Consider the following 56,972-nt stretch of genomic DNA (forward strand, 5'->3'; position numbering starts at 1 on the left):
GGATGTAATTCAGTGGTAGAATGTCAGCTTCCCAAGCTGAACGTCGCCGGTTCGAATCCGGTCATCCGCTTCAACGAATTCCAAGTGAATCTCAAGAACGAGGCTTGATTAATTGAAGGACTTGTGGTCCAGCGCATCCAGCACGACGTTCGTGGCCCAAAGCTTGCAGAATGAAAGAACCCGCTTCATTCATTCGGCCATCTTCAGCGCACTCTCGTGCTTTGACGAACAAAGCTTGAGCCGCTGATTCGTGATTTTGACGTTGTTGAGTCGTCTCGGAATGTTTTGTTTTTGTGAGTGTCAGGGTCAACGTTCGAGTTCCCTTATCAACAAAATATTAGCTCTGATTGATATTCAGACCATTCCATCGTCGATCAGCATCATTGCCGACTAACAGCCACTGGTGCCGTTGGCCTCAGAGTCAAGTACCAGGTTCTTCAGCGTTGCCCCCAAGATCGGCAATCCGATCGCGAAGTTGACGACAGCGGACTTGATCGCCGCGCGCTTCAGCAAGAGCCAGAGCAAATTCCAGCTTCTCGAGCTGATGGCCACCTTCAACGAAGCCTGACCGGGTCCAAATGGTCATGCCGTGCAAGGTGCGAGAAGCGCAAGCATTGGAGGCAGGGATGGTGATGGCCATAGTTGCCTTTCTTTTTATTTTGGCACCGGGTGCCACCCCTATGCGACATCGCGGGTCACATCTGAGCCATCCTCATGACCCCAGGAGTCGTTCTGGAATGCCTCCTCCGGCATGGAGGCTTCCGCCACAGGAGCGGTGCTGTCCAACAGCTCACGCGTTTCACGCAACAGGGCTTCCACACCCTCCAGGGTGGAAATCTCTTCGTCAGGGACAGCATTCAGCTCCTTCTGCTGCTGGCGCAGCTGAAGCTCAAGCGCTTCCTGACGCTGTTCCAATTTCACCAAACGCTGCGACAAGGCAGTGATGGTTTGAGCGAGATCTTCCGCTGTGCGGGTGATCCGAAAGGACACGGAGGACGTCATCTTCGAAACCTGGCGGTTGCGCTGATAACAACACAGGAGCGCCGCTGTCTCAAGATCAAGCAGACATGACGCGATCGAGACCGATGCCACCATTGGCAACGCTGGCGCTGTATTTACTGGCTGGAACCGCCATCGGACTGCTGGCTCTACTCAGCGGCATTCCCGCTGCACCCCTGGCGGGAGCCCTGCTGGGTGCTGGCATCGTCAGCATGAGCGGTCAACTGGAGACAGCGACCTGGCCAACGGGAACGCGCACGGTTCTTGAGATCGGCATCGGCACCGTGATCGGTACTGGCCTGACGCGGGCATCCCTGAGTCAACTGCAACTCCTGTGGAAACCAGCGGTTCTGATCACCCTGGCGCTGGTGCTGACGGGAATCGTGGTGGGACTCTGGACCAGCCGCTTGCTTGGCATTGATCCAATCGTGGCCTTGCTCGGAGCAGCGCCGGGGGGCATCAGTGGCATGAGCCTTGTCGGTGCGGAATTCGGCGTCGGTGCCGCGGTGGCCGCCCTCCACGCTGTTCGGCTAATCACAGTGCTGCTGGTGCTGCCCTTAGTGGTGCGACTGATCGTGCCCTCGACAACAGGAGGCTGATCGATACCTTGAGGCAACTCACAACCGTTGTCATGGCTCCCATCAGGTCATCGCTGGTTCTGTGCACCGCGGCCCTGATCGGTGCGTTTGGCAGCGTCAGCCCCGCCTTGCAAGCAGCAGAAGCCACAGACGAGAAGGGCGCCAAGATTTATTGCTACATGCGTTCCAGCGGCAACGACCACAAGGTCAGCTGGAATGCCGCCTATGCCTTGATCAAGCGCCAGGGCAGCAGCGTGTTCAAGACATCTCCAGAGCACGCCTCGGTCATGATTACGGAAGCCGTCGTCAAGGACCCCGGCAATTTCCCCGACTGTGGCCAGTTCCTTGGTGATCTGTTCGGCGGGAACACACAACCAGCCACCGCCGCCACCCTTGGAAACTCCTCATCAGTCGCCGAAAGCGCCGACGACACCACGCGCTACAGCTACTGATCCCTCAGTGGTTCTGGTTCTGACTCTGCTATCTGGAGTGCTGCTTGGTGGATGCCAAGCAAAACAACCATCGAAGCCTGTTAATGCCCCCACACCACTGGTGACCAGTTGCCTGGGAGACTTCCAGATGGATGACCTGAAACTGATGGTCGAACGCTGCGATGAGGCCATCGTCCAGACGCCAGATCAAGCCGATTTGCATCGGGACCGCGCGCTTGTCTTCACTCTGCTTGGCGATCAAGCCAGAGCTTGCAATGACGTCGACGTGGCGCTGTCGCTGCTCAACCGCTCCAGTCAGCCAGTCGATCCGATGTTGCTGCACGAACTCCAGGTGCGTCAGACCACCTGCAAACAGTCACGCACCATGGCTGGGAGTGATTGACGTTGCAGCGTCAACCGGCGAGGCCCCAACAACACCTCAATCCGTTCCGCCTTGCTGGCCAGCAAACCATCCACCAGCTGATCCGCTGCGCCGAGCTGTAGCCAATGGCAGGTGAGGCCATCCCCCATGCCGAGACGATGACAGCGGTCTTCCGCTTGTTCGAGGTCGCCTGGCGTCCAGGGGCGTTCCAACAACACCACATGTCGGGCACGGTGCAGGGTGAAGCCAAGGGCACCGGTGCCGAAGGTGGCCAGCAAGCAATCGTTTTGACCCTGCTGAAACCGATCCACACTCACCTGGCGTTCGGCAGGCCGTTGGCGACCGGTCAACAACTCCCCCCCGATGGTTTGCTGCAACAGCTGCAACGGGGCCACAAAGCCACTGAACAGCACCACCGCCTCCCCTTGCCGACGCAATGACTCCACCAGGTGCTGGGCCGCCGGCAATTTGAATTCCGCTGCGATCTGGCGCATGGAGGTGAGCAAAGCCAGGGGCTCGGCATCCCGTCGAACCTCCCCGAGACGGGCTCGACGCCGGTAATCATCCAGCACCAGACCGACACGATGATCAAAGCCCGTGCGCTCACCCTCCGACAGATCCACAGGGTGAAGACGTCGCTGCTTGGGAGGCAGGTCCACGACCTGCTGCTTGCGGCGATGCAAGATCAGCGGGCGACTCAGACGCCGCAGCTCCTCCAATTGACTAGCACCGGACGCCTGCCAGCGTTTCCCGGATCGACTCTCCCTCCAGTGACCCTGGCAATAACGCTCCTCGAACCGTCGCTGATCCCGCGCAATCGGATGGTCCATGGCAGCGAGCAAGGGATACAACTGGGAAGGGCGACCGTTCTTCATCGGCGTTCCCGTGAGCATCCAGATCGCCCGCAGACGGGGATGACGCGCTAGACGCAGCAAAGCAGCCGTGCGCTGCGCCTGAAGAGACTGGGCGTAATGGGCTTCATCCACCACCAAGAGCGTTCCCGCCGGCGGCAGGTTGTCGGGAAGCCGGGCCCAACTCACCAACTCAAGACCAACCCCAAGGGCCTCTGATTCCCGGCGCCAGTGGGGATGCAGCCCGACGGGAGCCACCACAAGCAAGCGCACCTCGGCACAGCGCATCAAGGCGCGGGCCGCCAGAAGGGCTGTGAGAGTTTTTCCCAGACCCATTTCATCCGCCAGAACGGCACCGCGACGGGCCAGGAGCCAACGGGCTCCGGAGCGTTGATGGCGCAGGGGGCGACGACCATCCTGAAGGGCTTCGTCGAGATCCGCTGAAGCCACCAACGTCCGGTGCGGTGGCAGGGGTGGCAGGGGGTGCTGACACCAGTCGAGCCACTCCTGCAGTGCGGAGGTAATGGGAAAACGCCGTCCCAAGGCCTGTTGAAGCGCATCGGCAGACGCCAAGGGGAAATCCCAGCCATGGCCTGGACCGTTCCATCGCCCCCGGGGCTTGATCCGACGCAACTGAGACTGGGTCACCGCATCGAACGGACTGATCACGCGGATCAGACCTGCTGGAGAGAGATCCAGATAACACGTCGATGTGGGTTTTGGCGGCACCAACAGGCCCCCACAAACAATCACTTTAGTGAACTCAGATCGGCGTGCAAGCCTTGAAATCAAGATTCACATCACAGGCGAAGAAACCTTCGAAAGTGCAGCGCTCGACACATTGACTGGCTTTTCGTTCACGGCAGAATCACGACAACCGATGCATTCGGATGCATAACAGGGACGCGGTTTTTCTCGACGAACTCTGTCCCAAATTGCGCGTCCGAAGATGGCGACAGTCGCTTCACACTTTTACCGGTAAAAGTTGCATTTATTGCGGCAAACCTTCTGAATCAATTGATCACATTCATCCACGAGCCAAGGGTGGATTGAGTGTCACCGAAAACTGTGTACCTGCCTGCTTGTCCTGCAATGGACGCAAGTCTGACGCAGATGTTTTCGACTGGTACCGGCGACAACGCTTCTATGACCCACGCCGCGCCATGGCGATTCGCGCCTGGATGGATGGCGACCTCAGGCTGGCCCTGCGCCTGCTCCAATGGGCCCAACCGGATCAGCCTGTCAGCGAGCCTGACGATCTCCCCATCGCTGCCCAAGCCGCCTGAGGCTCACCAGACACGGCAGACATCAGAGGAGTGATGCCGCTCGCAGATGGAGGCCTGAACACTCGGGTCTTCAGGGGCCAGAGCCACCGCACTGGCAAGAAGGGCTGCCGTCAGGATGGCCCGGAGGACAATGCCCCTGGAGCGCGAGCGATGCAAGGACGACGACGTCACAACAGTACATTTGATCTAATACAGGTGTACTGATGCTGGCCGATCTTGTCAAGCAATCGCAACCACTGGCAGCTGACGCCAAGCTGCTGGTGCTTGGCGGTGGGTACAGCGGACGTTGTCTGGCCCAGCTCGCCCGCTCCATGGGGACGCAGGTGCTCTGCACCCGCCGCTCGCTCGACTCCGAAGAGGCTGATTTGCTCTTCGACAGCAACGGTCAGGAGCATCTCGACCCCGCTGCCTTGGAGGGCGTCACCCATCTGCTGTGCACCATCCCACCGGATCGCGAAGGAAACGATCCGGTGTTGTCCAAACTGCTTGCAACGCTGAGGAGCCTGCCACTGCGATGGGCGGGGTATCTCTCCACCACAGGGGTCTACGGCGATCGCCAGGGTGGCTGGGTGTCGGAGGAGGACGCTCCAGCTCCAGCGCTGGACCGCAGCATCCGCCGCCTGAATTGCGAAGCCGCCTGGCAGCGCTCCGGTCTACCGATCCAGATTCTGCGGCTGCCGGGCATCTACGGCCCGGGCCGGTCGGTTCTCAACGGATTGCAGCAAGCACGCGCGCGCTTGATCGAAAAGCCCGGACAAGTGTTCTGCCGCATCCATGTGGAAGACATCGCAGGGGCTTGCTGGCATCTGATGCATCGCGCCGAGCAGGGACCTCTGCCAACCCTGGCTGGGACCGTGGTGAATGTGGTGGATGACCTACCCGCCGCCACATCCGATCTCCTAAGGCATGCCGCCTCACTGTTGGACTGTGAGTTGCCACCGCTGGAGCAGTTCGATCAGATCGTGGACAGCATGAGCCCGATGGCGCAGTCATTCTGGAGCGAGAACCGCCGCGTCAGCAATCACAGGCTCTGCCAAAAACTCGGTTATCCGTTGTTGCATCCGAACTACCGCGTTGGGCTGCAGGATTGCCTGAATCAGGACACACTCAATCCGTCTGACCTGCGTTCTCCCCCTCAATCAGCCAACGGTTGAAATCGAAGCCCTCGCCTTCCTCAGGCAGGGAAAGCCCCACATCCTCAAGAAAACGAGAGAGATGCAGTTCGATCCAGCCATTGCTCAGGCCAGAGGCCAATCCCACCAACAGACACCCCAGCAGCAGCAAGCGCAGCACAGCGATGGGCCCCCACGATTCCACGAACCCTAGGCATGAGCTGGTGATCGCTCTCGGCGATCCCGCGGGCATCGGCATGGAAGTAGTGCTCAAGGCCCTCGCGTCACCTGAGGTCCCCCAAGAGCTCCAACCACTATTGGTCGGTTGCAGACGCAGTCTGATCCGAACCCATGCGCGATTGATAGAGCAATCGAGCCGACCCCTCGCCGACCCCACAACGCTCAGGATCGACGACCAACCTTTGGTGGACATCGTCCATCCCGGACAACCCACCACCAGCGGAGCCGATGCGGGGTTTCGCTGGCTGACCCGCGCCGTCGAACTGCTGCAGGAACGGGGGTCCCGCGCCCTGGTCACCGCCCCCATCGCCAAACACCTCTGGCATGCGGCCGGCCATCGCTATCCCGGGCAGACCGAACGGCTGGCTGAGTTGGCTGGACGCCAACGCTCCTCGATGCTGTTCACCGCCGTCTCTCCAACCAGCGGCTGGCGCCTGAACACCCTGCTGGCCACCACCCACATCCCCCTCAGCCAAATTCCTCAGGCGCTGACACCAGACCTTGTTCACCACAAACTGAATGTGCTGCACGGCTTCTGTCGACGCTTCACGACAACACCACATCTGCGCATTGCCGGGCTGAATCCCCATGCCGGCGAAGCAGGTCAGCTGGGCCACGAAGAAGCCGACTGGCTAACGCCACTGCTGGATCAATGGCGAGCCGAGCATCCTCAAGTGGACCTAGAGGGTCCAGTGCCTCCCGACACCTGCTGGATCAGTGCAGCTCACGCCTGGCAAACCCCGAACCAACCTGGACCTGACGGCATCCTGGCTCTGTATCACGACCAGGGACTCATTCCAGTGAAGCTGCTGGCTTTCGATGCAGCGGTGAACACCACCTTGGAATTGCCCTTCCTGCGCACCTCTCCCGACCATGGCACCGCCTTCGACATCGCAGCCGAAGGAGTCGCGAGCCCTGACAGCACCATCGCAGCGATCAGGGCCGCCTGGGATCTGAGCTGAACTCAGACCGGCTTGACCCGCATCAGAACCTGCCCGAATTCAACAGGGGTGCCGTTGTCGACCAGGATCTCGACAACTTCACCGCCGACCTCCGACTCCAGCTCGTTCATCAGCTTCATCGCTTCAAGGATGCAAACGGCCTGACCGACGTTGATGCGAGTTCCCACTTCGACGAAGGGAGGCTCTCCTGGTGCGGGCGCTCGGTAGAAGGTGCCCACCATGGGGGCCGTCACCTCGAGCAGGTCACTCCGAGTTGCGGTGGACGCAGGCGGCGCGGACGCAGGCTCTGCTGAGGCAGCAACGGGCGCCGCTGCCGCGACGGGAGCGGGCATCACCGGTGCCATCACGGTTTGGGCTGGCAGGTTGCGACGAATTTCCAGACGGAAATCATCGCCCTCCAACCGGAATTCCTGGATGTCGCTCTCCCCGAGCGCCTCCAGCAGGCGGTGCAGTTGTTCGTGATCCAGCTGCATGGTCATCCGTTTTCGCGGCCGAGGTAACTGTCGTTGCGGGTGTCCACTTTGATCTTTTCTCCCACAGAAAGAAAGAGCGGAACCATCACTTGAGCACCCGTCTCAAGGATGGCGGGCTTGGTGCCACCTGTGGCTGTATCGCCTTTGACCCCAGGATCAGTTTCTTTGATCTCAAGGACAACGGAGTTGGGGAGTTCAACCTCGAGGGGGGTGTCGTTCCAGGACACCACGTTCACCTCCATGCCCTCCTTGAGATATTTACGGCTTTCCCCGATCTGATTGGCACTGAGGCGGGTCTCCTCATAGGTAGACATGTCCATGAAGACGTAGTCCTCACCTTCCATATAGGTGTGCTGAAGGGACGATTTCTCCAACATCGCCTGGGGAAGCATTTCCCCAGCGCGGAAGGTTTTCTCCACCACGTTGCCGGACTTCACCGCCTTGAGCTTCGTGCGCACAAAGGCAGATCCCTTGCCGGGCTTGACGTGCAAGAACTCGACCACGCGCCAGACGGCCCCATCGATTTCAATCGTGGTGCCGGTGCGGAAGTCGTTACTGGAGATCATTCCCACCGAACGGTTCATCGGACTATACGGCTGTGCCAAAGTCGCGTCAGCACTGGGGTTCCCCCTTGGTCCATCAGCGTTTGAACGCCGTCCTTGCTGCCCTGATCAGCTTCGCGCTGATCAGCATTGCTGCCCCTGCCTGCTGGGCCTCCTTGCCCCAGGGCAATGCCGTGAAAGACCCTGCCGCAATTCTCCGGGACGCGCTTCCGTTCGATCAGGACGACATTCGTGAACTGCAGCATCGACTGGAACTCACCAGTGACGATCTGCGGGCCAAACGCTGGTCGGCCCTCGGCAAGACGGTGTCCCGCAGTGAAGCGCTGCTCAACACCCGTCGCGACACCATCCTGAGCGCGGTCCCGGACGCCAAGCGCGGCAAAGCCGAAACACTTTTTCAGAGTGTGGATCAGGGTCTGGAAGACCTGAAAGAGAAGGTCAAAGCCACCGATAAACCGGGCTTCATCGCCGATCGACGCCAAACGCTGCGCTTCATCGGTGATGTAGAGGCATTGCTCGTGCCCGACGGGTTTGAACGGGACATCCCCGCAGAATTCGATGCCCTGCCGCGGCTGCAAGGGAGGGCCACCCTCAGCGTGAGCACCACCCAAGGCGAGCTGACCACCGTGGTGGATGGCTTCAACGCCCCTCTCACGGCAGGTGCTTTCGTCGATCTCGCCCTCAAGGGCTTCTACGACGGACTGCCCTTCATCCGGGCCGAAGATTTCTACGTGCTCCAGAGTGGTGATCCGGAAGGAACGGAGATCGGCTACGTCGATCCGAAGACAAAGCAGGAACGGCATGTGCCCCTGGAGATCCGGGTGCCCGGCGAAGACGACACGATCTACAACGAAACCTTTGAGGACGTGGGCCTGTTCAAGGCGACGCCGACCCTCCCGTTCGCGACCCTGGGCACCCTTGGCTGGGCCCATTCAGACCAGGCCCTCGACGACGGATCCTCGCAGTTCTTCATGTTTCTCTACGAGGCGGAGCTCACCCCTGCTGGTCTGAACCTCGTGGATGGCCGTAATGCAGCCTTTGGCTATGTGGTGGATGGATTCGATGTTCTCGAGGAATTGGGCACCGATGACACGATCACTTCCGTGAAGGTGATCGAGGGAGCGGAGCAGCTCAAAGCCCACGCATGAGCCCAACCCTGGCGGAGCTGAGTGAGGCGGAGCTGCTCAGGCGGCTGGCACGCTTCGCTCCGCCCGATCAGCTCAGTGACGACACGGCGGCCCTGGCCTCCGACGCCAGGCCCCTGTTGATCAACACGGACGTTCTTGTGGACGGCATCCATTTCAGTGATGCAACCACGAGCGCAATGGACGTTGGTTGGCGCGCCGTTGCCGCCAATCTGTCCGACCTGGCAGCAAGTGGTGCCGTCGAAGTCGAGGGAATCACGGTGGCTCTTGTTGCCCCAGGTCTCACCCGCTGGGACTGGGTGGACGGGGTGTACGAGGGCATCAGTGCCGCATTGGAGCAGTACGGCGGCATCCTGCTGGGCGGTGACTGCTCTAAGGGGGAGCAAAGGCTGCTCTCGATCACAGCCCTCGGCCGTCTCGGACCACTGCGCCTCCATCGCAACGCTGCCCGCCCCGGTGATGTGCTCGTCAGCAGTGGTCCCCATGGTCTGAGCCGGCTGGGCCTCGCCCTGCTGCAAAACGACCCCAGCGTCCGTGACATCGCTCTGACAGCGACCTTGCAGGACACAGCGATCGCTAGACACCGGCGACCGGCACCTCGGCTGGACGACGTCCACCAGCTGCTGGCCTGCAAACCGCAGCATCTGCCCTGGCGGGCCGGGGGCACCGACAGCAGCGATGGACTTCTGTCAGCCGTCGCAGGACTCTGCAGCAGCAGCGGCTGTGGGGCACTCCTCTGGAACGATCGGCTGCCGATGGCCGAAGGCTGGCCTGAGGGGCCTCAATGGACGGATTGGTGCCTCTCCGGAGGGGAGGATTTTGAGCTGGTGCTGAGCCTTCCCGAGGCCTGGGCCAACGTCTGGGAGCAATGCATCCCCAACAGCCGACGCTTCGGCCAGATCAATGAAGAAGCGGGCATCATCCGCTGGGCCCACAACCATGAGCGCGTGGACGCAGGCGGATTTGATCACTTCAGCCAGCCCTGACTGACCTGCCCTAAGCGGAGGCACCTGAACAAAAAAAATCCCCCCCTGGCGGGAGGGATGAAAAAAGCGATCAGCTGACGATCACTTCCAGTTCTTGGCGACCACCTCGGCGAGGTCAACAACACGCTGGCTGTAGCCCCACTCGTTGTCGTACCAGGCCAGGATCTTCACCGCCTTGTCACCCATGGCATAGGTGAGGTCGGCATCGAAGATGGTGGACTCGTTGGTGCCGGCGTAGTCGGTGGAGACCAGGGGCAGGTCGCTGTACTTGATGATCCCCTTCATGCCGTTCTCAGAAGCCTCCTTCATCACGGCTTTCACTTGCTCAACGGAAGCTCCCTTCGATGTTCCAAAGGTGAGGTCAACAGCCGACACGTTCGGGGTGGGAACGCGCATGGCGAAGCCGGTGAGCCTGCCCTTCACTTCGGGATAAACCAGGGCGACAGCCTTGGCAGCACCCGTTGTGGTGGGAACCATATTCAGGGCAGCAGCACGGGCACGGCGTAAGTCGCGGTGGCTGTTGTCGAGAATTCGCTGGTCACCGGTGTAGCTGTGAATGGTGGTCATCAGACCCCACTCCATGCCGAAGTTCTGATCGAGAACTTTGACGATCGGAGCCAGGCAGTTGGTGGTGCAGCTGGCGTTGCTGAGAATGTCCCAGTCTTCGTGGCGGTACTGGTCGTCGTTAACGCCCACCACGAAGGTGCCGACGCCGTCACCCTTGCCAGGAGCGGTGAGGATCACCTTTTTGGCACCAGCCTGGATGTGCATGCTGGCCTTCTCATCGGTGTTGAACACACCGGTGGACTCGATCACCAGGTCAACGCCCCACTCTTTCCAGGGGCAGTTGAGGGGATTGCGGTCAGCGAAGAACTTGATCTCCTTGCCGTTGACGAACATCGAGGTGTCCGTGGTCTTGATGTCCACGGAAGGGTCCAGACGCCCAAGGATGGAGTCGTAGGTCAGCAGGTGAGCGCTGGTGGCAGGGTCGGAGGTGGAGTTCATTCCCACGATTTCCAGGCCGGTATCAGCGCCACGGCTGATCCAACCCCGCAGAACATTGCGACCGATCCGGCCGAATCCATTGATCGCAACGCGCAGGGTCATGGAAGAAGCGGCAAAGCCGCGCAGGGGTTTTGGCCGCAGATCATACAGAAATCGGCAGAAATACCTTGTTTTGCATCGATTGAATCGGCTCGATCCGTCCCTCAGATCGGCAGACAAGCGGCGACAACTGGCCTATCTTTCCCCAGATCGAAACCCTCAGTTGCCGCGCCTGCTCGACCGTCAGACACCAGTCCACTTCATCGGTGTCGGCGGAATTGGCATGTCGGCCTTAGCCCGGATCCTGGTCGACCGCGGTCATCCAGTCAGCGGCTCAGACCCGCGAGATAACGCAACAACACAACAACTGAAAACCCTTGGGGTGAAGGTTTTCAGCCAGCAGGACGAGGCCTGCATTGACGCCGTCACGGGTTCGACGATCGCTTGTTCCCCTGTGGTGGTGATCAGTACAGCCATCCCCGACTGCAATCCTGAGCTCCAACGTGCCCGTCAGATCGGCCTTGAGATCTGGCATCGCTCCGATCTTCTGGCGGCTCTGATCGAGCAGCAACCCTCGATCGCTGTGGCCGGCAGCCACGGCAAGACCACCACCAGCACGTTGATCACCACCTTGCTGCTGGAAGCCGATCAAGACCCGACCGCTGTCATTGGTGGCATCGTTCCCCGTCTGGGCAGCAATGGCCACGCCGGCCAGGGGAAACTGCTTGTGGCTGAGGCGGATGAATCCGACGGATCCTTGGTGAAGTTCAGCCCAAGCCTGGGCGTGATCACCAACTTGGAGCTGGATCACACCGATCACTACACCAGTATCGACGACCTGATTTCAACCCTGCAACGCTTCGCGAACGGTTGCGATCGCGTGCTGGCCAATCACGACTGTCCGATCCTGCAAGAACACTTCCAGCCGACCGCCTGGTGGTCCAATCAAAGCGCTGAATCCGTTGACTTCGCCGCCCTGCCTCTGAGCCTTGAGGGAGATCGCTGCGTGGCGCGTTTCTACGAATCAGGCCGCCCCATCGGCGACTTCACCCTGCCGATGGCCGGGCTGCACAACCTGAGCAATGCAACAGGCGCCCTGGCGGCCTGCCGCATGGAGGGACTCCCCTTCGATCAGTTGGTGAAGGGACTCGCTGGCCTGAAAGCACCCGGCCGCCGATTTGATCTTCGGGGCACCTGGAAGGGGCGTCACATCGTTGACGACTACGCCCACCACCCCAGTGAAGTGAAGGCAACCCTGGAGATGGCTCGCCTGATGGTGAGCAGTGGTCGCAGTCCGCTTCCCACAGCACCTCAGCGCGTGCTGGCGGTGTTCCAGCCCCATCGCTACAGCCGCACCCAGCAGTTCCTCGATGGGTTTGCCCAGGCACTGCAGAACTGTGATCTGCTCCTGCTGGCCCCCGTCTACTCGGCAGGGGAGCAACCCCTGCAAGGCATTTGCAGCAACGCCCTGGCGGATCGGATCCGCAACATGAAGCCTGATCTACAAATCGCCGTCGCGGACAACCTCGATGAACTCACCGACCTGGTCATGCAGCACAGCCGCGAACAGGATCTCGTCCTGGCGATGGGTGCTGGCGATGTGAATGGACTGTGGTCAAGGCTGACGTCATGAGCCAATGCGATGCCCGCCTGCCCCAGGCCGAAGTCAGCCTTGCGGAGTTCACCACCTGGCGGGTGGGAGGAGCCGCCGAATGGCTTGCGGAACCCGTCAGCCTTGACGAAACCCAGGCCTGGATCCAATGGGCCATGCAACAGGGCATGCCCTGCCGCATCATCGGTGCTGGGTCGAATCTGCTGATTGACGATGACGGCCTACCAGGGCTCTCGCTCTGTCTTCGCAAACTTCAGGGGCTGCAACTCGATGAAACCGATGGCACCGTTGAGGTGCTCGCCGGTGAACCGATCCCATCGCTGGCGCGACGGGCTGCTCGCGCTGGACTGCACGGCCTCGAATGGTCGGTTGGCATCCCAGGCACCGCAGGCGGTGCTGCTGTCATGAATGCAGGAGCCCAGGGGGGCTGTACCGCGGAGTGGTTGGAATCGGTGCGGGTCATGCCCCTGGATGGGGGCGACTGCTTTGAGCTTCGGAGCGATCAATTGGACTTCGCCTACCGCCACAGCCGTCTCCAAGACAACGACCTTGTTGTGTTGTCAGCACGGTTCCGCCTTGAACCAGGTCACGATCCGAACGAACTGAAACGCGTGACCAGCGCGAACCTCAGCCATCGCACCACCACGCAGCCCTATCAACAGCCCAGCTGCGGCAGCGTTTTCCGCAATCCCGAACCTCTCAAGGCCGGACGGCTGATCGAAGAGCAGGGGCTGAAGGGAACACGCATCGGCGGCGCAGAAATCTCAACCATGCACGCCAATTTCATCGTCAATACAGGCCACGCCCAGGCGGATGACATCGCCCGGCTGATCCAGCTGGTGCAGGACCGTGTCGAAGCCCAGTATGGAATCCGTCTTCACCCCGAAGTGAAACGCCTGGGATTCGCTTCCGCGACTTAACCTTCCGACTCCCACAGGATCGCCATGGCAGGGTTCGGACTCCCAAATTTCGGTCAACTCACCGAAGCCTTCAAGAAGGCCCAGGAGATTCAGCAGAACGCTCAGGCTCTGCAGGACGAACTGGACGGGATGGAGATCGAAGGCCAGAGCAACGATGGGCGCGCCAGTGTCTGGCTATCGGGCAACCAACAACCACTGCGGGTTCGGCTGGACCCGGCCCTGCTGCAGGAGGGTCAACAGGCGAGCGAAGCGGCGACCCTGGAAGCCCTGCAAGCGGCCTATGAGCAATCCACCGCCACGATGAAGGGCCGGATGGAGGAACTGACCGGTGGCCTAAACCTCAACCTCCCCGGGATGGGCGGCTGAGGCTGTTCTGCTCAATCAACGCAGCCTTGTAGAGGGGATAGCGCTCCCAATCGCTGGAGACGCCGCAGCCGGGCTCGCCGCGATGCAAGCAATCGCGAAACCTGCAGGGCCAGGGATCCAGTTGCTGCCGGAGCTCCGGAAAAAGGATCGCCAGTTCCTGCGGATCATCCGGCAGATCAGGACGGTTGAAGCCGGGGGTATCGGCCACCCTTGCGCTTGGCCCCAGAGGAAACAGCTCCACATGGCGGGTGGTGTGGCGACCGCGCTGCAAGCGTCCAGACACCGCAGCCGTACGAAGTTGAAGATCAGGACGCAGATGGTTGAGCAGGCTGCTTTTGCCCACCCCGGAGGGCCCACAGAGCACCGAGAGCTCTGCGGCAGCCAAGCGTTGCCGTAGGGCATCCATGCCCATTCCGGAGGTACTGCAGAGCGCCAGAGGGTCATACCCCCACCCCTTCAAACGGATCACGAGCCGCTCAAGAGCTGCGGCTGAAATGAGGTCTGTCTTGGTGAGCAGAAGGATCACATCCAGCCCCGTGCGTTCCGCCGTCAACAGGAAGCGACTGGCCTGATCAGGGTCAAAACTTGGCTGCTCCACAGCCAACACCACAGCCACCAACGAGACATTGGCCACCGGTGGCCGTGACAGAAAGCTATGGCGTGGCTCCACGTCGGCCACAACAGCGCGGGCCTGGCCCGGGTCAATCGCTTCGACGCAAACCCGATCACCCACATAGACCGCTTCCCCCCGATGGGTCAATCGGGTGCGGCGCGTGCAGAGCAGTCGCCCTGGGCATCCGGCAGGGGCGACGTCTAGCTCGACTTCCAGATAATTGGCCTGAAGCGCCACCACCATCCCCGAAGCCACGGAGCTGCTGGCGTCAACCACCACAGATCACCTCGATGGTGACTGCATCTGGCGTTTGATCAACGCACTGGACACGATGACCAGCATCCCTTAACCCCGGCAGAACCATGGCCTCCGGCTCGCCCCTGTCGAGACAGACCTCAAGGCAGTCACCGGAGCTCATCTGCTCGAGGGTGAGCTTGCAGCGAATGAAATTCACTGGACAGGGCGTTCCCCGCAAATCCAGGGAACGCCTGCTCATCCCTTCTGACCAAACAAGCGAGCAAATAACCCACTGTTGTGGTGATGGTGCTGCTTGCCGCGGGCGGAATGGTGACCCGCCAGCTGTTCCAGAAGTTCCCGCTCCGTATCGCTGAGCCGCTTCGGCAGATCGACGGTGACCGTCACGCGCTGGTCACCCCGCGCCACCGGATTGCCAAGTTTGGGAATGCCGTGATTCGGCAGGGTGAGCACGGTGCCGGGCTGCGTGCCGGCAGGGATGTTCAGCTCCTTGGTGCCATCCACGGTTTCCACCTCGATCGTGTCGCCGAGAATCGCCTGGAGGTAGCTGACCTTCACCTCCGAAAAGATGTTCAAACCATCCCGCTGGAGGCGTGGATGATTGCGGACGGTCAGGAAGACGTAAAGGTCACCGGACGGGCCTCCCCGGGGTCCCGCATTGCCTTCGCCCGAGACCCGAAGTCGTGTTCCGGTGTCCACCCCGGCAGGAATGTTGATCCGCAGCTTCTTGCGCACCTGTTTGACACCTTGGCCACCACAGGATCCGCAAGGATCCGCAATCACCTGGCCCGTCCCACCACAGGTGGGACATTCGGCGACCTGGGTAAAGCTGCCGAAGGGGGTCCGAGTGGCACGGCGCACCTGCCCGACACCACCGCAGGTTCCGCAGGTGGTGGGTCCACTACCCGCCTTGGCACCGCTGCCGCCGCAGGTGTCGCAGGTCTCCAGATGCGGGATCTTGATCTCCTGCTCTTGGCCGAAAACCGCCTGCTCGAAATCGATCGTTAGGTCGTAGCGAAGATCATCGCCCTGCTGGGGACCCTGACGCCGCGGCCGACCACCACCGGCTCCGCCGGGTCCACCGAATCCCTGGAAAAACGTCTCGAACAGATCAGCGAACCCGCCCATGTCCCCCATGTCCGGGGCGCCAGCCGCACCACCAAGACCGGCTTCACCGAACTGGTCGTAACGGGCACGGGTCTGCGGATCACTCAGCACTTCGTAGGCACGACCAATGTCCTTGAAGCGGTCCTCAGCACCGGGATCTTTATTGATATCGGGGTGGTACTGACGCGCCATGCGGCGATAAGCCTGCTTGAGGCTGTCAGGATCCACATCCCGACTGACGCCGAGCAGGTCATAGAAGTCGGCCATCAGGCCTCCTCCGCCGTCTGATCCGGTGCGGCCTCAACCGGCGCTGCATTGGACGGTCCGGGACCCATCGACACCTTCACCATCGCGTGGCGCAGCACACGTCCATCGCGGTGGTAACCGCGCTGGAGCTCTTCACACACCACATCCTCAGCGAACTCGCTGCTTTCTTCTCGCAACACGGCCTCATGCAGGTTCGGGTCGAACTCCTGGCCGACCACCTCCATCCGTGCCACGCCCTGCTGCTTCAGCACATCCACCAGTTGCTTGTACAGACCCTGGTAACTGCGGTGCAGAGCCTGAGCTTCCTCACCTTCAGGATTGAGCTGCTGACGGGCCCGCTCAAAGTTGTCGACGACCGGAAGAATTTCGGTGAGGGTCGAACAGACCAGCTGCTGACGCATGTCGTCCTGATCGCGGCTCTGTCGCTTGCGGAAGTTGTCGAAGTCCGCCGCAATGCGCACATATTGGCCATTGAGCGTCTCGTGCTCCTGCTTCAGCGTGGTCAACTCCTGCTCGAGTTGCTGCATCCGATCCGCCGGATCAACAGCTGCGGGTGCCTGATCGGAGGTTGCCTCTGACGCATCCGGAGTTGACTCCGGGGTGGCTGGAACAGCACCGGACTCAACGGTCTGATCCTGCTCTGGGGTGGAGGCGTCGCCGCTCATGCTGACCGCTCAGGGATTGCTGTCTAGACATGTTGAAGGGCAACGCTCACCTCCCACAAGCTGCGGAAGCCCGCACCTCGGCCGCAACCCATGACTTTGACGCTGCCAACCCCTGATGCCGGCGACACGGCGCGGCAGCGGTTCGCGCTTGAACTGTTGCTGCAGCAGCCTGTTCCGGGGCCGGACCAGTTGCTGGCAAGCCGCAGCCTGCTGGATAACGCCTTACCGGATGTGCAGGCGGATCAATGGCGCGTGCTCCAGGCCATGCCGATCGCAATCAATGCTGACAACCTCGACATTGCGATTCCCAGCCAGTGGCGAGACCAGGAATGGCAACACCTGATCGATCAGCTGCCGGAACAACACCGCACAATCCGCCTGCACCCAGCCATCGAAGCGGATCTGCTGGAAGCTCTGCACACGGAAACGACTGAAACGGAGGACCCAGCGCTGACCGAGCCGATGCAGCCCATCGCAGGAGAACCAAGCAGCGCTGAAACACAAAACGACCCAGCCACTCAGCCGGTAGAAGAGATCCGCACACTTGCTGCATCAGAAGCCGACACCAAGCTCGACGCTGGTGCTGAATCCTTTCTGCAGGACTTCAGCCCCGAGGGGGTGCTGGAAAGCGACGAGGACGACGACGCCCAATTGGCCCGCGACGCCACTGACCTGGAGACCAGCCTCAAGGATGCGGAAGCCTCGCCCGTGGTGACGCTGGTGGACCGGATCCTGCTGCAGGCCATGGCAGTCAAGGCCAGCGACATCCATGTGGAGCCGCAACAAAGAGGGCTGCGACTGCGGTTCCGCCAGGACGGTGTGCTCCAGCAGTACGTCGAACCGCTCCCGAGTCGGCTCATTCCCGCAGTGACATCCCGCTTCAAGATCCTGGCGGATCTGGACATTGCCGAGCGTCGTCAAGCCCAGGACGGCCGCATCCGCCGCAAGTACCGCGACAAGGTCATTGATTTCCGCGTCAACACCCTGCCCAGTCGCTTCGGTGAAAAGGTCTGTTTGCGCCTGCTGGACAGCGGTGCAACACAGCTGGGCTTGGACAAACTCATCAGTGATCCCGACGCCTTGGCACTGGTGAGGGATCTGGGCTCCAAGCCCTTCGGAATGATCCTGGTCACCGGGCCAACAGGATCCGGCAAGTCCACCACGCTTTATTCACTTCTGGCCGAGCGCAACGATCCCGGCATCAACATCTCCACGGTGGAAGACCCGATCGAATACACCCTGCCAGGCATCACCCAATGCCAGGTGAACCGTGAGAAGGGCTTCGATTTCGCCACTGCACTGCGGGCCTTCATGCGCCAGGACCCGGACGTTCTGCTGGTGGGAGAAACCCGTGATCTGGAAACAGCCAAAACCGCTATTGAGGCAGCACTCACCGGTCACCTAGTGCTCAGCACCCTGCATGCCAACGATGCACCGAGCACCATTGCGCGACTGGACGAAATGGGCGTAGAGCCGTTCATGGTGTCGGCCTCTCTCATCGGGATCGTCTCCCAGCGTTTGCTGAGACGGGTCTGCCCCCACTGCCGCGAGCCCTACCGGCCGGAGGAAGGGGAACTGGGCCGCTTCGGACTGATGGCGAGCCGAGAAGCGGATGTCACCTTTTACCGGGCCCACCATCACAGTCCCAACGAACCGGTCTGCTCCCACTGCCAGGGAAGCGGCTACAAGGGTCGTGTCGGCATCTATGAGGTGCTGCGCATCCAGGACGACATGGCCACTGCCATCTCCAAAGGCGCCAGCACCGATGTGATCCGACAGCTGGCCCTTGAATCGGGCATGGTGACCCTGCTGGGCTACAGCCTTGAACTGGTGCGACGGGGCGAGACCACCCTCGAAGAAGTGGGTCGGATGGTGTTGACGGATTCCGGACTGGAATCCGAGCGCAGGGCCCGCGCCCTCAGCACAATGACCTGTGAAGGATGCGGTGCCGGTCTACAGGAAGGCTGGCTCGAGTGTCCCTATTGCCTAACACCACGCCACTGAGGAGCCGGTCATGGATCTGATGATCGAAGACCTGATGGAACAACTGGTGAAGGGCGGTGGAAGCGATCTTCACCTCGCCACCGGCCAGCCGCCCTATGGCCGCTTCAGCGGCGAGCTTCGGCCGATGACGGATCGGCCGCTAGCCGAGGAGGACTGCAACAAGCTGATCTTCTCGATGCTCAACAACAGCCAGCGCAAAACGCTGGAACAAACCTGGGAACTGGACTGCGCCTACGGCCTGAAGGGCGTTGCACGCTTCCGCGTCAACGTATACCGACAGAAAGGCAGCTATGCGGCCTGCCTTCGAGCCCTCGGCAGCAAGATTCCCAGCGTTGAATTGCTGAACCTGCCACCAGTGGTGCTGGAAACCAGCGCGCGGCCCCGGGGGCTTGTGCTGGTGACCGGTCCCACCGGATCCGGAAAGACCACCACCCTGGCGGCACTGCTTGATCACATCAACCACACCCGCAGCGAACACATCCTCACGATCGAAGACCCGATCGAATTCGTGTACCAGAGCGATAAGAGCCTGGTGCACCAACGCCAGCTGAACGAAGACACGCGAAGCTTTGCCAACGCCTTGCGCGCCGCCCTGCGGGAAGACCCAGACGTGATCCTGGTGGGTGAGATGCGGGATCTGGAGACCATTCAACTGGCCGTGAGTGCTGCTGAAACCGGACATCTCGTCTTCGGAACCCTTCACACCAGCTCCGCGGCCCAGACCGTGGACCGGATGGTCGACGTCTTCCCACCAGAACAACAGACGCAGATCCGTGTGCAGCTCTCGGGCAGCTTGGTGGCTGTGTTTTCCCAGACCCTTTGCCGGCGTCAAAACCCGGCAGAAGGACAGTTTGGTCGGGTGATGGCGCAGGAAATCCTGATCAACACACCCGCCACAGCCAACCTGATCCGCGAGGGGAAAACGGCACAGCTGTACTCACAGATTCAGACCGGCGGAGAACAGGGCATGCAGACCCTTGAAAAGGCCTTGGCCAACCTGGTGCTCAATGGAGATGTATCCCGTGCCGAAGCGATGGGCAAAGCCAGCAAACCGGGCGAATTGCAGCGATTGATCGGTGACATCTGATCCCAAGAAATAAGCATCGATGGCCGCCTTCATTGCCTCCTATGCCGGTCCGACCGGACAACCCCGAACGGTGACGATCAAGGCAGCTGACCTTGCTGAAGCCAAAAAACTGCTGCGGCGTCGGGGCATTCGCGCTGAAGAACTGCGGCCCGTCAGCCCCGGAAACACCCAAGGCACGAAACAAGACGAAGCAACGGGCGGCGGTCTCAGTTCTTTTGACCTCAATCGCCTGCTTGAGAAAGCGCCAGGGGTGAAGGAGAAGGCCGTGTTCGCCAGCAAACTGGCCGCCCTGGTCGATGCAGGCGTCCCGATCGTGCGCAGCCTCGATCTGATGGCCACACAGCAAAAACTGCCGATGTTCAAACGCGCGCTCAACAAAGTGAGCCTCGACGTCAATGAGGGCATTGCGCTGGCAACAGCCCTGCGTCAGTGGCCGAAGGTGTTTGACCAGCTCACCATTGCCATGGTGGAAGCCGGGGAAGCAGGTGGTGTGCTGGATGAAGCCCTTAAGCGACTAGCCAAATTGCTCGAGGACAACGCCAAACTTCAGAACCAGATTAAGGGAGCACTCGGCTATCCCGTGGCAGTGCTGGTGATCGCCATCCTGGTGTTCCTCGGCATGACCATCTTTCTGATCCCGACCTTTGCGGGGATCTTCGAAGACTTGGGCGCCGAGCTGCCGGCCTTCACCCAACTGCTCGTTGATCTGAGCGCACTGCTGCGCTCTTCCGTCGCGCTTTATGCCGTAGGGGTGATCCTGCTGGCGATCTGGCTATTGGGCCGGTTTTACGCCACCCACAACGGCCGTCGGACGATCGATCGCCTGGTGCTGAAACTGCCACTCTTCGGTGAACTGATTCTGATGACGGCGACAGCTCAGTTCTGTCGGATCTTCAGCTCACTGACCCGAGCAGGTGTGCCAATTCTGATGTCGATGGAGATCTCGAGCGAAACCGCCGGCAACTCGATCATTTCCGACGCGATCCTGGCGTCGCGGAGCATGGTGCAGGAAGGGGTGCTTTTAAGCAATGCCCTCATCCGCCAAAAAGTGCTTCCGGATATGGCGCTGAACATGCTGGCCATCGGCGAGGAGACCGGTGAGATGGACAAGATGCTCAGCAAGGTGGCGGACTTCTACGAAGACGAAGTCGGAGCCATGGTCAAGGCGCTCACCTCAATGCTCGAGCCCGCAATGATTGTGGTGGTCGGCGGCATCGTGGGTTCCATCCTGCTGGCGATGTACCTGCCGATGTTCACCGTGTTTGATCAGATTCAGTGAGCGCGACGCCCATCGCCTGGCCCGCCAGCCAACCGCCGCTCCAGCAGGCCTGAAAGTTGAAACCGCCGGTCACCCCGTCCACATCCAGCAGTTCACCAGCTAGGTAAAGACCGGGGCACCGGCGGCTCTCCATCGTGGCCAGGTTGACGTCCCCCAAAGCGACACCTCCGGCGGTGACGAACTCCTCCCCGAATGGCCCACGCCCCTGGATCGACAAACTCTGCGCGCAGAGGATCTCCACCAGTTGACGCTCCGCCTTGATCGGCAGATCGGCCCAACGGCGATCAGCCTCCACCCCAGCGATAGCCAAAAAGGCGTGCCACAACCGCCGCGGCAGATGCTCGAACGGCTTCGCTGCTGAAAGGGTTCGCCGGGCCTGCTCCTGCCGCCACTGCTGCAGCCGCTGCTCCACCCCTTGACAGCCCAACCCAGCACTCCAATCCAGCTTCAGCTCCCCCTTGTAACGGCTCTGATGCAAAGCCCTGGCGGCAAAGGCTGAGAGGCGCAGCGTGGCCGGACCACTCAGACCACGGTGGGTGATCAACACCCGCCCGGTCTGGCGGAAACGCTCGGTGCCCAGCTTCAGATCAAGACCCACATCATCGATGGCAATGCCACTGCAGGCCGTCAGGGCCGGCGCCTGCAGCGTGAGGCTGAACAGCGATGGCACCGGTGGCACCACCTGGTGGCCGAGGGCCTCCGCCAGTTTTCGACCACTGGGATGCCCCCCCGTAGCCAGCATCAAACAGCGTGCATGCATAGGCTCCAGGCCGCGGCCCTCGAGCACAAAGCCACCCTCGGAGTGAACGCGCACCTGCTGGACCATCGCCTTGGTTCGCAGCTGAACACCCGATGCCCGAGCCGCCTTTTGCAGGCACTGAATCACCGCCTCGGAACGGTTCTGCTGCGGGAACATCCGTCCATCGGGTTCCTCCACCAGCGTGAGCCCATGCTCGTCAAACCAAGCGATCGCATCCCCGCAAGCGAAGCGACTGAAGGGCCCCCGCAAGGGTCGACTGCCTCGGGGGTAATGGATGGCCAGTTCACGGGGGTCCCAGCAGGCATGAGTCACATTGCAGCGACCGCCCCCGCTAATGCGAACCTTCTGGAGCGGCTCAGGGGTGCCTTCCAGCACCAACACCCGCTGAACCCCTTGCTCGGCAGCCGTGATCGCTGCCATGTATCCGGCAGGTCCACCGCCAACGACGATCAGATCAAGCGGGCTGGAAGCGGAGGGCGACACCGTTGTTGCAATAGCGCTTGCCAGTAGGTCGAGGTCCGTCATTGAACACGTGGCCCTGGTGCCCACCGCAGCGGCTGCAGTGGTATTCCGTGCGCGGCAGGATCAATTTGAAATCTACTTTCGTGGCGATGGCACCATCCAGGGGCTGCCAGAAGCTGGGCCAGCCGGTGCCGCTGTCGAACTTCGCCTCAGAGGAAAAGAGGGCAAGATCACAACCGGCGCAGTGATAGGTCCCCGTCCTCTTCTCGTTGTTCAGGGGACTGGTGAAGGGCCGTTCCGTTCCCTCATTGCGAAGCACGTCATAGGCCTGGGGAGATAAGCGCTCACGCCACTGGTCTGCATCGAGATCCCATGACGAATCGCCAGCTTTGGACGCTGCCAGCACGGCCTGAGGTCTCCAGAGACTGCCAAAAACACCTGCAATCGCCGCCAACAGCAGCGATCGCCGGGACAGAACGGCAGCACTCAAGCTCATCGATGCAGACGCAGGAAACTTGAGCGGTTCTAATGGATTGATGACCGTCGCCGGATCCACCGCTGCCTACCGCTTCAGTGTGGCGCCGATGCTGGATTGCACCGACCGCCACTTCCGGGTGCTGATGCGGCAGATCAGCCGCAGAGCTCTGCTCTACAGCGAAATGGTCGTGGCCCAGGCGCTGCATCACAGCAAGCGACGCAACAAGCTGCTGGATTTCGATCCTGTTGAACATCCGATCGCACTGCAGGTCGGTGGCGACGATCCAGCCCTGCTGGCCGAAGCCGCACGACTGGCTCAGGACTGGGGCTACGACGAGATCAACCTCAATGTGGGCTGTCCCAGTCAAAAAGTGCAAGCCGGCAATTTCGGAGCCTGTCTAATGGCGGAACCGGATCTGGTCGCCCGCTGCGTGGAAGCCATGGTGGACGCGGGGGGACTCCCTGTGACCGTGAAGCATCGGATCGGCATTGACGACCTCGACAGCGACGCGTTGCTGACGAACTTTGTGGATCGTGTGGCGCTGGCAGGGGCCAGCCGCTTCGCTGTTCATGCGCGTAAGGCCTGGCTGGAGGGCCTGGATCCCAAGCAGAACCGAACGATTCCTGCGCTCAGGCATGACCGCGTGCATGCCCTAAAGCAGCGCCGACCCGATCTGGTGATTGAACTCAATGGGGGGCTGGAGTCACCTGAAGACTGCCTTTTGGCGCTGGAAGGGTGCGATGGCGCCATGGTGGGGCGGGCCGCTTACAGCCATCCCCTGCGCTGGACCAGCGTCGATGCCTTGATCTTCGGAGAAGAGGAACGCCAGATCCTGGCGTCAGACGTCGTGGACGGCCTGCTTCCCCATGCGGCCGCTCATCTGGAGAGAGGAGGACGTTTATGGGACCTTTGCCGTCACCTTGTGCAGCTCGTGGAAGGCGTCCGTGGTGCCCGGCACTGGCGCCGGGAGCTGGGAGAGAAAGCCCAGCGACCCGGAGCCGACCTCAGTGTCCTGGTCCATGCCGGGCAACAGCTCAAGGACGCAGGACTCTGATCAACGACTGGCGTCAGCCCTGAGCTCCGCCGTAACCGGAATAGTCATCACCACCACTGGAGGATCCACGGCGACGACGGCTGCGGCCTTCGTCATAGGCATTGCCTTCTCCACTGTTGTCGCGGGCTCCATAGCTGCGATCTTCCCAGCCGCGAGCTCCGGAGGGGCGATCACCGCCACCACCGCCACGACGGGGAGCACTGCCCCGGGGTTCAGCTTTGTTGATCCGCAGAGGACGGCCCATCAGTTCTGCACCCTGAAGACCTTCAATCGCTGCGTCTTCGGTGGACTCATCCGCCATCTCGATGAACGCAAAACCACGCTTGCGGCCTGTATCCCGCTCGAGCGGCAACGCACAGTTAGACACTTCACCGAACTGGGCAAACAGTTCAATCACATCTTCCTGCTCAGCGCGGAAGGGAAGGTTGCCGACAAAAATGCTCACGTTTTGCGTGGACCGGGTACGAAACAGTGGACCGAAGAGGCCTGGAATATTGCCATCGGGCCATGACTCCGGAACGAAGTGACATACCTCTGGCTAATTAAGCGTAGACCCGTTTATGGGGGAGAGTCATCCCACCGCTTGACTTCCGTTGTAACGCTGTAACCAGCGCTGAAGCTGTTGATCAACACGCTCAAATCCCGTTCCCCCTTCACTGCGACGAGCAGCCACAACCGCCCGGGGAGCCAGGGCGTCATGCAGATCCGCCTCAAAGGCTGGATGGAGTTCCTTCCAGGCACTCAGATCAAGGTCCCGCAACAAACAACCCTGCTCGAGACAGCGCCGAACGACAGCGCCAACCAATTGATAGGCCTCGCGAAATGGAACACCACGAGCCACCAGATAGTCGGCCACATCGGTTGCATTGGAGAAATCCTGCTCCACCGCTTCATTGAGGCGCTCGACTCTGAAATCAAGACCTTCCTCAAACAAAATCGCCATCGCCTCAACACAATCACGTGTTGTGCGGAAGGCATCAAACAGCGCCTCCTTGTCTTCCTGAAAATCCTTGTTGTAGGCCAGCGGAAGACCCTTGATCATGGTCAACAACCCCTGGAGATGCCCGAAGACCCGTCCGGTCTTGCCCCGAACCAGCTCAGGCACATCGGGATTCTTCTTCTGGGGCATGAGGCTGCTGCCCGTGGCACAGCGGTCGCTGAGCCTCACGAAGCCAAATTCCTCGGACGCCCAGGCGATCACCTCTTCCGCCAGACGGCTCAGATGCACCATCACCAGGGACGCAGCAGCAGAGAACTCAACGCAGAAATCACGGTCGCTGACGGCATCAAGGCTGTTGGCATAAACCGCTGAAAAACCAAGCTCATTCGCCGTGCGCTGGCGATCAATCGGCACCGGTGTACCCGCCAGTGCAGCAGCCCCAAGCGGGCAGATGTTCACGCGTTTCCGCACATCCTGAAGACGCTCACGGTCGCGCTCCAACATCTCGACGTAGGCGAGGAGGTGATGGGCGAGACAGAGCGGTTGCGCCCGCTGCAGATGGGTGTACCCGGGGATCATCGTGCGGCGATGACGATCCGCCTGGGTCAGCAGCGCACCCTGCAACCGCTGCAGATCCTGATCCAGACCATCCAGCCGTCGCCGCAGCCAGAGCCGTAAATCGGTACCGACCTGATCGTTGCGGCTGCGTCCGGTGTGCAGCTTCTTGCCCACTGGACCCAGCAGAGCAATGAGGCGACGTTCCACAGCGAAGTGAACATCCTCATCCGCCAAACCGGGCTGAAAACTGCCGGACGCCGCCTCAGCACGAACTGTCTCAAGGCCCTCCACCAGTTGCTCAGCTTCCGCCTCGGTGATCACTCCTGCGCCAGCCAACATCCGGGCATGCGCGATCGATCCATCCAGATCCTCCTGAAGCAACGTGAGGTCAAAACCGATGGAGGCATTGAACGCCTCGATGAAGGGATGCAAACCCTGCTCAAAACGATCGCTCCAGGTCCCTGCAGCACCACCGGTCACCCCACCAGCCATCAGTTCATCCGTCAATTTCCTCAGCTTGTCAGGCGATTGACCGTCCCTGCACACTCGGCAACGTGACCGCTTCCGGAACCTTCAGCACCACAAGGGAAGCGTCATCCTCCAGCTGGCGATCCGAACCCACAAATCGATCCAAGCGTTCAAACAGGCTTTCAAGAATCCCCTGCGCCCCCTGACCACTGCGACATGCCGTTTCAAGGGCACGAATCAGCCGCGCCTCATCAAAACGATCTCCGGTGATCCCCGGTGCTTCCGTCACGCCATCGGTGTAATAGAGCAACACGTCTCCCGGTTCGAGCCGAACCTCACCAAGGGCAAACTCAGCCTCAGGCTGAAGACCGATCAGCAACCCTGCGGCATCTAGCCGCATGATCACCCGTCGTTCAGCACGCCAGAGCAAGGGAGGGTTATGGGCCGCGTTGGCATAGCGCAACCGCAACGTGCGCGGATCCAGATCGGAATAAAACAGCGTCACAAACCGGTGGGATTGCGCGAGGTCCTCTTGAGCCAACTGGTTGAGGTCATGAAGAATCCGGTCCGGCGGCAGCCCACTGAGAACCTCAGCACGCAGCATCCCGCGCAACATCGTCATCAGCAGCCCGGCAGGAACGCCTTTGCCCATGACATCTCCCATCACCAGCGCCCAGCGACCCCGCTCTCGACGACGGCCGATCAGTTCCGGACGGGTGGGAATGAAGTCGTAGTAATCACCGCCCACCTGAAAAGCAGGCCGGCACCGCGCAGCCAAGTCGACGCCCTCGATCACGGGGCACCGATCCGGCAACAACTGGGCCTGAATCTCTGCTCCGATGCTGAGTTGTCGGTCGACCCGCTCATGACGGCGGGCATCCTGCAGCATCTGATCGTTTTCGATCGCAACACCAGCGAGATCCGCCACCAACTGGACATGCCGACGATGCACCTCGGTCCAGACCAATGAACCGTTGCGGGCATAGACGTAAAGGCGGCCCCGCGACCGACCACGGGCCGTCACAGACGTGGCAAACAGACCCGCTTTGGGAATGCAGCGTTGGACCAGACGATCAAGCGCCAGCACCTGCTGGTCGTCGCTGCCAAACCCTGCTGCAGTCCCAGGTTCAAAAGCGGCCAGCCGCCGCAACAGATCCTGTGAAGGATCCACCGGAATGCCCTGCAACTGATCACGCCAGAGGCGACCATCCGTCTGAAACGGAACCAGCAGGGCACCCTCAACCCCCACCAGACGCGAGGCCACGACAGGCACAAGCTCAAGAAACCGTTGGAGATTGGTGAAGCTGCGCAGAGCAAACCCCAAGGAAACCAACAGGTCCTGGTTGCGGCGCTGTTCTTTGCTGAGGCTGTCAAAAAGCTGACGCAACGAGTCGATCGCCTGGGGCGAAGGATTCCCGGTCCGCTGCGAGGGCCTGGGATGACGTCCGGGCGGCTTGCTGCTCAACCTCGCACCACCGTGATCCGCAAGGTAGCAACGCTTCAGCGTCCAGCCAGCAGTGCCTCAATGAATTCAAAACTGTTGAAGGGGCGCAAATCGCGAATCCCCTCACCAGCGCCAATAAAACGAATCGGCAAGCCAGCCTCAGACGACACCGCTAGAGCCACGCCGCCACGGGCTGTGCCGTCCAGTTTCGTGATCACAACGCCAGTGAGCCCGGCCGCCTCAGCAAAGGCCATGGCCTGACGAAGCCCGTTCTGACCCTGGCTTGCATCAAGAACCAGCAACGATTCGACCTTCGCCTCCGGCGCCAAACGGTCGATGATCTTCCTGACTTTTTGGAGTTCCTCCATCAGGTTGTGCTTGGTCTGCAGCCGTCCGGCCGTGTCCACCAGCAGCAAATCCGACCCCCGCGAACGGGCCGCACCGATGGCATCGAACACAACAGCAGCTGGATCCGCATTGCTGCTGGGGTTTGACACCACCGGGACATCGCTGCGCTCGCCCCAGATCTCAACTTGCTGGACAGCAGCAGCACGGAAGGTATCTGCCGCCGCGATTAAAGCCGAATAACCGCTGCGAACTGCGAGGTTGGCCAATTTCCCAAGGGTCGTTGTCTTGCCAACGCCATTCACCCCCACCATCAACCAGATGTTGAGGCGATCCCGTTCCGGCGCCAGAAGGGGAACACCACTGGCCTGGATCGGCGCATCCAACAGGCCACGCAGCTGTTCCTTGAGAAAGCAAATCCCTTCTTGAGGGTCAACCACCTCCTGATTCATCCGCTGCCGCAAGGCATCCAGCACCTGATCGGTGGCCTGGACGCCAGCATCAGCCCTCAACAACAAGGTTTCGAGATCGTCGAGAACCTCAGGGGTCAGCGGATCGTCACCAAGGTTCTCGAGAAGACCGGTCACAAAACCCTGACGGGTCTTCTCGAGGCCGCGGCGAAGCCGGCCCAACCAATCAATTTCCTCGAGGGAAACCTGATCAACACGACGCCCTTGGGCCGCAAGGACCTCAGCCGACCAGGTGAAATCCTGATCAAAGTCACCCAGCCGTGGCTCGTCCGAGTCGACGGTGGGCTCGGGCGCTGGAGCCGGAGTGGGTGCAGGGGGAGCCTCGAAGGCTCTGTTGTCCAGATCCTGCTGACGCTGCTGGCGTTGAGCCGCGGCTTGCTCCAGCAACGACAGCCCTTGTGCTGGGGTTGGGGACGGCGTCTGGGTTGGTGGCTGACTCGGTAGCGGGGACGGAGTCGGTAGGGATACCGTTGCCGGTGCCGGGGTTGGTTCGGGACTCGGCTCAGGAGTGGGCTCGGGAACAGCTTCAGCTGGACGCGTCGCGGACTGCTGCTGTGCCTTCAAGCGGGCGTAAGCCTCACGGGCCCAAGCCAGGGCCTCGTCTTCCTCCTCGGTGACTTCAGGAGCTGGGGTCGGCTCTGGTTGGGTGACAGCAACTTCAGAAGAAACCGACGTGGGCTCCGGGGTGGGCTCCTGGGCAGGAGCCGGCTCCGATGTAGGCGCCGGGGTGGGCGTCGGCTCTGGCTTCGGAGACTCCTCAGCCTGTCGTTCGAACCAGTTGAACACCATCAGGCTGATGCTTTGGATTGAGCGTCATGAAACCGGCGCAAGACACCGTTAATCATCCGGCGACCCTGCTCATCGCTGTAACGGTTGGCCAGTTCAACCGCTTCGTTAAACGCCACCGGGGCTGGAGTTCGCAGGCTTTCAAGATCAACAACAGCCAACCGGAGGATGTCGCGGTCAATCCGCGGAAGACGCGTCAGTCTCCAGCCCTCCATCACCTGATCCAGCCGTGTGTCGATGCCCTCGCGCTGGGTCAGCACCTTCTGAACCCGCTCCATGGCACCACGGCGAATCTGCTCCTGGTCCCCGAGCAACAACAGCCGAGGCAACTCAAGGCTGGCGGACAATCCGTTCAGCACCTGTTCAGCCGCACTCAAGGATGAGCGCAGATGGGTGCGCACAGCGTCATGGGTTCCGGTTTCGCCCTGCTGCAACTCGCTGTCCAGCAATGACTGCTGCGCCTGCTCCAGCTCTGCAGCACTGGCATCGAGCGATTCCCGCCAATGCTGGGTGAGGGTGTCGAGGGCCTGATCAAGGATGGAATCAAGGGCCAAATCAGCCACTGAGGCTGACTTCTGTTCCGGCACCTGACCGAGCACGAGCAGAGCTAGCTCGCGTGAAAGAGATCGTGTCGCCATGACTCAGCTGGAAGGAGATGCAGAAGCCCGCAACTGGGCCATGAGGCTGGAGAAACTTCGATTCACGGGTGCTTCCCGATCATCGGGGTTGACGATGCCAGCAGAAATGATCGTTCGGAAGGCCTCTTCAACACTGATCTCAAGCTCCCGGACGGACCCCGCAGGAACAAGGGTGTACCAACCGGTGGTTGGATTCGGAGCGGTGGGAATGAACACACTTAAAAGAGGCTCCTTCAGATCGGACTGCAGCGAGGGACCCACCTCACCGGTCACAAAACCGACGCTGAATAACCCCTCTCTTGGGTACTCCACCAGAACAACTCGACGGAACCGGGTGGAGTTGTCGCGAAGAAAGGTCTCCAGTAACTGCTTCAGGGTTTTGTAAACCGAGCCAGCGAGGGGGATCCGGCTCAGGGTGCCCTCACCGAACTCCAACAGCCAGCGGCCAACGATATTTCGGGCCATTAATCCGATCAGGAGGATGCCCATCAGAGGCACCGTGAGACCGAGAGCCAGATTGATCAGATCCTGAAGCAGTGGGTTCAGGGTGATGAAGGGATTGAACTGCTTCGGGATCGAGGTCAAGAACGCCAGAACGAAGCGACTGACGATTGTTGACAACCAGATCGTGGTCGCGAGTGGGATCACCACGAGCAACCCTGCGATCAGGTCGTTCTTCAGATCCTGCCGAAGCCTTGCGGACAGCGGCAGATCAGGTCTGGGATTGGACTGGACCAAGGAGCCTCTGCGCCCAGCTTTGAATGAAGTCTGACCAACCTAACCAGCGGTCAGAGCACTGCCGTGAAAGCAAGGAGCACAAAAGCGACGGCGAGGGCCACAGCATTGATGGTTCCGCCAATGAACCTCTGCCTGGATTCGCGTGTCTGGCCGGCCTCAACGGTCTTGAGTTGCTTCTCCATCTGTGCGATCTGATCGTCAACCATCGTTTCGGCAGCCCGCAACTTGTCCTCATCGGAGGCATCCGCAGCGAGTTGACCAGCCTGGGCCAGCTGCTCACCCAGGGACGTCACCTGCGCTTCATCGGCGCGGAAGGCCCGAGCATCCTTGAGGGCTTCGCGGCCCTGCTCAAGATTGCGCAAACGGGCAACGTCACCTGCTCCACCATCCATCGACATGGGAACGGCAATCACCATGCCGAGAGCTAAGAGTGCTGAACAAACGGCGACCAGCAGGCGCAGAGGACTGCGCTGCTGCTGAGGGTGATCCAACCGGGACCCAATCAGGCAGATCAGCAAACCGGCAAAACCCAGAGGAGCCAGGGCCACCAGGGGGCCGGTGACCTGCGGGCGGGGAGCATCCGCGCTCCAGTCGACGCCCACCAAAACAGCCACCATCTGCAACACGAGGATCACCACAAGGGTCAAGCCGAGCCACCGCAGCAATGGTGCAAATCGTCCTGTCTGGGTGCCGGTCACAAAGAAGATGCTTAATAGCGCCCAACACTAAGGTCGATGCAAGGGCATGTCACCGATCAACAGACGCGGTTAAGTCAGGCCCTGAAGCGCCGCGCCGCCGAGGAGGGCTTCAATCCTGTTGGGATTGCCAGGATCCCGGGAAGTCCACGGCTGCAGCTGCGTACGGAAGCCCTGCAGCGTTGGTTGGACCATGGGCATCAGGCCGACATGGCCTGGATGGCGGCCCCCCGACGTCGAGATCCAACACTTTTGTTGGAAGGACTCACCAGCGTGCTTGCCGTCGGCCTCAACTATTACGTCAACGACCAACCCTCCCCCGGATCCCTCAAGGTCGCCCGCTATGGCTGGGGACGGGACTACCACCGTGTTGTTGATCAACGGCTCCGAAGGATTGGTCGTTGGCTATCGGAACAGCGGCCCGAATGTGGCTGGCGAGCCTGTGTGGACGCTGCACCGCTGCTGGACAAGGCCTGGGCCGAGGAAGCCGGGCTGGGCTGGATCGGCAAACACAGCAATCTGATTCACCCCCAACGGGGCTCGTGGATGGTGATCGGCCATCTCCTGACCACGGAGCCCCTGGACGCCGACCCACCAGCGCGAAGCCTCTGTGGACGCTGCACCGCCTGCATGGATGCCTGCCCGACGGATGCGATCCGTGAACCTTTTGTGGTAGATGCAAGGCGCTGCCTGGCCTTTCACACAATCGAAAACCGAGCGGAGGCTCTACCGGAGAGCATTCGCGCTGCCCTTGGGCCATGGGTGGCGGGGTGTGACATCTGCCAAGACGTCTGCCCCTGGAACCATCGGACATTGCCCCACAGCAACGATCCCGATGTGCAGCCGCGCCCGTGGCTGCTGAACCTGCACCGGAACGACGTCCAGCACTGGGATGACAAGGTCTGGGACCAGAACCTGCGAGGGTCGGCATTGCGGCGGATTAAACCCTGGATGTGGCGCCGCAATGCCGCTGCAGCACAACCGGATCCCACACCTACGCTTTAGCCACTCCAACAACGAACCAGTGCTGCGTCGAATTCGCTTCAGTCGAACGCTGGCGGCTGCACTGATGGTCCTCGGCGGTTGGTTCGGCGCGCCGGCAGCCAACGCCCTCATTCCCTACGTCTATCTGCCCACAGAAGAGGAGCTCAAAGGTTCATCGATCGGCATCGGACGGACTGCTGCTCAGTTGCTGCAGCTAGGACAGGCCAAAGATGCGGCTCGACTCGCGGCTCTGGCGGTGCGGCTCAATCCGAATGACGAACGGTTCTGGTCGATCCTGGCGGAGGCGCAACTCCGCAACAACGACCTCAAGGATGCGAGCCGGTCTCTGGCCCGCGCCAAGGAACTGAATCCCGAGAAAGCTGGCCTCTGGTTTGCCGAAGCAGCGATCGCCCTGCGGGCAGAGCGACCGGATGACGCTGTGCCTTTGATTGCCCGCGGACTTCAGTTGGATCCGAAGAATGCTGCGGCCTATTTCGACCTCGGCAACGCCAGGATCATGCAGAACGAACTGCCACTGGCACTGGAGTCGTTCGAAAAAGCCACGGCACTGAAACCGGCGTTCTGGGAAGCCCTGAACAACCAAGCACTGGTTCTCTATGAGCTAGGCCAGCATCAAGAAGCCGTGCGTCGCTGGCGCCGGGTGTTGAAGCTGGAGGCCAATGCAGAACCCATGCTGGCTCTGGCCGCAGCTCTGCACCAACAAGGTGAGCAGACAGAAGCGATCCAGCTGGCATCAACAGCACTGGCCCAAAACCCCAACTACGTCTTGCCATTGCACCAAGCGGAACAGCTCTGGGGTCGTCGCATCCGTGAAGCGACGGCACAATTGCTCGGTGAGCCGGAGCTCACCAACATTGTTGAACGGGCCCAAGCCAACGCAACGTGGAAGAAAAGCCAGTGATCATCTGTAGGCTGAGCGCCTTCCGGTCGGAGATCGACAGACCGAATGGCTGAGGAGCGCGTTCAACCGATCGCTCTGCATCAGGAGATGCAGCGCTCCTACCTCGAATACGCGATGAGCGTGATCGTGGGTCGGGCGTTGCCCGATGCCCGCGATGGTCTCAAGCCCGTCCAACGACGCATCCTCTACGCGATGCAGGAACTGGGGCTCACCCCAGACCGTCCTTACCGCAAATGCGCGAGGGTCGTTGGTGACGTGCTGGGCAAGTACCACCCCCACGGTGATCAGGCGGTTTATGACGCCCTGGTGCGGCTTGTTCAGACCTTCTCCAGCCGTCACCCACTGCTTGACGGCCACGGCAATTTCGGCTCGGTGGACGACGACCCACCGGCGGCGATGCGGTACACCGAAACCCGCCTGGCGCCCATCTCCCACCAGGCGATGCTTGAGGAGATCGGTGAAGACACGGTTGATTTTGCGCCGAACTTCGATGGATCCCAACAGGAACCCACCGTTCTGCCTGCCCAGCTCCCCTTCCTGCTGCTGAACGGCTGCTCTGGCATCGCCGTCGGCATGGCCACCAGCATCCCGCCACACAATCTGGGAGAAGTGGTGGATGGTCTGATCGCCCTGGTCCGGAAGCCGGAAGTAAGTGACGAGAAACTTCTGGAATTGATCCCAGGGCCGGACTTTCCAACCGGCGGTGAAGTGCTGATCAGCTCGGGGCTACAGGACACCTATTTGCGTGGACGCGGCAGTATCCCGATGCGAGGCGTCGCCCACACCGAAGAGGTGCAACCCGGCAAAGGGCGCCACAAGCGCAATGCCGTTGTCGTCACGGAATTGCCATACCAGCTCAGCAAGGCCGGCTGGATTGAAAAGCTGGCCGAGTCCGTCAACGACGGAAAGATCGGTGGAATCGCCGATATCCGTGACGAAAGCGACCGGGAAGGCATGCGCGTTGTGGTGGAACTGCGCCGTGATGCGGATCCAGACAAGGTTTTGAAGGATCTGCAACGACGAACGGCTCTGCAGAGCAACTTCGGAGCCATCCTGCTGGCCCTCGTTGATGGACAACCCCAGCAGCTTTCCTTACGCCAACTGCTGCAGACCTTTCTCGATTTCAGGGAACTGACCCTGATTCGACGCACCAGTCATGCGCTCCGCAAGACAGAAGACAGGCTTGAGGTCGTAGAAGGACTGATCACGGCCCTGAACAATCTTCAGGCCGTGATCGCCATGATTCAAGAGGCCAATGACGCTGCATCGGCCCGCGCGAGCTTGATGGTGCGGCTCGACCTCAGCGAACGACAGGCCGATGCGGTGTTGGCCATGCCCCTCAGGCGCCTGACGGGACTCGAGCAGGAAAGCCTGCGACAGGAGCTGGATGAACTGCGGGCGGAACGTCAACGCCTCAAGTTGCTGCTCGACAACCGGGATCAATTGCTTGACGCGATGGTGACGGAACTCAAGGAGTTGAAGAAGCGCTTCAACACCCCCCGTCGAACCCGACTCGTGGAAGGTGGCGATGCACTGATGGCCGAACGGGCAGCCAGCCAACGGCCGAATACAGAACTCCTGCGTCAGCAGGCCCTATCCGCACTGCCTGGGGATGGTCGGGTGCTGATCCAAGCCGATGGACAAGTAAAAATCGTCACCCCTCAGGTGCTGGGCCGCCTCCATCTCAATGATCCTTGCCCAATTGGCGACGCACCGTCTCCGGCACAGGTGATCCTGCCGATCGAACCCCCACCGCGACTTCTAGCGGTGAGTGCCAGCGGCCGCATTGCCCAGGTTCGTTGGGAATTTGCCGGACAACAGCCTGGTCAGATCGGGCGTTTCCTGCCCACCGGCCTCGATGGAGACCGCATCGTCTCCCTTCTGTCGCTGCCCCACCAAAACACAGATGATCACAGTCTGGGCTTACTCAGCAGCGATGGTCGCTTCAAACGAATTCCTCTGAGCGAGGTCGTGGACCTTTCCGGTCGAGCCACAAGCGTTCTCAAATTGAAGGAAGGCGTCGAGCTCAACACCGCTGTGATCTGCCGCGACCAGGGAACACTGGTTCTGATCAGCGACATCGGTCGGCTCTTGCGTCTGCGGGTCACCGAGGACTCCCTTCCATTGATGGGTCGATTGGCACAGGGACCCATGACCATGCGATTGCTGCCAGGGGAACAGATCATCGGAGCTGTCTGCGCAGAACAGACACCACTCATGCTGATCAGCCAACAAGGGTTGATCAGCCGTGTCGATTGCTCAGGCCTGCGATACAACCAACGCGGGGATCTCGGCAGCATGGCCGTTGAGATTGACACCCAATCTGATCGTCTTGTCGGGATCAGCGATCAAACCGGACTCGTGGGAGTGCGGACAAGCAAAGAGCGTCACGGGCGCATGGATCCGGACGACATCAACATCACACAACCAGGAGAAAGATTAAGCCAAAAAACTTCTCTTCAGAATGGTGAAACAATCGTTGAAGTGATCAACACAATTCAACTGAACAGCTGATCATTAGGAGCTGCAATTCTGCTCCAACCACCTGAAATACTCTTCATCAATACCACCAGTTACATAATGCCCATCAAAACAAGACATCTCTAGATCCTTGATGTCGGTATTTTCGACAATACTTTCCAGCAAATTCTCAACGGTCTGATAAACAACATGATCAGCACCAAGAACATCTGAAATGTCATCAATTGTTCGACCATGGGCAAGGAGTTCCGCCCTGGTCGGCATATTGATTCCATAAACATTGGGATAGCGGACAGGGGGAGCCGCTGATGTAAATGTCACCTTATTGGCACCGGCACTACGCGCCATCTGAACAATTTCGCGGGAGGTAGTACCGCGGACAATAGAATCATCGACAATTAACACATTCTTGCCGGCAAATTCAGTACCAAGGGCATTTAGTTTCTGACGTACTGATTTTTTTCGTTCCGCCTGACCCGGCATAATGAAGGTTCGACCGACATAGCGGTTCTTATAAAAACCTTCGCGATAGTCAAGACCCAATTGCTTGGCGACCTGCATCGCAGAAGGCCTCGCTGAATCCGGAATAGGCATCACAACATCGATATCTCCAGCCGGTAATGTTTCAGAAATCGTTTTAGCAAGACGATCACCCATCCTTAAACGCGACTCATAGACTGAAATACCATTCATTAGAGAATCAGGCCGTGCCAGATAGACGTACTCAAAAGCACAAGGAATCAACCGAGGAGAATCTGCACACTGACGCTGGTGCAAGTTGGCGTTGACGTCGATAAATACGGCCTCACCAGGATCAACATCGCGAACGATCTCGTAGCCACTGTTCTCAATCACCAACGACTCACTGGCGACAATCCACTCCTCCTGACCCTGGTCGGATAAACGCCTACCCAAAATTAGAGGACGAATTCCATAGGGATCACGGAACGCCAGCATTCCATGACCCGCAATGAGAGCAATGGCTGCATAGGAGCCCTGAACGCGGTGATGCAGAGATGCCACCGCATCAAACAACTGATCCGGCGTGAGATCTCGTCCCGTGAGCTGAGATTGAACCTCGGTAGCCAACACATTGAGCAACATCTCCGTATCGCTCGTCGAATTTGTATGACGACGATCAATCCTGAATAGATCCTGCTCGAGCTGAAGAGTGTTGGTGAGATTACCGTTGTGAACAAAGGTGATGCCATAGGGAGCATTCACATAAAAGGGCTGAACTTCCTCCTCAGAAGCAGCAGCACCACGGGTTGCATAGCGAACATGACCGATACCAGCATTGCCCAAAAGCTTTCGCATGTCTCGGGTGCGAAACGCTTCACGCACACGTCCCTTTTGTTTGTGCACATGGAAGGTGTGATTGTCCATCGTGACAATCCCAGCCGAATCCTGCCCACGGTGCTGAAGCAGAAGCAGATTGTCGTAGATCTGTTGGTTGACTGAGTCAACACAGAACATGCCGATAATGCCGCACATGATGAATCCGTAGACAGAGAGAAAAGGAAGAGAATCGGCCGTCAGGAAACGCCTGACTCAATCACTCCGAATGAATCCGTCGGGGCAACGCATCACGGAAGACAGCTGCGCACCGTTCAACCTCAAGATCGAGCTGAACTGCAGATTCAGATCGGATCACCACGCGAGGCTCCGCTGTGACGCTGCCAAGCGAGGTGACAGAGAGTCCTGCACGGGCTCCGATCAACTGCTCCCAGCCAGGGAGGCAGGCTGCGTTCACAGACACAATGACGCGACTGCCGCCTTCAGCGAAAAGCACCCGATCCAAACGCGCTGAACCTGTCGTCAACGTCACATTGATGCCGAGATCAGAAGCGATGCAAGATTCAACCAAAGCCACAGCGAGACCACCATCACTGCAGTCATGGGCGGAGGCCAGCAGACCCTGAGCGATGGCCTCACGAACCAGACACCCCACTGCGGCTTCGACAACGAGATCGGGCTGGGGCGGACGTCCTGCCAGAGAGCCAAGGCTCTGCTGCTGATAAGCACTGCCCGACAAACCAAGGCTGGGATCTGCAACATCATCCGGCGGAACGCCGATGAGAAAGAGTGAATCGCCGGGCTGCTGCCAAGCCAAACCAGTCACACGACCGATGTCGTCCACACAACCAACCATGCCGATCACCGGCGTGGGATGAATCGGCTGCATCGTGCCGTCATCCTGTTTGGTCTCGTTGTACAAGGAGACATTCCCGCCGGTAACGGGGGTATTAAGGGCGCGGCAGGCGTCGGAAATCCCCCGACAGGCCATGGCCAACTGCCAAAACCCCTTCGGCGTTTCCGGTGAAGGGAAATTAAGGTTGTCGGTGACCGCCAGGGGATCAGCTCCCACACAACTGAGGTTGCGTGCTGCTTCAGCGACGGCCGCCTGCGCACCACGTTCGGGGTCAAGAGCGACCCAACGGTTGGGGCAGTCCACCGTGGCGGCAACACCACGGTTGGACGCAGCCATCGATCCGTCACCCTGCTGAGGTCTCAGCCGCACCACAGCGGCATCGGCTGCGCCGGATGACACCACTGTGTTGGCCAACACCTGCTGGTCGTACTGACGGTGAACCCAGTGCTTGCTCGCGATGGTGGGATCGTCCAAGAGCTGAAGCAGAGCTGCAGCTGCATCGCTCAGCTCAGGAAGCTCCTGCTCGGTCCAGCTCCAGAGGGCCTGAAGATCCGCCGGGGGCTCCTGCAACAGAGCATGTTTTTCGATCGGGGTGTCATCGGCAAGAGCTGTGGCGGGCACCTCAGCAGCAACAGCACCGTGATGCAACACCCGCACAATCGGCTCCTGGAGCACCATGCCCACAACCGCCGCCTGCAATCCCCAGCGACGGAACCGCTGCATCAACGCCTCCTCCCGCCCGGCCTTGACCACAAACAACATCCGTTCCTGGGATTCCGACAACAGAAACTCGTAAGCCGTCATCCCGGTTTCACGGGCCGGAACACGGTCGAGATCCAGCTCCACCCCCAGACCCCCTTTGGCGGCCATTTCCGAACAGCTGCAGGTGAGCCCAGCAGCACCCATGTCCTGCGCTGCCACCACATCACCACTGGCAAAGGCCTCAAGACAAGCTTCGATCAGCCCTTTCTCCAGAAACGGATCACCCACTTGAACGGCGGGGCGATCATCCAAGGAATCGGCACTCAGCTCAGCACTGGCAAAGCTGGCTCCGCCCATGCCATCCCGGCCGGTGGTGCTGCCCACATAAACCACGGGATTGCCAACGCCGATCGCTCCGGATTTGACGATCTCCTCAGTCTCCATCAAACCGAGTGCCATGGCATTCACCAGGGGATTGCCGGAATAGGAGGGATCAAAGGCCACCTCACCCCCCACCGTCGGCACGCCAACGCAATTGCCGTAGTGGGCAATGCCAGCCACCACACCTTCCATCAGGCCAACATTGGCGGAGTCTTCAAGGGGACCAAAGCGCAGGGCATTCAGCAGCGCGATCGGACGCGCGCCCATCGTGAAGATGTCACGCAGGATCCCGCCCACCCCTGTTGCCGCCCCCTGAAAGGGTTCAACGGCGGAGGGGTGGTTATGACTTTCGATCTTGAAGGCCAACCGGTGGCCTCCACCGAGATCGACCACGCCGGCATTTTCTCCAGGTCCTACCAAAATGCGCGGTCCCTCAGTGGGGAAACCACTCAGCAAGGGCCGGGAATTGCGATAGCAGCAATGTTCGGACCACATCACACCGAACATGCCCAACTCAGCTCGGTTCGGCTCGCGACCGAGCCGCCGACAGATCTCATCCCAGTCACTGGGCTTAAGCCCTTCCTGCTTCAGGGCTGCAGCTATGTCGTACGCAGGGGAGGAAACCACGAATCGCGGAGCACCTCCCCCCAGTGTTGCCGACCGACCGTCAGACCCAGGGGTCTTCGTCCTGTCGGCGGCGGGGGGACGGAGTTTCCTCCCAGCTGTCGTCGTCCCAGACCTCAGATTCACGCTCAGAAACGGCCTCTGATTCAACGTCCCCTAGCGAAGAGCGGATGGGCTCTGGCCGCAGATCATCCATTGGCGAGTCCTCCAACCAACCCTCCAGGCGATCGCCGGCCCGGTCACCCATGACGCGCAACTGGTCCCGCCAACGTTGGGTGCGTTGGAGCAGGTCCTGACGGACACTGGCGCGGGCCATCGGCAAATCATCCAATCCCATCAGGGCGGTTTGAATCTGGCCCGGTTGCTGGTCAAGGATGCGATCCGGAGCCAAACGCCAGCGGGAACTGCCTGGAAGTCGCGGGTCGCTGCGGGCGATCAAATAGTGAAGAATCGCGCCGTCCGCTGGTCGGAAATCAAGATCAACAACGCTGCCGATGCGCTCACCATCACGATCCAGCAAGTTTGCCTCCATCAACGTCGGCAAGCGTTCCAGCATCACCTGATCGGTGACCGCCGGTTCGCCGCGCACAAACACCTGCTGATCCGTAAAACCACAACATTGGTTCAAACGCCACACATCGCGAGACATACGCAGAGCTGACGGTCGGCTGACCCAACCCAGCAACCGATGCACAGGCGGATGCATCCAGGCCATTACCCCAGGTCCGTGATCCAAGCCCAGATCACAACGGACGGTATGACTCAGAAGATCACTGAGGAGAAGCTGATCCGGAAGAGACACATCAGGAACGAATCTGAACGGGCATTACCAGATACGTGAAAGCTTCAGACGTTTCATCGGAACGAAGCACAGCCGGCGTGGTGGGTGCATTGCAGTGCAGAACAATCCGATCAGAGCCCATGGCCTTGAGACCATCCAGCAAATAGCGAACATTGAAAGCAATCTGCATGGCATCACCATCAAGGCTGGCTGGTAGTGACTCGGAGCCGCTGCCCACATCCTGTGCATCAGCACTGATCAACACAACACCCTCCTCAGGCTGACTGCTGAATTTCACGACGTTGTTGTGTTGATCAGCAAGAACAGCAATGCGTTCCAGAGCAGCAATCAATGAACGACGATCCATCCCGAACGTGCGGGTGAATCCATCGGGAATCAACTGGCCGTAATTGGGATACGTGCCCTCGAGCGTGCGACTGGTGACCATCTGGTCGGCAGCGAGAAACACCACTTGGCCACGATCACAAAACAAACTGACGGGTTCATCGGAACGCCAGGACGCCATCAAACGCTCGACCTCTCGAAGAGAACGTGCGGGGAGGGTCACCGCGAAACCCTGTTCATCAACGGCATCAGCGATGGCCGCATCCTGCAGAGCGTCGTCAACATTGAGTACAGCAAGGCGGTGTCCATCGGTGGCAGCAGCTTCTAGAGCCCGCTGGTTGAACTTCAAATGAACACCGGTGAGCAGTTGCTTCGCTTCATCGCCGCTGCTCGCGAACAGGGTGCCCTTGAGCGCCTGCACCAACCGTTCAGGCTGAAGTTTGAGCGTCATGCCGCTCTCCACCATCGGGAGATCGGGGTAGTCATCAGCACTCATACCGCGCATCTGATAGCTGCCACTAAGGCTGGTGAGCTGAACCTGCTCGCCGGCATCTTCTACCGCGAGAGTGACCGGAGAATCGCTGGATAAACGGGAGACAATCTCTCCCAGCAATCGGGCCGGAAGCGTGATCGCTCCACTGGTTTCCACACTGGCGGCGAGAGAGGTCTGAATCCCCAGACTCAGATCGAACCCCGTCAGGCTGAGGCGATTGCTTCCAGCATCGGCCGTAAGCAACACATTGGCCAGAACCGGGTGGGTTGGCCGGGTTGCCACCGCACGGCTCACCAATTGCAAGGCGCTATTCAGTTCGGACTGTGAACAGACCACCTTCATCGTCCTGAAGACCTGAGTGCGCTGAGGTGCCCCACCGTTTCACAGGCTGAGGTGAAGTGCAATGGCCAACGCAATGGGATTCTCTTTTCGGCTGTTTTCTTCTTATGGATTTAAAAAAATAAAAATAAAACAGTCGTAGTAGGGCCTGGGGAAAAGGGGGAAAGCTGCTTGAAAGTCAGTGGTCAAGAGAGTTCTGCTTCACCAATGCTTGAGGAGAATTTTTTACGGAATGGGGAGTGCAGACCTGTTTTCCACGTCTTCACAGCAGGTGGAAAACCATCCACTTGGCCGGAGGAGTTGTTTTCACCTGTTTTCCACAGCGTGTGCATTCGGTTTTTGGTTGTTTTCTGCAGCCGCTTTGTCGGCTGGTTTTGTCCAATGGCCATGAAAAAGCCCCCGTTGGGGGGCTGGAGGAAGTCGATGGAATGCCGTTTTAGAAGCCCATGACATTGGCAACGGTGTCGAGATCGGGATTGAGGTCGGTGTGGAAGGCGGCGTCGTTGTTGCTGATGGCGCAGTCGGGATCCTTGAGGCCGTTGCCGGTCAGAACGCAGACCACCGTTGAGCCAGCTGGTACTTCATCCTTGCGTTTGAGCAGGCCTGCCACAGATGCAGCACTGGCGGGTTCGCAGAAGATTCCCTCCTGACCGCCCAAGAGTTTGTAAGCCGCGATGATTTCCGCATCGGTGACATCCAGGAACGCTCCTTTGCTGGCTTCGCGTGCTGCCAGGGCCTTGGCTCGGTTGACCGGGTTGCCGATGCGGATGGCTGTGGCGATGGTTTCGGGGTCCGTCACCGTCGTGTTGTTCACCAGAGGAGCTGATCCGCTGGCCTGGAAGCCCATCATCCGGGGCAGGTTCCGGCTCCGGCCCGCCTGCTGATATTCCTGAAAACCCATCCAATAGGCGGTGATATTTCCCGCGTTGCCCATGGGAATGCAAAGCCAGTCGGGTGCGTCTCCGAGGGCATCCACGATTTCGAAAGCAGCCGTCTTTTGGCCCTGAAGCCGGTAGGGGTTCACCGAGTTCACCAGGGTGACCGGATACTTCTCCGCCGCTTCCCGAACGATGTCCAGGGCACGATCGAAGTTGCCGCGGATCGCTAAGACCTCAGCGCCATACACCAGAGCTTGAGCCAGTTTTCCCTGGGCGACATAGCCATCCGGGATCAACACGAAGGCCCGCATTCCTCCCCGCCGGGCATAGGCCGCTGCTGCTGCACTGGTGTTGCCTGTGCTTGCACAGATCACCGCTTCACAACCGGCTTCCTTGGCTTTGCTGATCGCCATGGTCATGCCCCGGTCCTTGAAGGACCCTGTGGGATTCAGGCCGTCGTATTTCACGAACACTTTCACCCCCTTGCCGATCTGTTCCGCAATCGATGGCACGGGAATCAGAGGAGTGGCTCCCTCCCGAAGGGTGATCACCGGGGTTGCATCGGTGACGGGAAGCCAGCTGCGATAGGCCTCAATCAGTCCAGGCCAGTCCTGCATCACAGGGGTGGCAGTGAAACGCCGACGGAGGTTCTGAAACAGGGACACCGGCTGGGATGGGGGGATTTCCGGAATCTAGGCGGCGTCCGTTCAGGAATTGGTCAGGGTTGCGCGTCCTTCAGTCCGTCCAAGGGGGAGTCGGAGAAAAACTGCACCAGGCCGGCAATCGATTCCGCTTTCTCAATCACCCCAAACAAAGCTGGCAGGTTCACCGCCATAACGGCATTGGGATACCCCTTCAGAAAGCTCACAGCGGTGAGGCCTTCCTCGCTTTGCAATCCACTGATTACCCCTGCTCGGATCGCCGGAACACTCACCTCGGGTTCCGGTGTGTAGATGGGGTAGATGATGCGTGAAGCACGGCGCAGGATGGCTTCACCGATCCGTGTATTGATTAAACGGCTGGTCAGCACTAGCGGAAGTTCGAGGCTCTGATTGAGCATCCGCGATACCTCCTGAGGGTTCTGCCCGGACAGTTCAAGCAGATCGCCCAGCAGGCCGATGGCTTCACCGGTCTCGGCCAGGTGTTCAAATTCCTTGACGGGAATCGAGCGGCGGAAGGCACCACTGACGAGGGCTACATCCGTGGCGGCATGCAGAGGTTGCATGACGCTGCTCCAACCGATTCCAAGTCCTGCCGCCACAGCCAGCAGTGACGAACGGGTGAAGGGCTTGAGAAGCATCACGCTGACGGTGTTCTCAGGAACTTAGGCAGGAACTCCAGCGGCGACCCGTACCAGGCGGACAACTCCTCGTTCGGCCAGCCCTTGAGCCACCTGGAATCCCATACGGCGGGTGTCCGGCTCATTCAGAACTCTGGGCATCCGTCGCAGCAGAAGTTCCGGTTTGAACCCCGGCAATGACTGCAACACCTGAATCAATTCTCGTACTGGCTCCAGTTGCATCAGTGGATCCGAGAGCCCTGGAGGCGTCTGGGCGATGGCGGAGGGTTGCAGTCGTTTGGGTAGACGTCGACCCAGGCGCTGCATCGTGGACCACCCCAGAGCGTCCAGTCTCTCCACGGCGGCGGTCACCAATTGATCCCGAAGCAGTCCCGCCTTGGGAGAGAACAGGAAGTCGAGCAGTTGGTCGAGTAGCGCTTCCAGGTCCAGTTGGGCCTGACTTGCAGCGCTAGACACAAGATTTTCCAGACGGGTCCAGCGGAAGGCATCTCCGTCGAACAGCATCTCCTTGAGGCTCTGACGTAATTGGGGATCTGGGTCTTCCATCAGCCGACGCGCGAAGTAGGGATACGCCGCACCGAGAATCTTGAAGTTTGGATCCACACTCAGAGCGATGCCCTCGAGGGTGACCAGTGACCGAATGATTAGGGCGTAATAGGGCGGTACCCGGAACGGGAATTTGTACATCACACCGGACATGTCATCGGTGACCGCTTTGAAATCCATGCGGTTGACGCCAGCTTCCAACGCTTGGCTGAAGACCTTCTCAAAGGCCGGAACAATCGGTTCCAGGTTCACGTCTTCCGCCAGGAAACCAAGGGTGACGAAGTCTTTGGAGAGCTTCCCGAAGTTGCGGTTCACCAGATGAACAACCGCTTGAATCAAGCCCGTGCGGGACTCGCGGCTGACCTCGCTCATCATCCCGAAGTCGAGATAACAGAGGCGTCCGTCCTTGAGGGCCAGGAGATTGCCGGGGTGGGGGTCGGCATGGAAGAAGCCATGCTCCAGCAACTGTTGAAGGCTGCAATTCACGCCCACCTCCACCATGTCGTCTGGATCGACGCCGAGTTCCCGAACGGCATCCAGATTGGTGAGTTTGACGCCGTCGATCCATTCCATCGTCAGCACGCGGCGGCTGGTGGCGCTGCGGTAGATCGTCGGAACAGCGATTCGAGGGTTGTGCTGATGCAGCTCAGCGAAGGTCTCAGCGTTCGAGGCCTCGTTGAGATAGTCCATTTCTTCGAACACCCGTCGCCCCAGTTCGTCGATCAAGGCGACGAGGTCGCTGCGGATCAGTCCGATGTTGCTGTTCAGCCAGGCTGCGATGTTGCGCACGATGTACAGATCCAGGGTGATCTGTTCGCGCAGGCCGGGGCGCTGCACTTTCACCGCCACCCTGGCGCCACCTTTGAGGGTTCCCTTGTGCACCTGTCCCAGGGAGGCGGCGGAAATCGGATCCCGGTCGAGCTGCTCGAAAATGTCATCCACCGGTGCCCCCAGGTCGTCTTCGATGCAGGCCATGGCCAGGCCGCTGTCGAAGCCAGGCAGTTGGTCCTGCAACTGGGCCAGTTCTTCCAGCAGCAGTGGCGGGACGATGTCCGGTCGTGTGGACAGAGCTTGGCCAGCCTTGATGAAGGCGGGGCCGAGATCCACCAGCAGCTCAGCGCACTCGCGGGCTCGATTCCGGGCCCGTTGCTCGTCTTTTAGTAACTGGAAGATCCAGTCGAAGGCGACGCCAAGAAGCAATAAGCCGATGGGTACCAGGGTTTGCCAGAGTCGTCGGATCAGCCGCTGGGGATGGCCGGCATAGATACGTGTGATGGCGGCGGGGTCGTATTCGAGCAACCCCGCGGCTTCGATGAAATCCCCGAGCTCTTGCGCCATCAATAAAAGGGATGTGCGACCCCCCTTCTAAACGACCCAGGCCGCCGCTACGGTCGGCATCACCACAGGGCTGGATGTGCTCACCGGTCTGCTGCTGCAGAACATCGCTCTGATCGAGAGTCTTGAACTGGAGTTCAGCTCCGGCTTCACGGTGCTTACGGGTGAGACCGGAGCAGGGAAGTCGATTCTTCTTGATGCCCTCGATGCGGTTCTCGGTGGAGCCCAGGGGGCCAGTGGTATTCGTCTGCTGCGCAGTGGTTCTGATCGAGCCAGGATTGAGGCTGCATTTCAACTCAGCCCATCCCTTGAACAGTGGCTGGTTGCGGCGGAGTTTGACCCTGAAGAGGATCTCCTAATTAGCCGTGAGTGGAAACGGCAAGACGGTGATCGCTTCTCCAGTCGCTGCCGTCTGAACGGCAGCACTGTGAACCGTCAGCAGTTGCTTGAGCTCAGACCACTGCTGATTGATCTCACCGTTCAAGGCCAGACCCAGTTGTTGTCACGCGCTGGGCAACAACGTCTTTGGTTGGACCGTCTCGGTGGCTCCCCGTTGGCGGCGACCAAACAGCAAGTGGCTGATGCCTGGAGCAAATGGCGCCTGGCTGCTGATGCTCTGATGGCCCTCGAGCAGGAGCAGCAGCGTTCCGAACAGGAGCGGGCTGAACAGGAGGAGCAGCTGGAGCAGCTGCAGGCTGCCGATCTGGAAGACCCCGACGAACAGGAGCGGCTTGAACAGGATCAGGACCGCCTTGTTCATGGCGTGAGGCTGCTGGAGGGGCTAGCCGTGCTGTTTGGGCGTCTCCGCGATGGTGCGGATCAGGGGCCTTCTCTGCAGGATCATTTCGCGGTGTGCATCCAGGAGCTGCAGGCCATGGCCCAGCTGGATGGTTCCCTTGAGTCCCTGCGGGATCAGGCTCTGGATCTCGAGGCTGGTGTGGATGCTTTGTTGCGTTCCCTCGATCAGTACGGTCTTGCACTCGAGAGCGATCCAGACCATCTCGAGCGGATCCAAGACCGCCTGTCGGTTTTAAAACGCCTGCAGCGCCGCTATGGCCTTGATCTGGCCGGTTTGATTCAGCGTCGAGATGACCTGTTTCATCGTCTGGGTGCTGAGGGATTCGCGGCGGATCTCGCTCGCCTGCACCAGGACGAGAACGACCGACGCCAGACGCGTGATCAGGCCAATGCGGCGTTGCATCGCGAGCGTTCCAAGGCGGCGGCTGCTCTGGAGGCCTCGTTGCTGGACTTGTTGCCTCCCATGGGGCTGGCCAACGTGCGTTTCAAGGTGGATCTCACCCTCTGTGATCCCGCTGAGCATGGTGCGGATGCTGTGCAGTTCCTGTTTTCTGCCAATCCAGGCCAGCCGATGGCACCGTTGACGGAGGTGGCGTCTGGGGGTGAGATGTCCCGTTTTCTGCTGGCGCTCAAGACCACTCTTGCCGCTGTGGATGGGTCCAGCACGCTGCTGTTCGATGAGATTGATGCCGGCGTCAGTGGACGCGTCAGTGGAGCGATGGCGAATCTCCTTCAGACTCTGGCCCGTCAGCGTCAGGTGTTTTGCGTCACCCACCAACCGCTTGTGGCAGCGGTTGCTGATCATCATTTCCGGGTCAGCAAGCATGTGGAGGACGGCGTGACCCATTCGCGAGTGTCCCGACTGCGGGACACCCAGGAACGTCGCCAGGAGCTGGCTGATCTCGCTGGTGGCGATCAGGCCGATGCCTATGCAGCCAGCCTGCTGGACCAGCGAACAGCTTGAAGGCTTCGGTTCTTCCTAAGCTTTTGGGCCTTCCAACGGGTCCTGATGGCGCGAGCTGCTGCCAAGATCACTGACTCAGCTGACCCGCTGGCGAATCAGGATGACGTGATTCGGGTGAGGGGTGCTCGACAGCACAACCTCAAGAACGTCGACGTCACGATCCCCCGCAACAAGTTGGTGGTCTTCACCGGGGTGAGTGGCAGCGGTAAGAGTTCGCTGGCGTTCGACACGATCTTTGCGGAAGGGCAGCGCCGCTATGTCGAAAGTCTGTCGGCTTACGCCCGGCAGTTCCTAGGCCAGGTGGACAAGCCCGATGTGGATGCCATCGAAGGGTTGTCCCCCGCGATCTCCATTGATCAGAAATCCACCAGTCACAACCCGCGCTCCACGGTGGGCACCGTTACGGAGATTCAGGACTACCTCCGTTTGCTGTTCGGCCGGGCTGGCGAACCCCATTGCCCCAAATGCGGTCGCTCGATTAAGCCGCAGAGCATCGACGAGATGGTCGATCAGATTCTTTTGTTGCCGGAGGGAACCCGGTATCAGTTGCTGGCGCCGGTGGTGCGTGGCAAAAAGGGCACCCACACCAAGCTGATCAGTGGCCTGGCGGCTGAGGGTTTTGCTCGGGTGCGCATCAACGGTGAGGTGCGCGAACTAGCCGACAACATTGAACTCGACAAGAACCACAGCCACAACATCGAGGTGGTGGTGGATCGCCTTGTGGCCCGTGAGGGGGTGCAGGAACGGCTGACCGATTCGTTGCGCACGGCTCTCAAACGTGGCGATGGTTTGGCGCTTGTGGAGGTCGTGCCCAAGAAAGGTGAGGAGCTTCCCGACGGCGTTGAACGGGAGCGGCTCTACTCCGAGAACTTCGCCTGCCCCGTACACGGCGCTGTGATGGAGGAACTATCGCCGCGACTGTTTTCGTTCAACAGCCCTTACGGCGCCTGTGAGGCTTGCCATGGCATCGGCCATCTGCGCAAATTCACAGTGGACCGGGTGATTCCGGATCCCAGTCAGCCCGTTTATTCCGCCGTTGCCCCTTGGGCAGAGAAAGACAACAGCTATTACTTTTCACTGTTGTTCTCGGTTGGTGAAGCCTTCGGCTTTGAGATCAAGACCCCATGGAATGAGCTCACGGATGAACAGCGGGATGTGCTGCTCAACGGAAGCCGTGAACCGATTTTGATTCAGGCCGATAGCCGGTATCGCAAGGGCAAAGGGGGATACACCCGCCCTTTCGAAGGCATTCTTCCGATTCTCGAGCGGCAGCTTCGCGATGCCAGCGGTGAAGCCCAACGGCAGAAGTTGGAGAAGTATCTCGAGCTCGTACCTTGCGAAGCCTGTGGCGGTCAGCGGCTCCGACCGGAAGCCCTGGCTGTGACGGTTGGTCCCTATCGGATTCCAGAACTCACTGCTGTCAGCGTCGGTCAGACCCTGGAACGGATCGAAAAATTGATGGGCGTTGGTGCCTATGAGGGTTCAGAGCCTTTATTGAGTCCCCGTCAGATTCAGATCGGTGATCTGGTGCTCAGGGAAATCCGTCTGCGCTTGAAGTTTCTGCTGGATGTCGGTCTGGATTACCTCAGCTTGGATCGTCCGGCGATGACGCTCTCTGGCGGAGAGGCCCAGCGCATTCGGTTGGCCACTCAGATCGGCGCTGGTCTCACAGGGGTGCTTTACGTGCTCGATGAGCCGAGCATCGGTCTGCACCAGCGGGACAACGATCGTCTCCTGAACACTCTCGTGAGGCTCAGGGATCTTGGAAACACCCTGGTGGTGGTGGAACACGATGAAGACACCATCCGTGCTGCAGATCACGTGGTGGATATCGGTCCCGGTGCCGGCGTCCATGGTGGCCACATCGTGGCCGAGGGAAGTTTTGATGACTTGGTTGCGAGCAGCGAATCCCTCACCGGTGCCTATCTGAGCGGCCGCCGTTCCATTCCCACGCCGGCCGAACGCCGCGAGAGCGGTTCACGTTCCCTCAAGCTGATCGATTGCAATCGCAATAACCTCAAGAACGTTTCGGTTGAGTTTCCACTGGGACGGCTGGTGTCCGTCACCGGTGTAAGCGGCAGCGGCAAGAGCACCCTGGTGAATGAGCTTTTGCATCCGGCTCTGGAAAACGGCCTGGGTTTCAAAGTCCCCTTTCCGCAGGGTGTTGGGGAGCTGCGGGGTCTGAAGTCGATCGACAAGGTGATCGTGATCGATCAGAGCCCGATTGGACGGACGCCCCGATCCAATCCGGCCACCTATACCGGTGCTTTTGATCCGATCCGGCAGGTGTTCGCTGCCACGGTGGAGGCGAAGGCCCGTGGTTACCAGGTGGGGCAATTCAGTTTCAACGTGAAGGGCGGCCGCTGTGAGGCCTGCCGCGGTCAGGGCGTGAATGTGATTGAAATGAACTTCCTGCCGGACGTCTACGTTCAGTGCGATGTCTGCAAGGGCGCTCGGTTCAACCGCGAAACCCTGCAGGTCAAATACAAGGGTTACACCATTGCTGATGTGCTCCAGATGACGGTGGAGCAGGCCGCTGAGGTGTTTGATGCGATTCCTCAGGCGGCAGATCGGTTACGCACGCTGGTGGATGTGGGCTTGGGCTACGTCAAACTTGGCCAGCCGGCGCCAACTCTTTCGGGGGGTGAAGCCCAGCGGGTGAAGCTGGCAACGGAACTGTCACGGCGGGCCACCGGCAAGACCCTCTATCTGATTGATGAGCCCACCACCGGCCTCAGCTTTTATGACGTTCACAAGCTGATGGATGTGATGCAGCGGTTGGTGGACAAGGGCAATTCAATCATCTGCATTGAGCACAATCTCGATGTGATCCGTTGCAGTGATTGGGTTATCGATCTTGGCCCTGAAGGGGGTGACAAGGGTGGCGAGATTCTGGTTACGGGGACTCCAGAGGAGGTTGCCCAGCACCCCACCAGTCACACAGGGCGCTACCTCAGCAGGGTTTTGGAGCAGCATCCACCAGAACTACCCGTTCCCCTGGCGGCTTGATGGCTCGACTTCGGACACACCTGGCGGCCCTGGGTGTCGGCATCTCTCTGGCCTTGACCGGGGGTCCAGCCTCAGCATTGGAGAGGCTGGTGTTGCGACTGCCGTTCCTGGAAACGGAGATCACGATCAACTTCGATGATGGCGAGTCCGCTGAACAATTGATCCAGTCCAGTCCGGATCTGCAGGATCTTGAACTGGCCAGTGGTGGCAAGTTGTTGCCGCTGTTGCGCCAGGTGTTCCTCACGCCACTGCCCTTGGAAACCAAGGCGTTGCTGGCGGGATCGACCGGTCAGCCGCTTCTGGAGCAGGCCCTCCATGCGGCGACGCAGGTGGTGGCTCTTGAAGGAGTTGAGCCGGATGTGAGCGGGCGCATGCTGACCGAGGCCCTGATTCGTGCTGAACGCCGGGGGCAACCCAACATCCTTGGTTTTTTGCGGGAGTTGCCGGGAGAACAGGCATCGATCGATCTATCGCGCCTCGCTGAGGTGGCCAACCGGCTTAAAACCAATCTTGAGGAGGGGGTTGCTTTGGCCCGTTCCGTTGAGCCCGCATCCTTGACGGCTGCTCTGCGGGGGCCACTGCGGCCCAGTTGGTCCCGTGAGGTTCTTCAGGTGCCCGTGCCCCACCGCCCGAAACCTCTGCGGGTTCTGACGCTTCAGCCTGCAGCGCCTGGGAATGGTCGCTTGGTCGTGATTTCCCACGGGCTCTGGGACGATCCGGAATCCTTTGAAGGTTGGGGCGAGGTGTTGGCTGCCCATGGCTACACCGTGTTGCTGCCAGATCACCCCGGCAGCGATCTCAATCAGCAGAAGGCGATGCTCGCTGGTGATGCGCCGCCACCGGGGCCTGAAGAATTGCGTCTTCGGCCCCTTGATGTGTCTGCTTTGTTGGATGCCATCAGTGCAGGGCGTTTTCGGCAGGGTGCCAACTTGAACACCGATGCCGTAGCGGTGGTGGGTCACTCTTGGGGAGCCACCACCACGCTCCAGTTGGCCGGTGGTGTTCCTGTTGATTACAGACTCAAAGCCCGTTGCAACGACCTCAAGGATCCGGAGCGAAACATCAGCTGGGTGCTCCAATGCAGTTGGCTGTCGGGGGTTAACCAAGCCGCTGTTGCCGATTCAAGGGTCAAGGCTGTTGTGGCCGTCAGTCCGCCCTTGCACTTGTTGTTCGACGGCAGTCGCTTGGAGAGCCTTCCGGCTAAGTTGCTGCTGATCAGCGGCACCCGCGATTGGGTGGTGCCTTCGGGTTCAGAAGCCATCGCTCCGATGCGTGAGAACAAGGCCGTGCAGTTCGGTCACCGCTTGGTGTTGGTGCAGGGTGCCGACCACTTCAGCCTTCGTAGTTTTCAAGGTGAGCCGTCCCCCGCACAGGTTGGGCCGGCCATCCTGGGCTGGATCAATGAGCAGCTTGAGGTGGATGGCGCGGTCACCTTCTCTGCGGGTGGTTGGGGTGACGAGCAGGGAAGTCTTGTTGATGTAAGCGACCGCCTCTGACATTGCCGGGTTGTTACATACAGCAGTCGGCATGAGTCCAGTTTCTTGAGCTCAGATCACCTGCGAGAGATAGAGAGTCGGCTTTTTTTAGCTGTTTGATTTGCGTGCCTTCTAAGGTTTTTTTCATTTTTTAGCTCTTCTTCCGCCTCTAAAGAAAAACCAACGGCACTGAATCTGTGTTCCGTTGTTGTTTGTGAGGTGAGCGAATGGGGATCCGGTTGTTGCATCTGCATCTTCACGGTCTGTTTCGTTCCCATGAGCTCGAACTCGGACGGGATGCTGATACCGGTGGCCAGACGCTCTATGTCCTCGAGCTTGCGCGCAGCCTGGCGCAGCGGGCCGAGGTTGAGCAGGTTGATGTGGTGACGCGGTTGATTCAGGACCGTCGTTTTGATCTCGACTACAGCAAACGGGAGGAGGTCATTTGTCCGGGTGCCCGCATCCTGCGTTTCCCATTCGGACCGAAGCGGTATTTGCGGAAGGAGCTTCTTTGGCCCCATCTCGAGGAGCTGGCTGATCAACTGGTGGAACATCTGAGCCAGCCTGGCCAGAGGGTGGACTGGATTCATGCCCACTACGCCGATGCCGGCTTGGTGGGTGCTCTGGTCAGTCAGCGGCTGGGCATTCCGCTGGTGTTCACCGGGCACTCTCTCGGCCGGGAGAAACAGCGTCGCCTCCTGGCCGGTGGTCTTGATCGCTCTCAGATTGAGCAGACCTATGCCATCAGCCGTCGCATCGATGCCGAAGAGCGCGCTCTGGCGCAAGCCGATCTGGTGATCACCAGCACCCGTCAGGAAGCTGATCAGCAGTACTCGCGCTACGGCCACTTTCAGGCGGCTCAGGCGGAGGTGGTCCCCCCCGGGGTCGATGCCACACGGTTCCATCCCCACGGTTCGTCGCAGGAATGCTCTGCTGTGGAAAGCCTGTTGCAGCCTTTCCTGAGGGAGCCAGATCGCGCACCCCTGCTCGCGATTTCCCGTGCGGTTCGTCGCAAAAACATTCCTGCGCTTGTGGAGGCCTACGGCCAGTCACCGGTGCTGCGGCAGCGTCACAACCTCGTGCTTGTGCTGGGCTGTCGGGATGACCCGCGTCAGCTCGAGAAGCAGCAGCGCGATGTGCTTCAGCAGGTGTTCGATCTGGTGGATCGCTTTGACCTCTATGGCCAGGTGGCTTATCCCAAACAACACAGTCGTGCCCAGATTCCCGCCCTGTATCGCTGGGCTGCCCGTCGTGGCGGGTTGTTTGTGAACCCGGCTTTGACGGAACCCTTCGGACTCACCCTGCTGGAGGCCGCGGCCTGTGGTTTGCCGATGGTGGCGACCGACGATGGGGGGCCACGGGATATCCAACACCGTTGCGACAACGGTCTTTTGGCAGACGTCACCGATCCTGGGGCACTTCAGGAAGCCCTGGAACTCGCCGGCAGTGATGCACCCCGTTGGCGACGTTGGAGTGACAACGGGGTGGAGGCGATCAGTCGCCACTTCAGTTGGGATGCCCATGTCTGCCAATACCTCGCCCTGATGCAGCAAAGGATTCGTGCGTCACCTGTTCGAGCGTTGTCGGTGGTGCGGCGGCCCAGTCCTGTCTCCAGGCTCCTGGCGCTGGATCTCGACAGCAGTTTGGAGTTGCCGGAGGAAAGCTCCCTTGCACATCTGCGCGATCGGCTTCAAGCCGAACCCTTTTCCGCCTCGACAGGGTTGGTCATCCTTACGGGTCGCTCCCTGGCTCAGGCACGTCAGCGCTACCACGAGTTGCACCTTCCCGATCCCAAGGCCTGGATCTGCCGGGCTGGAACCGAGATCCACCATGGTTTGGATCGCGCAGCGGACCCCGTTTGGGCGCAGCGGATCAGTGAGGCCTGGGATCGCGATGCTGTTCTTGCAGCGATGGGTCACCTGCAGGAACACATTCAGCTTCAGGACCTTGATCATCAAAGTCGTTTCAAGGTCAGCTACTTGTTGCGTGCCTCCAACCGTGGGTTGATCGGGTTGGCCCGTCAGCGCTTGCGGCGCCATGCTTTGCAGGCTGAACCTCAGCTCCGCTGCCACTGGTTCTTGGATGTTCTGCCGCAGCGCGCCTCCCGCAGCGAGGCCATTCGCTTCCTGGCTCACTCTTGGGGGCTCCCCCTGGAGCGGGTTCTGGTGGTGGCCAGTCAACAGGGGGATGGAGAGTTGCTGGATGGTTTACCCGCCACGGTCGTGCCTGCGGATCACGATCCTTGTTTGTTGGGTCAACGGTCTCAGCAGCGGGTTTATGTGTCGAAACGCCCCAGTGTTGGAGCGGTGCTGGATGGCTTAACCCACTACCGGTTTTCAGGCAGCCGTTGATCCCGGGATCACGGTCATACAGGCGGCTGCCCTGTCGGCCTTGGCTTGTGCTTCCTTCCAATCTCCTCCCTTTGCCAGGGCCACACCCATCCGCCGACCTGGGCGGGCCGTGGGCTTGCCGAACAGCAGCAATTGGGTGTCAGCTTCCGTCAACGCTTGTTCGACCCCTTCAAAAGCGACGGAGTCCAGATGAGTTTCGGCCAAGATCACACGGCTGGCAGCGGCATCAGCTGCAGTGATCTCGGGGATCGGCAGGCCAAGAACGGCACGCAGGTGCAGTTCGAATTCGCTCAGGTTTTGGCTGATCAATGTGACCAGGCCGGTGTCGTGGGGGCGGGGAGACAGTTCCGAAAAGATCACCTCATCACCACAGAGGAAAAATTCCACACCGAAGAGACCTGCACCGCCGAGGTTGTCGGTCACCGTCCTGGCCATGGCTTGGGCCTGATTCAGTTGCTGTTCCGTCAGTTGGGCGGGCTGCCAGCTGCACTGATAGTCCCCTCCTTCCTGTTCGTGGCCGATCGGTGCACAGAACAGGGTTTCGCCGTTGCGCTGGCGAATGGTGAGCAGGGTGATTTCCAGATCGAAGCTGAGAAATTCCTCAACAATCACTTGGTCTGAGGTGCCGCGGGCGCCGGCCATGGCGATATCCCAGGCTTTGGGCAGATCGTCCGCACAGGCCACCACGCTCTGCCCTTTGCCCGAGGAACTCATCACCGGTTTCACCACGACGGGCCAGCCCAGAGGTTTCGCCACCTCTGTGAGTTCCTCAGCATTGGAGGCATAGGCGAATCGGGCCGTGCGGAGACCGAGTTCACCTGCTGCCAGGTCGCGGATGCGGTCTCGGTTCATGGTGACGGCCGTCGCACGGGCCGTTGGAATCACGGTGATTCCCTCCTGTTCCAGTTCCGCTAACGCATGAACTGCGAGCGCTTCGATCTCCGGGATCACCACATCGGGCTGGTGGCGCCTGACCACTTCGAGCAAGCCATCGGCATCGGTCATCGGCAGCACTTCCGCCATGTCAGCCACTTGCATTGCTGGAGCACCTGCATAGCGATCACAGGCGATCACCCGGCAGCCCAGTCGCTGGGCAGCGATGGCCACTTCTTTGCCCAGTTCCCCACTGCCCAGCAGCATCACGGTGCGAGGAAACGACGGCATGGTGATCTTTGAATGGCTGGCCGCATCATCAATCAACGCAAGTCCTGAGACTTTCCGCAGCCTGGGAGTGCAGGGCTCGATGTGCCGCTACGTCAAGGATGAGTTCTTGATGGAGTCCAGTGCTTCGGGCGACATTGTTGGCGGTTCTCGCTGGGGGATGTCTTCAGCTCGGGGCGGCAAGAGCCAGGCCTGCTGATCCCATTCCACCGGTTGCTCCCTGGCTGAGTGATGCAGAGGCGCTGGCTTTGCTGCCGGCTGCAGTCCGCTCGCGTTCCAACAAGCAACTTGTGTTGGATCGCTCAAGCCGTCAGCTGATCCTGCTGGAGCAGGGCCAGCTTCGTCTGCGTGTGCCTGCCGCTGTTGGCACGCAAGGTTGGGAAACCCCTGTTGGGGAGCATCGGGTGCTTTTCAAGACGGTGGATCCCGTTTGGAGGCATCCAGGCACCGGTGTTTTGGTTCCCCCCGGAGGTCGAAACCCCCTGGGATCGCGCTGGATTGCCTTTCATCAGGACTGCTCCAATCCCGGTGGTTGGGATGGCGAGAAAATGGTGCAGGTTCGAGGCTGCTCCCACGTCGGCTTGCACGGCACTCCCCATCGTTGGACCGTCGGACGGGCTGTGTCGCATGGATGTGTTCGCCTTTATGACGAACACATCCGCAGGGTGTTTGAGCTTGTGGAGGTGGGGACTCCCGTGGTGGTTTTGCCTTGATGCCCTTGTTTTGATGCCCAGTGCATCAAAAAAGCCCTGGGTCGTCCCAGGGCTTGTTCGACGTCTTTTGTCGTTATGCCGTCAGATCACCAGAGTCCCTGAACGGGAGCAGCTGGAGCGGGCTCAGGGGCCTTGGCGGTGTAGGCCTGGATGCAGGCCGGAGTGTTCATGTACCAGCTGAGCAGAGAGGTGTCCTTGTGGAAATCACCTTTCACGTCGGCATTGCAGACCTTCATGGCACCTTGCAGGCGCTGATCGGTCGGCAGCTTGGCCATCATTCCGTAGCTGGAGAGCTTGCCATCTTCAGCATCGAGAATGATGGCGCTGCGAACGGCCTGCAGATCGTTCTGCTGGCTGTAGTACGGGTGATAGTTGCCGTTCAGGCTTGCTTTCAGGAAGGCCTCGCCCTCATCTGAATAGAGGAATTCAGTGACGTCAGCAACGTCGACGTCGTACTGCTTCTCCAGACCCACTTCGAGTTCTTCACGGGTCCAACCGGACAGATTGCTCAGATCTTGAGGAACGGGATTGGAGACCTGCTGTTTGCCACCGATGGGCAACAGAACGTTGGAGCGAACGAAACCGTTGGTGACGGTCCGGGCGGTTTGTTTGGGGGCGGCGAAGCCAGGCAGTCCAGCGGCGGCGACCATCAGGCCGGCACCAGTGAACAGAAGTGCTCTGCGCATGAGCTGCGTTTGATTTGCACTTCGAACCGTCGCGAGACCGCCGGCGGAGTGGCCCGGAAGCACAGGGTTTTTTTCCTTTTAAGAGAGCGTTAAGGAAAAACGGGAATCCTGTCTTTTCTCTGACGGAAGGGACAGTGTCTTAAGGTTCTCTTCCAATTCTCATTTTGATTGTTTGCTGGGTCTGTTTGCCGCGTTGCTTGTACCGATGTCGGGTGTGGTGACCCAAGGCGTCGAACCAGACCACCCAGCGTTGGATATCGCCTGCCGTGTTGGTCGTCCTGTGCGCGCGGCACATGATGGTGTTGGTCGGAGTCGCTGGACATCCACCCACGGATGGACGTTCCATCTTGCGGGCGATGGGATTAAGACCCGCTACAGCCATCTCAATGTTGGTGCCCCCGCAGGTTCCTATGACCGCGGTCAGATCATTGGTCTTTGTGGGAATACGGGTCGCTGGTCAACCGGACCTCACCTTCACTTTGAAGCGGA

General features: G+C 60.1%; 55 protein-coding genes and 1 tRNA gene (2 of these 56 cut by a window edge). 25 read left to right on the top strand and 31 right to left on the bottom strand.

Going from position 1 to position 56,972, the window contains the following annotated elements:
* Positions 1-70, top strand: a tRNA-Gly gene (locus tag FZX13_RS06190) (it extends 2 nt beyond the left edge of the window).
* A 351-nt stretch (positions 71-421) separates the two neighbouring features.
* Here the strand turns inward: FZX13_RS06190 and FZX13_RS06200 are convergent.
* Both FZX13_RS06200 and FZX13_RS06205 read right to left on the bottom strand, forming a co-directional pair.
* Positions 422-640 carry a hypothetical protein gene (locus tag FZX13_RS06200; RefSeq protein WP_226408480.1) on the bottom strand — a complete coding sequence of 73 codons (219 nt, stop codon included), beginning with the start codon at positions 638-640 and terminating at the stop codon, positions 422-424.
* Positions 641-678: 38 nt separating this feature from the next.
* The gene (locus FZX13_RS06205) at positions 679-1,002 is read right to left on the bottom strand and encodes a chemotaxis protein (protein ID WP_226408481.1); all 324 of its coding nucleotides are present in this window, start codon (positions 1,000-1,002) and stop codon (positions 679-681) included.
* A gap of 83 nt (positions 1,003-1,085) precedes the next feature.
* Between FZX13_RS06205 and FZX13_RS06210 the strand changes: the two genes are divergently transcribed.
* The 3 genes from FZX13_RS06210 (at position 1,086) to FZX13_RS06220 (ending at position 2,411) form a co-directional block, all read left to right on the top strand.
* Positions 1,086-1,598 (top strand): AbrB family transcriptional regulator, encoded by a 513-nt coding sequence (locus FZX13_RS06210; protein WP_226408484.1) that lies wholly within the window; start codon positions 1,086-1,088, stop codon positions 1,596-1,598.
* 32 nt (positions 1,599-1,630) lie between these two features.
* Positions 1,631-2,029, top strand: coding sequence for a DUF6554 family protein (locus tag FZX13_RS06215; RefSeq protein WP_226408486.1), 399 nt, complete (start codon positions 1,631-1,633; stop codon positions 2,027-2,029).
* Positions 2,030-2,129: 100 nt separating this feature from the next.
* Positions 2,130-2,411 carry a hypothetical protein gene (locus tag FZX13_RS06220; protein WP_226408488.1) on the top strand — a complete coding sequence of 94 codons (282 nt, stop codon included), beginning with the start codon at positions 2,130-2,132 and terminating at the stop codon, positions 2,409-2,411.
* Here FZX13_RS06220 and FZX13_RS06225 read toward each other — a convergent pair.
* Positions 2,366-3,916 (bottom strand): DEAD/DEAH box helicase, encoded by a 1,551-nt coding sequence (locus FZX13_RS06225; RefSeq protein WP_226408813.1) that lies wholly within the window; start codon positions 3,914-3,916, stop codon positions 2,366-2,368. The two genes, FZX13_RS06220 and FZX13_RS06225, sit on opposite strands and share 46 nt — an antisense overlap.
* Positions 3,917-4,131: 215 nt before the next feature.
* Here FZX13_RS06225 and FZX13_RS06230 point away from each other — a divergent pair, with 215 nt between their 5' ends.
* The gene (locus FZX13_RS06230) at positions 4,132-4,527 is read left to right on the top strand and encodes an HNH endonuclease (RefSeq protein ID WP_115024739.1); all 396 of its coding nucleotides are present in this window, start codon (positions 4,132-4,134) and stop codon (positions 4,525-4,527) included.
* Between the two features lie 3 nt (positions 4,528-4,530).
* On the opposite strand, the gene FZX13_RS06235 is transcribed toward FZX13_RS06230, so the two are convergent.
* On the bottom strand, positions 4,531-4,698 hold the full coding sequence (locus FZX13_RS06235; protein ID WP_170951219.1) for a hypothetical protein: 168 nt from the start codon (positions 4,696-4,698) through the stop codon (positions 4,531-4,533).
* 32 nt (positions 4,699-4,730) lie between these two features.
* Between FZX13_RS06235 and FZX13_RS06240 the strand changes: the two genes are divergently transcribed.
* Positions 4,731-5,681 (top strand): SDR family oxidoreductase, encoded by a 951-nt coding sequence (locus FZX13_RS06240; RefSeq protein WP_226408490.1) that lies wholly within the window; start codon positions 4,731-4,733, stop codon positions 5,679-5,681.
* On the opposite strand, the gene FZX13_RS06245 is transcribed toward FZX13_RS06240, so the two are convergent.
* On the bottom strand, positions 5,635-5,844 hold the full coding sequence (locus FZX13_RS06245; RefSeq protein ID WP_226408492.1) for a hypothetical protein: 210 nt from the start codon (positions 5,842-5,844) through the stop codon (positions 5,635-5,637). The two genes, FZX13_RS06240 and FZX13_RS06245, sit on opposite strands and share 47 nt — an antisense overlap.
* Here FZX13_RS06245 and pdxA point away from each other — a divergent pair.
* The gene (pdxA, locus tag FZX13_RS06250) at positions 5,825-6,841 is read left to right on the top strand and encodes a 4-hydroxythreonine-4-phosphate dehydrogenase PdxA (protein ID WP_226408494.1); all 1,017 of its coding nucleotides are present in this window, start codon (positions 5,825-5,827) and stop codon (positions 6,839-6,841) included. The genes FZX13_RS06245 and pdxA overlap by 20 nt on opposite strands.
* A 2-nt stretch (positions 6,842-6,843) precedes the next feature.
* Here the strand turns inward: pdxA and accB are convergent, their stop codons facing one another.
* Positions 6,844-7,320 carry an acetyl-CoA carboxylase biotin carboxyl carrier protein gene (gene accB / locus FZX13_RS06255; protein ID WP_115024734.1) on the bottom strand — a complete coding sequence of 159 codons (477 nt, stop codon included), beginning with the start codon at positions 7,318-7,320 and terminating at the stop codon, positions 6,844-6,846.
* On the bottom strand, positions 7,317-7,880 hold the full coding sequence (efp, locus tag FZX13_RS06260) for an elongation factor P (RefSeq protein ID WP_226408815.1): 564 nt from the start codon (positions 7,878-7,880) through the stop codon (positions 7,317-7,319). Before efp ends, accB begins: the two co-directional genes overlap by 4 nt.
* A gap of 65 nt (positions 7,881-7,945) precedes the next feature.
* On the opposite strand from efp, the gene FZX13_RS06265 reads away from it, so the two are divergent.
* Together FZX13_RS06265 and thiL are read left to right on the top strand one after the other, a co-directional pair.
* Positions 7,946-9,025 (top strand): peptidylprolyl isomerase, encoded by a 1,080-nt coding sequence (locus FZX13_RS06265; protein ID WP_226408496.1) that lies wholly within the window; start codon positions 7,946-7,948, stop codon positions 9,023-9,025.
* On the top strand, positions 9,022-10,008 hold the full coding sequence (gene thiL / locus FZX13_RS06270; protein ID WP_226408498.1) for a thiamine-phosphate kinase: 987 nt from the start codon (positions 9,022-9,024) through the stop codon (positions 10,006-10,008). The genes FZX13_RS06265 and thiL overlap by 4 nt, the downstream gene beginning before the upstream one ends.
* 81 nt (positions 10,009-10,089) lie before the next feature.
* Here thiL and gap read toward each other — a convergent pair whose 3' ends face one another.
* The gene (gene gap / locus FZX13_RS06275; protein ID WP_115024731.1) at positions 10,090-11,115 is read right to left on the bottom strand and encodes a type I glyceraldehyde-3-phosphate dehydrogenase; all 1,026 of its coding nucleotides are present in this window, start codon (positions 11,113-11,115) and stop codon (positions 10,090-10,092) included.
* Between the two features lie 160 nt (positions 11,116-11,275).
* Here gap and murC point away from each other — a divergent pair, with 160 nt between their 5' ends.
* From murC to FZX13_RS06290, 3 genes are read left to right on the top strand one after another with little or no spacing between them, the layout of a single operon-like run.
* Complete coding sequence (gene murC / locus FZX13_RS06280; RefSeq protein ID WP_226408500.1) at positions 11,276-12,685, top strand: UDP-N-acetylmuramate--L-alanine ligase; 1,410 nt, start codon at positions 11,276-11,278, stop codon at positions 12,683-12,685.
* A complete protein-coding gene (gene murB / locus FZX13_RS06285; RefSeq protein ID WP_226408502.1) occupies positions 12,682-13,584 on the top strand; it encodes a UDP-N-acetylmuramate dehydrogenase in 903 nt (300 codons plus the stop codon). Before murC ends, murB begins: the two co-directional genes overlap by 4 nt.
* Positions 13,585-13,608: 24 nt before the next feature.
* Positions 13,609-13,950 carry a YbaB/EbfC family nucleoid-associated protein gene (locus FZX13_RS06290; protein ID WP_115024729.1) on the top strand — a complete coding sequence of 114 codons (342 nt, stop codon included), beginning with the start codon at positions 13,609-13,611 and terminating at the stop codon, positions 13,948-13,950.
* On the opposite strand, the gene rsgA is transcribed toward FZX13_RS06290, so the two are convergent.
* The 4 genes from rsgA to grpE are packed head-to-tail and all read right to left on the bottom strand — an operon-like array spanning position 13,925 to position 16,857.
* The gene (gene rsgA / locus FZX13_RS06295) at positions 13,925-14,839 is read right to left on the bottom strand and encodes a ribosome small subunit-dependent GTPase A (RefSeq protein WP_370630795.1); all 915 of its coding nucleotides are present in this window, start codon (positions 14,837-14,839) and stop codon (positions 13,925-13,927) included. The two genes, FZX13_RS06290 and rsgA, sit on opposite strands and share 26 nt — an antisense overlap.
* Positions 14,832-15,059, bottom strand: a complete 228-nt coding sequence (locus FZX13_RS06300) for a sulfurtransferase TusA family protein (RefSeq protein WP_115094689.1) — start codon at positions 15,057-15,059, stop codon at positions 14,832-14,834. Before FZX13_RS06300 ends, rsgA begins: the two co-directional genes overlap by 8 nt.
* Complete coding sequence (gene dnaJ / locus FZX13_RS06305; protein ID WP_226408504.1) at positions 15,056-16,192, bottom strand: molecular chaperone DnaJ; 1,137 nt, start codon at positions 16,190-16,192, stop codon at positions 15,056-15,058. The genes FZX13_RS06300 and dnaJ overlap by 4 nt, the downstream gene beginning before the upstream one ends.
* A complete protein-coding gene (grpE, locus tag FZX13_RS06310; protein ID WP_226408506.1) occupies positions 16,192-16,857 on the bottom strand; it encodes a nucleotide exchange factor GrpE in 666 nt (221 codons plus the stop codon). Before grpE ends, dnaJ begins: the two co-directional genes overlap by 1 nt.
* 90 nt (positions 16,858-16,947) lie before the next feature.
* Here grpE and FZX13_RS06315 point away from each other — a divergent pair, with 90 nt between their 5' ends.
* Genes FZX13_RS06315 through FZX13_RS06325 form a run of 3 tightly spaced genes read left to right on the top strand, consistent with a single transcriptional unit; the run spans position 16,948 to position 21,227 of the window.
* Positions 16,948-18,861 carry a GspE/PulE family protein gene (locus FZX13_RS06315; protein ID WP_226408508.1) on the top strand — a complete coding sequence of 638 codons (1,914 nt, stop codon included), beginning with the start codon at positions 16,948-16,950 and terminating at the stop codon, positions 18,859-18,861.
* A gap of 10 nt (positions 18,862-18,871) precedes the next feature.
* Positions 18,872-19,948 (top strand): type IV pilus twitching motility protein PilT, encoded by a 1,077-nt coding sequence (locus FZX13_RS06320; RefSeq protein WP_226408510.1) that lies wholly within the window; start codon positions 18,872-18,874, stop codon positions 19,946-19,948.
* Between the two features lie 19 nt (positions 19,949-19,967).
* Positions 19,968-21,227 (top strand): type II secretion system F family protein, encoded by a 1,260-nt coding sequence (locus FZX13_RS06325; RefSeq protein WP_226408512.1) that lies wholly within the window; start codon positions 19,968-19,970, stop codon positions 21,225-21,227.
* Here FZX13_RS06325 and FZX13_RS06330 read toward each other — a convergent pair.
* Both FZX13_RS06330 and msrB read right to left on the bottom strand, forming a co-directional pair.
* Positions 21,202-22,470: an NAD(P)/FAD-dependent oxidoreductase gene (locus FZX13_RS06330; RefSeq protein WP_226408514.1), complete on the bottom strand. Its 1,269-nt coding sequence runs from the start codon at positions 22,468-22,470 to the stop codon at positions 21,202-21,204. The genes FZX13_RS06325 and FZX13_RS06330 overlap by 26 nt on opposite strands.
* Positions 22,442-22,945, bottom strand: coding sequence for a peptide-methionine (R)-S-oxide reductase MsrB (gene msrB, locus FZX13_RS06335; protein ID WP_226408516.1), 504 nt, complete (start codon positions 22,943-22,945; stop codon positions 22,442-22,444). The genes FZX13_RS06330 and msrB overlap by 29 nt, the downstream gene beginning before the upstream one ends.
* Positions 22,946-22,985: 40 nt before the next feature.
* Between msrB and dusA the strand changes: the two genes are divergently transcribed.
* Entirely contained in the window at positions 22,986-23,981 is a 996-nt protein-coding gene (gene dusA, locus FZX13_RS06340) for a tRNA dihydrouridine(20/20a) synthase DusA (protein ID WP_226408819.1), read from the top strand.
* A 13-nt stretch (positions 23,982-23,994) separates the two neighbouring features.
* On the opposite strand, the gene FZX13_RS06345 is transcribed toward dusA, so the two are convergent.
* The 7 genes from FZX13_RS06345 to FZX13_RS06375 all read right to left on the bottom strand — a co-directional run bounded on the left by FZX13_RS06345 (position 23,995) and on the right by FZX13_RS06375 (position 31,066).
* The gene (locus FZX13_RS06345) at positions 23,995-24,426 is read right to left on the bottom strand and encodes an RNA-binding protein (protein ID WP_226408518.1); all 432 of its coding nucleotides are present in this window, start codon (positions 24,424-24,426) and stop codon (positions 23,995-23,997) included.
* Between the two features lie 126 nt (positions 24,427-24,552).
* A complete protein-coding gene (gene argH / locus FZX13_RS06350; RefSeq protein ID WP_226408821.1) occupies positions 24,553-25,971 on the bottom strand; it encodes an argininosuccinate lyase in 1,419 nt (472 codons plus the stop codon).
* Positions 25,972-25,999: 28 nt separating this feature from the next.
* Entirely contained in the window at positions 26,000-27,412 is a 1,413-nt protein-coding gene (locus FZX13_RS06355) for a PP2C family protein-serine/threonine phosphatase (protein ID WP_226408520.1), read from the bottom strand.
* A 35-nt stretch (positions 27,413-27,447) separates the two neighbouring features.
* Positions 27,448-28,995 (bottom strand): signal recognition particle-docking protein FtsY, encoded by a 1,548-nt coding sequence (gene ftsY / locus FZX13_RS06360; RefSeq protein ID WP_226408522.1) that lies wholly within the window; start codon positions 28,993-28,995, stop codon positions 27,448-27,450.
* On the bottom strand, positions 28,995-29,630 hold the full coding sequence (nusB, locus tag FZX13_RS06365; RefSeq protein WP_115024717.1) for a transcription antitermination factor NusB: 636 nt from the start codon (positions 29,628-29,630) through the stop codon (positions 28,995-28,997). The genes ftsY and nusB overlap by 1 nt, the downstream gene beginning before the upstream one ends.
* Positions 29,631-29,633: 3 nt before the next feature.
* Positions 29,634-30,368, bottom strand: a complete 735-nt coding sequence (locus tag FZX13_RS06370; protein WP_115024716.1) for a DUF502 domain-containing protein — start codon at positions 30,366-30,368, stop codon at positions 29,634-29,636.
* A 50-nt stretch (positions 30,369-30,418) separates the two neighbouring features.
* Complete coding sequence (locus tag FZX13_RS06375) at positions 30,419-31,066, bottom strand: HpsJ family protein (protein WP_226408524.1); 648 nt, start codon at positions 31,064-31,066, stop codon at positions 30,419-30,421.
* 36 nt (positions 31,067-31,102) lie between these two features.
* On the opposite strand from FZX13_RS06375, the gene queG reads away from it, so the two are divergent.
* The 3 genes from queG to FZX13_RS06390 are packed head-to-tail and all read left to right on the top strand — an operon-like array spanning position 31,103 to position 35,483.
* Positions 31,103-32,068: a tRNA epoxyqueuosine(34) reductase QueG gene (queG, locus tag FZX13_RS06380; RefSeq protein WP_226408526.1), complete on the top strand. Its 966-nt coding sequence runs from the start codon at positions 31,103-31,105 to the stop codon at positions 32,066-32,068.
* Between the two features lie 19 nt (positions 32,069-32,087).
* Complete coding sequence (locus FZX13_RS06385; protein ID WP_226408528.1) at positions 32,088-32,969, top strand: tetratricopeptide repeat protein; 882 nt, start codon at positions 32,088-32,090, stop codon at positions 32,967-32,969.
* A gap of 45 nt (positions 32,970-33,014) precedes the next feature.
* Positions 33,015-35,483 (top strand): DNA topoisomerase (ATP-hydrolyzing) subunit A, encoded by a 2,469-nt coding sequence (locus FZX13_RS06390; RefSeq protein ID WP_226408530.1) that lies wholly within the window; start codon positions 33,015-33,017, stop codon positions 35,481-35,483.
* A gap of 3 nt (positions 35,484-35,486) precedes the next feature.
* Here FZX13_RS06390 and purF read toward each other — a convergent pair whose 3' ends face one another.
* The 8 genes from purF to FZX13_RS06430 form a co-directional block, all read right to left on the bottom strand.
* Positions 35,487-36,944: an amidophosphoribosyltransferase gene (gene purF / locus FZX13_RS06395; RefSeq protein ID WP_226408540.1), complete on the bottom strand. Its 1,458-nt coding sequence runs from the start codon at positions 36,942-36,944 to the stop codon at positions 35,487-35,489.
* 61 nt (positions 36,945-37,005) lie between these two features.
* Positions 37,006-39,312, bottom strand: coding sequence for a phosphoribosylformylglycinamidine synthase subunit PurL (gene purL / locus FZX13_RS06400; RefSeq protein WP_226408542.1), 2,307 nt, complete (start codon positions 39,310-39,312; stop codon positions 37,006-37,008).
* 40 nt (positions 39,313-39,352) lie between these two features.
* Positions 39,353-40,111: an RNA methyltransferase gene (locus tag FZX13_RS06405; RefSeq protein ID WP_226408544.1), complete on the bottom strand. Its 759-nt coding sequence runs from the start codon at positions 40,109-40,111 to the stop codon at positions 39,353-39,355.
* Between the two features lies 1 nt (position 40,112).
* Complete coding sequence (dnaN, locus tag FZX13_RS06410) at positions 40,113-41,270, bottom strand: DNA polymerase III subunit beta (protein ID WP_115024709.1); 1,158 nt, start codon at positions 41,268-41,270, stop codon at positions 40,113-40,115.
* Positions 41,271-41,452: 182 nt separating this feature from the next.
* Positions 41,453-41,656, bottom strand: coding sequence for a hypothetical protein (locus tag FZX13_RS06415; RefSeq protein WP_226397558.1), 204 nt, complete (start codon positions 41,654-41,656; stop codon positions 41,453-41,455).
* A gap of 47 nt (positions 41,657-41,703) precedes the next feature.
* On the bottom strand, positions 41,704-42,762 hold the full coding sequence (gene thrC, locus FZX13_RS06420) for a threonine synthase (protein ID WP_226408823.1): 1,059 nt from the start codon (positions 42,760-42,762) through the stop codon (positions 41,704-41,706).
* A gap of 101 nt (positions 42,763-42,863) precedes the next feature.
* Positions 42,864-43,445, bottom strand: coding sequence for an alpha/beta hydrolase (locus tag FZX13_RS06425; RefSeq protein WP_226408546.1), 582 nt, complete (start codon positions 43,443-43,445; stop codon positions 42,864-42,866).
* A 24-nt stretch (positions 43,446-43,469) separates the two neighbouring features.
* Positions 43,470-45,329, bottom strand: coding sequence for an AarF/ABC1/UbiB kinase family protein (locus FZX13_RS06430; RefSeq protein ID WP_226408548.1), 1,860 nt, complete (start codon positions 45,327-45,329; stop codon positions 43,470-43,472).
* A gap of 76 nt (positions 45,330-45,405) precedes the next feature.
* On the opposite strand from FZX13_RS06430, the gene recN reads away from it, so the two are divergent.
* From recN to FZX13_RS06450, 4 genes are all read left to right on the top strand, one after another.
* Positions 45,406-47,088: a DNA repair protein RecN gene (gene recN / locus FZX13_RS06435; protein ID WP_226408550.1), complete on the top strand. Its 1,683-nt coding sequence runs from the start codon at positions 45,406-45,408 to the stop codon at positions 47,086-47,088.
* Positions 47,089-47,133: 45 nt separating this feature from the next.
* Positions 47,134-50,097 carry an excinuclease ABC subunit UvrA gene (gene uvrA / locus FZX13_RS06440; RefSeq protein ID WP_226408552.1) on the top strand — a complete coding sequence of 988 codons (2,964 nt, stop codon included), beginning with the start codon at positions 47,134-47,136 and terminating at the stop codon, positions 50,095-50,097.
* Positions 50,097-51,593 carry an alpha/beta fold hydrolase gene (locus FZX13_RS06445; protein WP_226408554.1) on the top strand — a complete coding sequence of 499 codons (1,497 nt, stop codon included), beginning with the start codon at positions 50,097-50,099 and terminating at the stop codon, positions 51,591-51,593. Before uvrA ends, FZX13_RS06445 begins: the two co-directional genes overlap by 1 nt.
* Positions 51,594-51,799: 206 nt before the next feature.
* Entirely contained in the window at positions 51,800-53,923 is a 2,124-nt protein-coding gene (locus FZX13_RS06450) for an HAD family hydrolase (RefSeq protein ID WP_226408556.1), read from the top strand.
* On the opposite strand, the gene purT is transcribed toward FZX13_RS06450, so the two are convergent.
* Positions 53,909-55,087 (bottom strand): formate-dependent phosphoribosylglycinamide formyltransferase, encoded by a 1,179-nt coding sequence (gene purT / locus FZX13_RS06455; protein ID WP_226408558.1) that lies wholly within the window; start codon positions 55,085-55,087, stop codon positions 53,909-53,911. The genes FZX13_RS06450 and purT overlap by 15 nt on opposite strands.
* Positions 55,088-55,224: 137 nt before the next feature.
* Here purT and FZX13_RS06460 point away from each other — a divergent pair, with 137 nt between their 5' ends.
* On the top strand, positions 55,225-55,797 hold the full coding sequence (locus tag FZX13_RS06460; RefSeq protein ID WP_226408560.1) for a L,D-transpeptidase: 573 nt from the start codon (positions 55,225-55,227) through the stop codon (positions 55,795-55,797).
* An 86-nt stretch (positions 55,798-55,883) separates the two neighbouring features.
* Here the strand turns inward: FZX13_RS06460 and FZX13_RS06465 are convergent, their stop codons facing one another.
* Positions 55,884-56,483 (bottom strand): alpha/beta hydrolase, encoded by a 600-nt coding sequence (locus tag FZX13_RS06465; RefSeq protein ID WP_115024699.1) that lies wholly within the window; start codon positions 56,481-56,483, stop codon positions 55,884-55,886.
* 172 nt (positions 56,484-56,655) lie between these two features.
* Between FZX13_RS06465 and FZX13_RS06470 the strand changes: the two genes are divergently transcribed.
* On the top strand, positions 56,656-56,972 hold the 5' portion of the coding sequence (locus tag FZX13_RS06470; protein ID WP_226408562.1) for a M23 family metallopeptidase. Its footprint extends 106 nt past the window's final position; the window shows 317 of its 423 coding nt (coding positions 1-317); the start codon lies at positions 56,656-56,658; its stop codon lies beyond the right edge, outside the window.

The organism is Synechococcus sp. MU1625 (assembly GCF_020514205.1).
GTDB lineage: Bacteria > Cyanobacteriota > Cyanobacteriia > PCC-6307 > Cyanobiaceae > Parasynechococcus.

Bases quoted from the DNA above. Each gene is read 5' to 3' on its own strand.
- FZX13_RS06200 (WP_226408480.1), bottom strand. From the start codon at position 640: ATGGCCATCACCATCCCTGCCTCCAATGCTTGCGCTTCTCGCACCTTG.
- FZX13_RS06205 (WP_226408481.1), bottom strand. From the start codon at position 1,002: ATGACGTCCTCCGTGTCCTTTCGGATCACCCGCACAGCGGAAGATCTC.
- FZX13_RS06210 (WP_226408484.1), top strand. From the start codon at position 1,086: ATGCCACCATTGGCAACGCTGGCGCTGTATTTACTGGCTGGAACCGCC.
- FZX13_RS06215 (WP_226408486.1), top strand. From the start codon at position 1,631: ATGGCTCCCATCAGGTCATCGCTGGTTCTGTGCACCGCGGCCCTGATC.
- FZX13_RS06230 (WP_115024739.1), top strand. From the start codon at position 4,132: ATGCATAACAGGGACGCGGTTTTTCTCGACGAACTCTGTCCCAAATTG.
- FZX13_RS06240 (WP_226408490.1), top strand. From the start codon at position 4,731: ATGCTGGCCGATCTTGTCAAGCAATCGCAACCACTGGCAGCTGACGCC.
- pdxA (WP_226408494.1), top strand. From the start codon at position 5,825: ATGGGCCCCCACGATTCCACGAACCCTAGGCATGAGCTGGTGATCGCT.
- accB (WP_115024734.1), bottom strand. From the start codon at position 7,320: ATGACCATGCAGCTGGATCACGAACAACTGCACCGCCTGCTGGAGGCG.
- efp (WP_226408815.1), bottom strand. From the start codon at position 7,880: ATGATCTCCAGTAACGACTTCCGCACCGGCACCACGATTGAAATCGAT.
- thiL (WP_226408498.1), top strand. From the start codon at position 9,022: ATGAGCCCAACCCTGGCGGAGCTGAGTGAGGCGGAGCTGCTCAGGCGG.
- gap (WP_115024731.1), bottom strand. From the start codon at position 11,115: ATGACCCTGCGCGTTGCGATCAATGGATTCGGCCGGATCGGTCGCAAT.
- murB (WP_226408502.1), top strand. From the start codon at position 12,682: ATGAGCCAATGCGATGCCCGCCTGCCCCAGGCCGAAGTCAGCCTTGCG.
- FZX13_RS06290 (WP_115024729.1), top strand. From the start codon at position 13,609: ATGGCAGGGTTCGGACTCCCAAATTTCGGTCAACTCACCGAAGCCTTC.
- FZX13_RS06300 (WP_115094689.1), bottom strand. From the start codon at position 15,059: ATGAGCAGGCGTTCCCTGGATTTGCGGGGAACGCCCTGTCCAGTGAAT.
- dnaJ (WP_226408504.1), bottom strand. From the start codon at position 16,192: ATGGCCGACTTCTATGACCTGCTCGGCGTCAGTCGGGATGTGGATCCT.
- grpE (WP_226408506.1), bottom strand. From the start codon at position 16,857: ATGAGCGGCGACGCCTCCACCCCAGAGCAGGATCAGACCGTTGAGTCC.
- FZX13_RS06315 (WP_226408508.1), top strand. From the start codon at position 16,948: ATGACTTTGACGCTGCCAACCCCTGATGCCGGCGACACGGCGCGGCAG.
- FZX13_RS06320 (WP_226408510.1), top strand. From the start codon at position 18,872: ATGGATCTGATGATCGAAGACCTGATGGAACAACTGGTGAAGGGCGGT.
- FZX13_RS06325 (WP_226408512.1), top strand. From the start codon at position 19,968: ATGGCCGCCTTCATTGCCTCCTATGCCGGTCCGACCGGACAACCCCGA.
- msrB (WP_226408516.1), bottom strand. From the start codon at position 22,945: ATGAGCTTGAGTGCTGCCGTTCTGTCCCGGCGATCGCTGCTGTTGGCG.
- dusA (WP_226408819.1), top strand. From the start codon at position 22,986: ATGACCGTCGCCGGATCCACCGCTGCCTACCGCTTCAGTGTGGCGCCG.
- argH (WP_226408821.1), bottom strand. From the start codon at position 25,971: ATGGCTGGTGGGGTGACCGGTGGTGCTGCAGGGACCTGGAGCGATCGT.
- ftsY (WP_226408522.1), bottom strand. From the start codon at position 28,995: ATGGTGTTCAACTGGTTCGAACGACAGGCTGAGGAGTCTCCGAAGCCA.
- nusB (WP_115024717.1), bottom strand. From the start codon at position 29,630: ATGGCGACACGATCTCTTTCACGCGAGCTAGCTCTGCTCGTGCTCGGT.
- queG (WP_226408526.1), top strand. From the start codon at position 31,103: ATGCAAGGGCATGTCACCGATCAACAGACGCGGTTAAGTCAGGCCCTG.
- FZX13_RS06390 (WP_226408530.1), top strand. From the start codon at position 33,015: ATGGCTGAGGAGCGCGTTCAACCGATCGCTCTGCATCAGGAGATGCAG.
- purF (WP_226408540.1), bottom strand. From the start codon at position 36,944: ATGTGCGGCATTATCGGCATGTTCTGTGTTGACTCAGTCAACCAACAG.
- dnaN (WP_115024709.1), bottom strand. From the start codon at position 41,270: ATGAAGGTGGTCTGTTCACAGTCCGAACTGAATAGCGCCTTGCAATTG.
- FZX13_RS06415 (WP_226397558.1), bottom strand. From the start codon at position 41,656: ATGGCCATTGGACAAAACCAGCCGACAAAGCGGCTGCAGAAAACAACC.
- thrC (WP_226408823.1), bottom strand. From the start codon at position 42,762: ATGCAGGACTGGCCTGGACTGATTGAGGCCTATCGCAGCTGGCTTCCC.
- FZX13_RS06425 (WP_226408546.1), bottom strand. From the start codon at position 43,445: ATGCTTCTCAAGCCCTTCACCCGTTCGTCACTGCTGGCTGTGGCGGCA.
- FZX13_RS06430 (WP_226408548.1), bottom strand. From the start codon at position 45,329: ATGGCGCAAGAGCTCGGGGATTTCATCGAAGCCGCGGGGTTGCTCGAA.
- uvrA (WP_226408552.1), top strand. From the start codon at position 47,134: ATGGCGCGAGCTGCTGCCAAGATCACTGACTCAGCTGACCCGCTGGCG.
- FZX13_RS06445 (WP_226408554.1), top strand. From the start codon at position 50,097: ATGGCTCGACTTCGGACACACCTGGCGGCCCTGGGTGTCGGCATCTCT.
- FZX13_RS06450 (WP_226408556.1), top strand. From the start codon at position 51,800: ATGGGGATCCGGTTGTTGCATCTGCATCTTCACGGTCTGTTTCGTTCC.
- purT (WP_226408558.1), bottom strand. From the start codon at position 55,087: ATGCCGTCGTTTCCTCGCACCGTGATGCTGCTGGGCAGTGGGGAACTG.
- FZX13_RS06465 (WP_115024699.1), bottom strand. From the start codon at position 56,483: ATGCGCAGAGCACTTCTGTTCACTGGTGCCGGCCTGATGGTCGCCGCC.